Source organism: Flavobacterium gyeonganense, from assembly GCF_029625295.1.
Taxonomy (GTDB): domain Bacteria; phylum Bacteroidota; class Bacteroidia; order Flavobacteriales; family Flavobacteriaceae; genus Flavobacterium; species Flavobacterium gyeonganense.
This window is the reverse complement of the sequence record NZ_CP121112.1, coordinates 1,441,785-1,499,455: the sequence shown is the minus strand read 5'-3', so window position 1 is coordinate 1,499,455 and position 57,671 is coordinate 1,441,785. Positions and strand designations below refer to the sequence as shown.

Below are 57,671 nucleotides of genomic sequence, written 5' to 3'. Positions count from 1 at the left end.
TTATGTCTCCTTTTCCTCGTACCGATCGTAACCTTGGTAGTGCGAATGCTAATAATAATATTGCAGGATGGAATTACTTTGCGACTTTAGCGAACGGATCAAAATCTATAAACAAGGACTTTTCATACAATGTAAACTTGTCTTTAAATTATAAAGTACCTTTTGTAAAAGGTTTATCTGTTAAAGGATCTTACGCCAGAGTTCAGTACTCTAATAATTCAGAGCAAGTCCAATTACCTTATACTTTAGCAAGAATTAAAAATTATAATTCAGTGGATAACCACCTTGCAAGTGGAGCTACTAATTCAGATTATACTATTGAGACGAATATTAGAAATGCCAGAGTTCTTTATGATAATACTATGAGCAGTAGTGTACAGTCAAACTTCTTTGTCAATTATGACAGAACTTTTGATAATCATGAAATAGGGGCAATGTTTTCTATGGAACGTTCTGAGAGTGAGAATAAAGCAACTCGTTTGTATTTTGAAAATACTCCTTCTTATTATGCAGGGACGCATCAGACTGCAGGAACTTTGATTCCCGCGCATTCTTTTTCTAATAGAGGAGAAAGTGGTACAATGTCTTATTTAGGACGCGTCAATTATGCGTTTAAATCAAAATATTTGGTGACATTACTTTTTAGAAGCGATGCATCTACAAAATTTGCGCCAGAAAATTATTGGGGATTTTTCCCTTCTGCCCAATTAGGATGGGTGGCATCAAAAGAAGATTGGTTTGCAGAGGCAATTCCGGGTATTGATTTCTTTAAAATTCGTTATTCTATTGGTAAAACAGGAAAAGATAACGTACAATATTGGAGATGGCTAAAATTATATGATATTCCTACAGATAAAGGCTGGCAGTTTGGTTCTAATGGGGGTAATTTGGGTAATGCTATTACACCTTTGGTTGAACCGAATCGTAATGTAGGCTGGGACACTACTATTAAACACAATTTAGGGTTTGATGTAAATGTCTTAAATAATAGATTACAAATGACATATGATTTCTATTTTGACAGAACTACAGATATGCTAACGCAAACAGCAGGAGCAGTTGGAATTCCTATTACTATAGGCGGTGGTTTTGCTGAACAGAATTATGCGGCTGTTGATGCATGGGGTGCAGAAGTTGGTTTGAACTGGAATGATAAAATCAAAAAGAATTTAGAATATAGTGTGGGTGTGAATTTTGGTTATTCTGATAATGAAGTTAAGAGATATCCTGAACAGGCTTTATTGCATCCTTCTGCTAACCAGACTATGGAAGGAAGATCACTATTTTTCCCTTCATGGGGTTTCAAAACATGGAAACAAACTTCAACAGGAGATGGTATTTTGAGAACAGACCAAGATATACAGAACTATTGGAATTATTTAACAGAACGTGCTACTGCAGCAGGAACGACACCAAATTTTATGGGAGTTTCAACAATAGCAGGTTTACAAAAGGGGCAGTTAGCATACCAAGATATCGGAGGTCAGTTTAATTCAACTGATGGTACTCAGGCTGGACCAGACGGAAGAATTGAGGAGAGTAATGATTATGCTAAATTAGTTAACTCAAGCAGAACTTATGGGTTTACAACGAATTTAGGAGTTAAATATAAAGGTTTTTATGCTCGTACTCAGATAGCAACTTCCTGGGGAGGTATTCGTATGATGGATCGTGTTAAACAATTAACTGCTTCAACTCACAATATGTGGGCTCATGAAACTTTCTGGAATGATATGTATTCAGATGATAATGTTGATGGTAAATATCCAAACATGGCTTTTTTTGATAAACCGGAAAATGGTATAGCAGGAGGAGTTGGTTCTCCGTCAGATTTTTGGATGTTGGATACTTTCCGTTGTACTGTCAGAAATCTAACGATAGGTTATGGCTTGCCTCAAGACGTGTTGAAAAGTTTGAATATCTCAAGTCTTACTATTGGAGTGACAGGACAGAATTTATGGGATTTGTATAATCCTTATCCTAATCATTATCGTAATATGTATGATGATTCACTTACTTCTTATCCAACTTTAAGAACCTGGGCAGTTAACTTTAATATTGCATTCTAATTTTAATTAGTGTTAATTATGAAAAATAAAATAAACTTACTTATTGCATTAGCAACGCTTGTTGTAGTGAGTGTTTCATGTAGTGATAATTTCTTAGAAGAAAAAAACAATACGGAAAAGACGAGGATTCTTTTTACGAAAGTGCAGATAAAGTTGAATGGTATGTAAATAACATGTATTATGATTATTTCCAGGGATATAATTCTCCATTAAAATCTGTTGTAGGATTATATAATGATACCCGTACAAGATTAACTGAAGAAGTTGGCGGGATGCAAAATTTGATTAACCCCACATTGTCTTACGTAAATGCATCTGATGGAGATGCATATTACGGTACAAGAATTGAGGATAAAATGAACAATAATCCTTATTCCAGAATACGCGAGTGTAATGCTTTCTTAGAAAAAATTGATGTTATTGGAGCAAATTTAGATGAGACTTTTAGAAAAAAATTTAAAGGGCAGGTTTATTATTTGCGTGCAATTCAGTATTTTGATTTGATGAGGGTATATGGTGGTGTGCCTATAGTAACAAATACACAAGACTTAGATATTGATGACCCGACTATTAAATTGCCACGCGCTAAGGTATCTGAAGTTGTTACTCAAATAGTTGCTGACTTAGATATGGCATCTACTTTGTTACCAGATAAATGGGATGCAGGAAATTATGGTAGATTTACAAGGGGGCTGCTTTAGCTCAAAAATCAAGAGTTTTATTAACATATGCCAGCCCTCTGTTTAATAAAAACTGGGATAGCTCTACGGAGCGTTGGGACGCAGCTTTAGCAGCAGGATTGGCTGCTGAAGCTCAATTAACTGCTGATGGTTTTGGTTTATATGGTAATACGGCAAAACAATGGCAGGAAATGTTTTTAATTGATAATGCATTTTGCAAAGAAGCTATTGTGGTGCAGTTATTATCTAGTGCAAATACTGGAGCTGCTGTAAATAGTGGATGGGAAGCAAGTCTGCGTTTCATTAGCCAGGGTGGTAAAGGAGGTATGGAAGCACCAAAAGAAATGATTGATTTGTTTCCAATGGCAAATGGCTCAAGACCTACGGCTGCTAATAATTATAATGAGTTTTTATTCTTTAAAAATCGTGATCCTCGTTTTTACAGAACTTTTGCTTTTTCCGGAAGTTACTGGCCTTATACAACATCTAGTTCAACAACTACTGTTCAACCAACAGTCTGGGCTTACCGCTGGGTAGATAATAGTAATAAAGCTTATTTTAGCGATGCTAATAATAATGAAAAAAGCCCTGCTTTTGTTCGAAAAATGTCAAATCCTACTGCTAATAGTGCTTCTTCGTTTCAATATTCGGGAACTGATATTTTTGAATACCGTTATGCGGAGTTATTGTTAAATATCGCAGAGTGTTATGCCGCAAAAGGGGATATACCAAATACCTTGGCTTATTTAGGGAAAATTAGAAACAGAGTGGGTATTCCGTCAGCAAATAATTATGGAATTGGAACTTTAACAGATAAATATGCCGCGATTGAGGCTTGTCTATACGAACGACGTGTAGAGTTGGCTTATGAAGGAAAACGTTATTGGGATGTGCAGCGTTGGATGTTATACAGCGATGATAGTTCAATAAATCAGGATAATACAAACGTAAAACTTGGTATTCCGACTATAAACGGAACACAACGTACTGGAAATTTTTTACAATATAAAATAAAAACCGCTTCTAGTGCTGATCCTTTAGCAAGTGCACGTGCTGGAATCTCTGTAAATCCTGATGCATCAGATTTTCAGACTCAAATAGCAGCTTTAGAAGCATTCTATACAAATAATTTTGTTATTGAAAAGTTGCCAGATGCGGAGGCATTGGATGTTGTTAGTGCAAAACCAGCTAAAATCGATTTTAAACCAAATTATTATATAATGGGGCTTAAGCAAGATGTTTTAGCTTTAAATCCATGGATTATACAAACCCTTGGATGGAATGGTGCTTCAGCTTCGGGAGGAACCTTCATCTACCAAGAATAATTTATAAACTAAAAATGCCTGAAGACATCAGGCATTTTTCATAATATCTTAATAAAACGTTAACATTAAATTTAAACTTTTCACCTGTATTCCTTCAAAAAGATACAGGTGATTTGTTTAAATCGAATTACCAAATTAAATTAACATGAAAAATTCAGCACTATTTGTATTGCCTTTTTTGCTTTTGGGAAGCATTAAATGTTTTGCCCAATACCCAAAAATCAGCCCTGAAATTAAGGCACAGCAGGATGCAATTATCACGGAGGCTAACAGACTTTCAGACGAAGCATGGGAAAAAGCATTAGTTGTAATTGAAGAAGAAGCGAAACACGGCAAGCCTTTTATTCCATGGGCATCAAGGCCAACAGATTTACCACAGGCGTCTATACCTGCTTTTCCAGGAGCTGAAGGAGGAGGTATGTACACTTTTGGAGGTCGTGGCGGAAATGTATATGTAGTAACGAGCTTAGAAGACCGAGGACCGGGAACTTTGCGTGAGGCGTGCGAACAGGGCGGTGCCAGAATCGTAGTATTCAACGTATCAGGAATCATTAGAATTAAAAGTCCATTAATTATTCGTGCACCTTACATTACCATTGCGGGACAAACTGCTCCTGGAGATGGGATCTGTGTAGCCGGTGAATCGGTTTGGATCGATACGCATGATGTAATTATCAGACATATGCGTTTCCGCAGGGGAGAAACTTTTGTAGGCCGTCGTGATGATGCTATCGGAGGAAATCCTGTCGGTAATATTATGATCGACCACGTTTCTGCAACCTGGGGATTAGATGAAAATATGTCTATGTATCGTCACATGTATAATCCTGGTGCTGGTTATCCGGAAGTTAAAGTAGGAACGGTAAACATTACTATTCAAAATAGTTTATTCGGAGAAGCATTGGATACGTACAACCACGCTTTCGGAAGTACTTTGGGGGAGAAAACTGCTCTTTTATGAGAAATATGTGGGCTAACAATGCAGGCAGAAATCCTTCTATCGGCTGGAACGGAATTTTCAATTTTGTTAACAACGTTGTTTTCAACTGGTACAACAGGTCAACAGATGGAGGTGATTATACTGCGAACTATAATATCATCAACAACTTTTACAAACCAGGTCCGGTAACGAATTTAAATGAACCAATCAGTTACAGAATCTTAAAACCGGAATCAGGAAGAAGCAAATTACCTTATATGGTTTTTGGGAGGGCATATGTAACAGGAAACATAGTAAATGGCAACGAAAAAGTAACCAAAGACAACTGGGATGGTGGTATTCAGATCGAAAACAAAAAAGGGGAATTAATGGGGTATGATGATGCTAAAACTTATTTCGATAAAATGAAAAGCGATAAGCCTTTCCCAATGCCATGGTTCCGTCCTTTCATGAAAGCAGATGAAGCTTATGAATTTGTTCTTAAAAATGTTGGAGCAACTTTGCCAATCAGAGATAAAGTGGATGAAAGAATTGTAAGGACAGTAAAAACAGGAGTTCCGGAATATGCAAAAGGGTTGGAGAAAAAAGACTTCTACCAATTTGAACACCGTCGTTTGCCGAAGGATTCGTATAAACAAGGAATCATCACAGATATTTCACAGGTAGGCGGATATCCTGAATACAAAGGAAAACCTTATGTCGACACAGACAAAGACGGTATGCCGGATGCATGGGAGAAAAAATACGGGTTAGATCCAAAAGATCCGTCTGATGCAAAAGGAGATTTAAATGGAGATGGATATACTAATATCGAAGATTATATCAACGGTGTAAACCCGGCTATCAAAGTAGACTGGACAGATTTAGCGAATAATAAAGAAACTTTGGTAAGACCTTTGTTAGACTTAAAATAAAAAGTGAAGTTAGATAATAAACCTTGAGATAAACTTTCGACTTTATGACCTTTGACTTTTAGACTAAAAAAATAAATAAAATGACATCAATTAAGAAATTAGGGATATTGTTCTTGTTTTTTGCCTTTTGTAAATTAAGTGCACAACAATATGCAGACCCGGAATATGTAAAGGTTACCAATGAAAGAGCGGCTAAGATTGTTGAGAAATTAGCCTTAAATGACAAACAAAAAGAAACAGCTGTAACCAATATCATTGCACAGCAATTTCGTGATTTAAGCAAAATCCAGGATGAAAGAGATGCTGCAGTTAAAAAAGTAAAAGAAGATAGTGGTTTAACTAAAGAAAAACAAAACGAGAAGATTGATAAACTAAAAGCCGATGCAGATAAATCAATTGATAAACTGCACAAAGCTTATCTTAAAAAATTAAAAACACAGTTAAACGAAGCAAAAATTACTGAGGTAAAAGACGGAATGACTTATGGCGTGCTTCCCATTACGGTAACAGCATATAACGATATGATTCCTACTTTGACAGAAGCTCAAAAAAAATACATTTACGATGCTTTGGTTGAAGCAAGGGAACACGCCATGGATGGTGGTTCATCTAAAGAAAAGCATGCCTGGTTTGGTAAATATAAAGGAAGAATCAACAATTATTTGTCTAAAGAAGGATATGATTTAACCAAAGAGAGAGAAGGCTGGAATAAACGTATTGCAGAAAAAGAAAAGAATAAAAAGAAGGAATAGCTGCTGTTTTTTGACATGTTTAATTTTTGAAGCTACAAGTAAACTTTATATGAATTACAATGTCAAACTATTCTAACTACAAACTTCATACTAATGATCATGCAAAACAATTTCCAAAAGACCGTCCTTAGAACAATCATGGTAGCTTCCTTTTGTTCCGTTTTTTCATCAGCGTACGCTCAGTATCCTGATATTCCAAAACCGCTTCAGGAAAAAACTGATGCCATGATGAAGGAAGAAAGTGAGCGTTTGGATCAGATTTGGAAAGCCAATGAACACATCATCAAAGCCGAAGCCTTACAAGGGCGTCCTTATGTGCCTTGGGCATCCTTGCCAACCGATTTGGTTCATGCCGATATTCCTGCTTTTCCAGGTGCAATGGGTGGCGGAGCTCAGACACCAGGCGGACGTGGGGGTAAAATATTTGTTGTCACAAGTTTAGAAGATAGCGGAAAAGGAACTTTTCGTGAAGCGCTCGAAGCTGTTGGAGCCCGTACGGTAGTGTTTAATGTTTCCGGAATCATTCGCCTTAAAAAACCAATTACCGTTCGTGCGCCTTACATCACGATTGCGGGGCAAACTGCTCCGGGTGACGGAATTTGTGTTGCGGGAGAATCAGTTTTATTGGATACACACGATATTATCATCCGTTATATGCGTTTTCGCCGTGGAGAAACCGAAGTAACTCGTCGTGACGATGCTTTGGGAGGAAACGTAATCGGAAATGTAATTATTGACCACTGCTCAATGAGCTGGGGATTAGACGAAAATATTTCGCTATACCGTCATCAGTTTCAGGCCAATGAAAAATCAAAATTAGAAAAACTGCCAGCTGTTAATGTCACCATTCAGAATACCATTTCATCAGAAGGTCTGGATACTTACAATCATGCTTTCGGTAGCACTATAGGTGGTTTAAATAGTATGTTTATCCGCAATTTATGGGCTGATAATATTTCGAGAAATGCATCGGTTGGAATGTATGGAAGTTTTAACTTTGTGAATAATGTGGTTTTCAACTGGTGGAACCGTACCCTTGATGGTGGTGATTACCGTTCGCAATACAACATTGTCAATAATTATTTCAAACCAGGACCTATCACGCCTACTGATCAGCCGATTCGCTACCGGATTATCAAACCCGAATCAGGTTATATCAGTCCAAAACAGTTCGGAAAAGCTTTTGTTGATGGGAACTTTATTGTAGGTTCACCTGAAGTAACAGCTGATAACTGGAACGGAGGAGTGCAATTGGAAGATCAATCAGCAGAAGCAATCAAAGACTTTTTGGCACAAATTAAACAGAATAAACCTTTTCCAATGCCACCAATTTCTATTATGAAAGCGGAGCAGGCTTATGATTTTGTTTTGGAAAATGTAGGTGCAACTCTGCCTAAACGTGATGCAGTTGACGAAAGAGTTATCAAACAAGTTCGTACCGGAAAAATTGAAGTAAAAGATGGTCTGGAAAATACAATAGGCAAAGAGTACATAAAAAGAAGATTACCTGCCGATTCATACAAAAAAGGAATCATCACCCATCCAAATCAGGTAGGAGGATACCCGGAATACAAAGGAAAAGCCTATAAGGATTCTGATAATGACGGAATTCCAGATGCCTGGGAAAAGAAATTTGGACTGGATCCAAAAGATGCTTCCGATGCGAACAAAGATTCAAACGGTGACGGTTATACCAATATTGAAAAATATTTTAACGGTATAGATCCAAAAGGAAAAACAGATTGGACAAAAACAGAAAATAATAAGGATACTTTATCGAAAGTTTTACTGCAGTAAAGTTTTAAATTTCGATAATAAAATAAGCTCAAAGTTTGTCATTTCGACCTTTTGGGAGAAATAACACTCGTATATCGACAAAGATTGATGATATACTTTGTAGAATTTCTAGTGTGATTTCTCCTTCGTCGAAATGACAAGTTTGTGAAAAATGTAATTTTGAAAGTTTAAGTAAAAATGAATTTTATCCAATTCAAAAATATAATACTAACAAAACAGGATTTACTCGTTTTATCCTGTTTTGTTATTTTCTTTAGTGCCAATATCAGCATGGCACAAAACACATTTCCTGATATTACAAAATCCAAAGAAGGAAAACTTGTACGTACCGCTGATGCAAAAGGCAATCAGATTCCTGACTTTTCGTATGCCGGATATAAAGCCTCATCTGTAGCAATTCCTGCTGTAGCCATTAAAATTTTTGTACCGCACATCGATGGAGACGCCACAAAAACAATTCAGACAGCGATAGAATATGTTGCCAAATTGAAAGCCGATGCAACTGGTTTCAAAGGAGCGATACTTTTAGACAAAGGAATCTTCAAAGTATCGGGCGAAATCAATATTAAAGACAGTGGAATTGTACTAAGAGGAAGCGGTTCAGGAAATAACGGAACGGTACTTTTAGGAACCACAATCAATAGAAAAGCCATTGTCAATATCAGTGGAATTAACAACCGTGTTTTTAAGGAAACTACAGAAATAGCTGTTAATTATACGCCACTTGGAGCAACTCTTTTAACATTAAAAAATGCCGGTGCCTTTAAAAAAGGAGATAACATCGTAATCAATACACCCATCACAAAAAATTGGATTGAACTTTTAGGAACTGCCGATTTTGGTGGAGAAAGCGGATGGATTGGCTGGAAAGCCGATGATTTCGTTATTCGTGCAGATAGGGAAATTACAAATGTTCAGGGAAATAAAATTACGATTGATGCGCCTTTAACGAATGCTTTAGACGAAGAACTATCCAAATCAACAATAGTCAATTACACTTGGTCAGGCCGAATTAACAATATAGGTGTAGAAAACCTGACTTTGAAATCAGAATATGACACAACAAATCCCAAAGATGAACAGCACCGATGGACAGGAATTTCTGTTGAAAATGCTGAAGATGTTTGGGTACGTCAAGTCAATTTTGAACAATTTGCAGGCGGAGCCGTTTCGGTTTTAAAAACAGCCAAAAGAATTACAGTTGAAGATTGTCTGTCATTGAATCCAATTTCGGAAATCGCATCTTTTAGAAGGAATACTTTTTATACAGAAGGACAACAAACGCTATTTCAGCGTTGTTATTCAGAATTTGGATATAATGATTTTGTAGTGGGAGGTTACGCTACAGCAGGACCGAATGTTTTTTTACAATGCGAATCCCATCTGTCATACAGTTTCAGCGGATCTGTTGGAAGCTGGGCAACCGGAATTCTTTTTGATGTTTCACTGATTGACGGAAACGCCATCAGTTTCAAAAACAAAGAACAAGACGGAAGAGGTTTAGGCTGGAATGTAGCTAATAGCGTCATCTGGGAAACATCGGCATCCAAAATAGAAAATTACAGTCCGCCAACAGCCAACAACTGGGCATTTGGAGTCTGGGCTCAGTGGGCAGGAAACGGACACTGGAAAGATGTGAACAATCACATCAGCCCAAGAAGTTTATTTTATGCTTTGCTGGAACAGCGTCTGGGGAAATTACCAATGGAGGCTCAAATTATGGACTTAGGTACAGAACCTTCTTCAAGTCCAACAATTGAACAAGCTACAGCCTTAACAGCCGAAGCTTATAAATTAAATGAAACCTTAAAAGAATTTATTACTAAAGCATCAGCAAGAAATCCAATTGCGATTGATTATGCCAAAGCAAAACATATTGATGAAGTAAAAGCCAATACAGTTACGAATACAAACACTGATAAAATTACTTTAACAAATGGATTATTAACCACTTCAAAAGGAGTAATCACCGGAGAAGTTGTTGACGTACCGTGGTGGAGAGGTAGTTTGCGCGAATCGGAGATTGCCAAATCAAGACCGCATATTACCCGATTTGTTCCGGGACATTACGGAGTTGGATATACCGATAATTTAGAGGAAACCGTAAATTATTTAGTCGAAAACAATAAATCGGCAATTGATCATAATTATGGATTGTGGTACGAACAAAGAATGGCCGACCACGAACGCATCCGAAGAATAGACGCCGATGTTTGGGCGCCATTTTACGAACAGCCTTTCGACAGAAGCGGACAGGGAATTGCCTGGGACCATTTGAGCAAATACGATTTGACCCGATACAATGCCTGGTATTGGAACCGATTGAAAACTTTTGCAGAATTAGCAGGCCAAAAAAATAAGATTTTAATTAACGAAGCCTATTTTCAGCATAATATTTTAGAAGCCGGAGCGCATTGGGCAAGTTCCCCTTGGCGTCCAGCCAATAATATCAATACAACCGGATTGCCTGAACCACCTCCTTATGCAGGCGACAAAAGGATTTTTCTTGCCGAGCAGTTTTATGATGTAAAAAATGCCGACATCCGTAAATTACACGTAGCCTTTATCGAAAAAAATCTGGAAAATTTTAAAGATAACGCTAACGTTCTGCAACTCACAAGTGCCGAATATACAGGTCCTTTAAGCTTTATGCAATTTTGGATTGATGTGATTGCAAACTACGAAAAGACTCATACCAACGAATCAAAAATTGTATTGAGTGCCACAAAAGATGTTCAGGACGCAATCTTAAATGACAGCGAAAGAGCCAAAACCGTTGATGTTATTGATATCAGATATTGGTATTACAGAGAAGACGGAACACTATATGCTCCCGAAGGTGGAAAAAACCTCGCACCACGCCAGCACGCACGTAAAATCAAAACCGGAAAAGAAACAGACGATCAGGTATATCGAGCCGTTCGCGAATACCGTGAAAAATATCCTGAAAAAGCAGTCTTGTACTCCACAATGGGAGCACCACGATTTGGATGGCCGGCATTAATGGCCGGAGCTTCATTAGCAAATGTTCCAAAAATTGAACTTTCTGCCTTTCATTCTGCCCTTGCTGGTATGAAGTTTGCAGAAGGAACTACTTTCTCAGATAAGCTCTGGAAGCTGGAAAATAAAGGGAATGCCTATCTTTTTTATCTGAAAAACGATCAGGATGTTTCAATCGATTTATCCAATTACAAAGGAACTTTCGAAGTATATACAATCAATGCTTCCAATGGAAGTATCGCTAAAAAAGCAAATATTAACGGAGGAAAACAAGTCGTAATTCCGCAATCAGAAATTAAAGAAAAAGTTTTATTCGTAGTGAAGAAAAGTTAGCCACAGATTATATATAAGAATTAAGAATTAAGAATTAAGAATTAAGAATTAAGAATTAAGAATTAAATCTGCCTTATCTGCTAAATCTGCGTGAAAATAAATAAAAAACACAATTCAAAATAAAATAAAATAAAATGAACCTGAAAAATAAATACCTATACACCCTTTGTATAACCTTTATGTTGACAGCACAAAGCGGATTTTCGCAATCTGCAAAATCAAAAGCATTACCAAAACTTAAAGTTTCCGAAAACAAACATTATTTTGTAAATGAAGACGGAAAACCTTTCTTTTGGTTAGGCGATACAGGCTGGCTGACATTCGGAAAACTGGACAGAAAAGGTGTAGAAAAATATCTTCAGGATCGAAAAGCAAAAGGGTTCAATGTTGTTCAGGTAATGGTCTTGCATAATGTGAATGCTGTAAATGCATATGGCGATCAGGCATTGATGAATGATAATTTGTCCCAGCAAATTACGTCACCTGGCAACGATCCCAACGATGCTCCCGAATACGATTACTGGGACCATGTAGATTACACTTTGGATGTAGCACAAAAAAACGGAATCTACCTTGCAATGGTTCCTGTTTGGGGAACAAATATTAGTAGTGCTAAAAGTAAAGTAACAAAAGCTGATGTTGAAAAATATGCAAAATTTTTAGCCGATCGATATAAAAAAAGAACCAATATAATCTGGCTGAACGGTGGCGATACTTACGGAGATAAATTTCAGGACATCTGGAATGCACTAGGAAGTACTTTAAAAACAAGTAACCCGGATCAACTGGTAACTTTCCATCCCTTCGGAAGAACCGATTCATCAGAGAATTTTCATAACGCAAGCTGGTTAGATTTCAATATGTTTCAATCAGGTCACAGAAGATACGATCAGGATACTTTGAAAAATTCATTCAAAGAAGACAATTACAAATTCGTTCATAGAGACTGGGATTTAAAACCAACAAAACCAACAATTGACGGAGAACCATCTTACGAAGGAATTCCACACGGTCTTCACGATACCTTACAGCCAAAATGGACTGCAGCTGATGTACGTCGTTACGGATACTGGTCGGTTTTTGCAGGTGGAGCAGGTTATACTTACGGGCACAATGCGGTTATGCAAATGTTTAGAAAAGGCGACAATCCAGCCTACGGAAACAAAGAATTATGGAATGACGCTATCAATGCACCGGGATCGGGACAAATGGTACACATTAAAAATCTGATGTTGGAATTTCCGTATTTAGAAAGAGTTCCAGATCAGTCACTGGTTGCCAATCAGGGAGAAAAATACGATTATCAGGTGGCAACAAGAGGAAATAATTATGCTTTGATTTACACGTATACCGGAAGAAAAATTACCGTGAATATGGGTAAAATCGCAGGGGATAAAGTAACCGCAACCTGGTACAACCCAAGAAACGGTAAAAAAACAAAGATTGGAATTTTTGACAACAAAGGAACTAAAGAATTTCAGCCTTCGGGCAAAAAAGAAGACGGAAACGACTGGGTACTAATTTTAAGTTCAAAGTAACCACAATATTGTCATCCCGAGGAACGAGGGATCTTCGCAAGAAGCTAACACAAAGTTTATCTACTATGCGGAGCTACTAACGGAGATCCTTCCTCCGTCAGGATGACAAAAATGAGAACAAAATAACAACACTATGAAAATCAAAAATATCATACTAATACTCTTCTTCATCACAGGACTGAACTCAGTTTTCGCAAATGACGGCTGGCTAAACATCCTCAACGAAGGCGGAAACAACAAAGGGGTAAAATGTACCGAAGCCATTCAGGGTGCTATCGAAAAAGCATCTAAAAATGGAGGCGGAACCATCTTTTTTCCAGCCGGAGAATATTTAACAGGCGCTTTAAAACTAAAAAGCAACATCACCATCCATTTGGATTCAGGTGCACTTTTAAAATTTTCAGAGAATTTCGATGACTACCTTCCGTACGTAGAAATGCGTTATGAAGGAATCGTGATGCAGTCTTTCTCCCCATTATTTTACGCCAAAGACGTCGAAAACATCACCATCAAAGGAAGAGGTGTAATCGACGGACAAGGAAAAGCGTGGTGGAATGAAGTGTACCGAATTGAAACTGCCAAAGGCCCGATCCCGGAAACCAAATACCAAAAAATGTGGACCGAGCAAAACAAAGGAATCGTATACGAGCCTTACTATAAAAGAACGATTGACAAACACTTTTTCAGACCTTCTTTTTTTCAGGCCTACAATTGCAAAAACATTTTAATCGAAGGCGTAACTTTCAAAAATTCGCCTTTTTGGACGATAAATCCAGAATTTTGCGACAACGTAACCGTAACCGGAATTACAATTAACAATCCGCATTCCCCAAACACAGACGGAATCAACCCTTCTTCCTGCACCAACGTTCACATTTCAAATTGCCACATCAGCGTGGGCGATGACTGTATCACCATCAAATCGGGTCGCGATGCAGACGGTCGTAAATACGGAAAAGCAACCGAAAACGTAACCATCACAAACTGCACAATGTTAAGCGGTCACGGCGGTGTCGTTATCGGAAGTGAAATGTCAGGCGGAATCAAAAAAATCACGATATCCAACTGTGTTTTCGACGGAACCGATCGTGGAATCCGTATCAAATCAGCTCGCGGTCGTGGCGGAGTGGTCGAGGACATTCGCGTGGATAATATCGTAATGAAAAACATCAAAGAAGAAGCGATTATTCTGGATCTTTTCTATGACAAAGACAATCCCGTAGAGCCAGTTACAGAGCGTACGCCGATTTTCAGAAACATCCACATCAGCAATGTTACGGGCGGAAACGTCAACAAAGCCGGCTTCGTTCGCGGAATTGTTGAAATGCCAATCCAGAACATCACGTTCTCCAACATCAATATGGACGGCAAGGAAGGTTTCACCATAAACACGGCGACCGATGTCGAATTTCATGACGTAAAAGTCAATGCAACCGTGGGTTCCTCTTTCAAAATCACCGATGCTAAAAACCTGATTCTGGACAACGTAGGTTCATCGACACCCATAAAAGGAGTTCCGGTTATCAAAATCGACAACGCCTCAAATATTATGATCAACAACAATTTTCCATTCAACGCCACCGATATTTTCATCGAGGCCAATGGAAAAGACACCAAAAATATTTTCCTTAAAAACAATGTGTTCAACAATGTGACTACAGTTGTGAAAAAAGGAAAAGACCTGGATAAAAAAGCAATTACAGAATAACGTAATTATTTTCAGGAGCAGAAAAATTGGGCATTTTAGGAAACATCGTCCCGCTTTCCGTTACAATCTTTTGTGCCGAACACCGGCACAAAAGGATTTCCACTGCAATCGGGGCAAAAGAGAAACATTTGGATTTTTTAGGATTCATCTAAAAAGGGAAATATAATAAAGATTCGTGTTTAAACATCTTTGTCAAAGTTCAAAACTTAGACAAAGATTAAACCAATAACAATGAAAAAAATATTCATCATATTAACGCTTTCACTATTTGCAGTAAGCTATTCCCAGAAAAAAAGGAAATTTTCCTTTTCACCTCTTTCAGGGAACCCGCTACCGAAGGTTTGTACCTGGCATACAGCGAAGACGGCTACAATTGGAAAGGTTTGGAAGGATCATTCCTAAAACCCGAAATCGGAGCCAGCAAAATAATGCGTGATCCCTCAATTACCAAAGGAGCAGACGGAACTTATCATATGGTCTGGACAACCGACTGGAAAGGCGGAAACGGATTCGGATACGCCAGTTCAAAAGACCTAATTCATTGGTCAAAACAGGAATACATTCCCGTAATGAAACACGAACCTGAAGTCGTAAACGTGTGGGCGCCCGAGATTTTTTATGACGATGTTAAAAAAGAATACATTATTATCTGGGCATCCACAATCCCATTCCGATTCGAAAAAGGAATGGAAGACGAGAAAAACAACCACCGAATGTATTACGTAACCACCAAAGATTTCAAAACGTTTTCGGATACGAAATTATATTACGATCCAGGTTTTAGTGTCATCGATTGTGTGATTGTAAAAAAAGGCAAAAAGGATTACGTTTTGGTTTTAAAAGACAACACCAGACCGATGCGAAACATAGAAGTAGCTTTCGGAAAATCGCCTTTAGGGCCATTTGAAAAAAGATCAAAACCCCTGACCGAATATTTATCAGAAGGACCAACGGTGGTGAAAGTCGGCAAAAACTGGTTGCTGTATTATGACAACTATGGATCCAAAAATTACAAAGCCTTAAGAACTTCCGATTTTGTAAAATTCGAAGATGTTTCCTCAAAAATAAAATTACCAGAAGGACACAAACACGGAACAATAACAACAATTTCCGAAGCCGTTCTAAAAGGATTGATTGAAAAGAAATAAAAAATAATCTGCTAAATCTGTTAAATCTGCGAGAGTAAATTTTTTCACGCAGATTTGGCAGATTGAGCAGATAAAAAGTTGAAAATAATGATTGCATTTCAAAACATAAAAACCAATATCGTATCAGCAACAACCATTTTGTTAAGCTGTGTCGCAGTCAATTCGGCGCAAGCCCAACAAGACACGATACGATATACAGGCAAAACACTTTCCAACGTCGATTACCATCACGGACAATTAAGTCCCGCAGTTGGAGTTCACGCAACGCAGATTATGCGCGCAAGCAGAGAACATCCTGAAAAAGCAGATGGATTTGGCTGGACGTACAATCACCAGTCGATGATGGCATATTGGAACAATACCTTTTACCTGCATTATTTGAGCGACCCTTCAGGAGAACACATTCCGCCGAGCCAGACTTTTATGATGACCTCAAAAGATGGAGTGAACTGGACAAAACCAGCCGTTCTTTTTCCAATCTACCACGTTCCGGACGGATTTAAAAAAGAAGGTGTCGAAGGCGTAGCGAAAAACATCGATGCGATCATGCATCAGCGAATGGGCTTTTATGTTTCATCAGATAACAGATTATTGGCAACCGGTTATTACGGAGTTGCCTTAGACAAAAAAGACGATCCGAATGACGGAAAAGGAATTGGTCGTGTGGTTCGTGAAATCTACAAAGACGGAACTTATGGTCCAATTTATTTTATCCGATACAATAAAACTGGAAATCCTTTGCCAACAACGTTTCCGTTTTACACCAAAAGCAAAGACAAAAAATTCATCAAAGCCTGCGATGAGTTGATGTCAAAGCCTTTATTGATGCAACAATGGGTCGAAGAAGCTGATCGTGATGATGAGTTAATTCCATTAAAAAAACAATACAAAGCCTTCAATTATTACCATTTGCCAAATGGAAACGTAGTCGGTTTATGGAAATTTGCTTTAACATCTTTAAGTAAAGACAACGGGAAAACCTGGGAATACATACCGGTAAGAGCACCGGGATTTGTGAACAGCAATGCGAAAATCTGGGGGCAAAAAACTTCGGATAATCGTTACGCAACAGTTTATAATCCTTCAGAATACCGTTGGCCATTGGCGATTTCAACCAGTGACGACGGACTGAATTACAAAGATTTATTGTTGGTTCACGGCGAAATTACCCCAATGCGTTACGGCGGAAATTACAAATCAGCAGGTCCGCAATACGTTCGCGGAATAAACGAAGGAGACGGAACTCCGCCGGACGGGAAACTTTGGGTAAGTTACAGCGTAAACAAAGAAGATATCTGGGTGGCTTCGGTACCAGTTCCGGTGACCAGCGAAGTAAAAGAAAATGCCAATGATGTTTTCAATGATTTGCCAAACGGAGAAGAATTAAAACTTTGGAATACCTATGATTTAGCTTGGGCTTCGACTAAAATTGAAAAGAAAAAAGACGGTCAAAAATGGCTGACGCTAAGAGATCAGGACTTTTTTGACTATTCCCGTGCCGAACGTGTGATTCCGTTTGCACAAAAAATGGAAGCGACTTTTACCGTAAAACCGGAACAAAATAGTCACGGATTGTTGCAGGTGGAATTCCAAAACAAACAAGGATTGCCTGCAATTCGCATCGTTTTCGATTCGGATGGAGAAATAAAAGTAAAACACGGAGCCCGTCACGGCGGAATTGGAAAATACGAAGCAGGAAAAGACTATACAATTACAGTTAAACTGGATGTGACTTCTCGTTCGTATACTGTAAAAGTGAATGACGGCAAAGAAACCAACAAAATTTTCTATGCACCGGTTGATGGTATTTCAAGAATAATGTTCCGCACAGGCGATCAGCGTTACACACCAAATGCCGACACCGAACCAGACACACCGGATTTTACTGATTTACCGGATACAGGAAAATTAATTCCGGAAGCGGTATTTAATATTCAGTCGTTGGTAACGAAGAAACTATAAAAAATACAACAGCAAATTCCACAAATTTCCGCAAATCTTTTAACTGAAAGAAAAAGAATAATTTGTGCAATTTGTGGTAAAAAAAATAAAGCGTGAAGAATTTAAAAAACATAGTATTCCTCTTTTGTCTTTTGATATCGTTCGTTTCGAAAGGACAAATTTCTGCTGAGCATTTGCGATGCGAAATGATAGAAAATCCATTGGCAGTAAATACTAACCAGCCAAGATTAAGCTGGCAATTGGTTTCAAAAGAATTTTATGCCTCACAAATAGGTTATCAGATTTTGGTTTCCTCTTCGGAAGAAAATCTAAAAAAGGACAACGGCGATATCTGGAACAGCGGAAGAGTAAATTCAGAGAAAAATCTTCAAATTACTTACAGCGGAACTCCGCTAAAAAGCGAAACCAAATATTTCTGGAAAGTCAAAGTATGGAATCAAAAGGGCAAGGCATCCAATTGGAGTAAAACAGCTTTGTTCAGAATGTCACCTTTATCATCAGATTTGAATCCAATCTGGATTGGTGCGATTACAAAAGCCGACAGCCATTTACCGGAAGGTAGAAATTACCATACAGCCACTTTCAACAGACAGAAAAAAGACGCTCTGATTAATGCTTCGGATTCATTGTCGCGCAGAAGTATTATGTTGCGTAAGCCTTTCGAAGTAAAAAAAGAAATAAAGGAAGCCGTGGTTTACATTTCAGGTTTAGGGCATTATGAACTGACGATTAACGGAAAAAAAATTGGCAACAGTGAATTTGCCCCTTTATGGACAGATTACGACAAAACGGTCAACTTCAACACTTATGAATTATCCGCTGAAGAACTAAAAAAAGGCGAAAATGTAATTGGTGTTTTATTAGGTAATGGAATGTACAATACACTTGCCGAACGCTATTCGAAATTTTATGTAAGTTTTGGTCCGCCAACCTTATTTTTCAAAATGAAAGTGATTTATAAAGACGGTTCCGAAGACATTATAAAATCAGATGAAAGCTGGAAGTACAGTAAAAGCCCGATTACCTACAACAGTATTTTTGGAGGAGAAGATTACAATGCTAATTTAGAACAAAAAGGCTGGAACCAAAAGGGTTTCAATGATTCAAATTGGAAAAAAGTAATCGTTCAGGAAGCACCAAAAGGAGTTTTAAGACCACAGACTACCACACCAATTACAATCCAAAAACAATACGAAGTTGCTACAGCCAAAGAACTGAAACCTAATTTCTATGTTTTCAATATGGGACAAAATCTTTCGGGATTCACGACCATAAAAGTCAAAGGAAAAAAAGGACAAACTGTTCGTGTTTGGGTAGGCGAAAGCCTGAATGAAGACGGAACGGTCGGACAGGGAAAAACCGGAAAACCGTATTATTACGATTATACGCTGAAGGGCGAAGGCGTTGAAGAATGGCAACCGAAATTCAGTTATTACGGTTTTCAATATGTGCAGATAGAGAACATCAATTATAAAGAAACCAAGAACGAAAATCTGCCGACATTAGTAGATTTAAAATCAAATTTCATTTACAATTCGGCAGGAGAAGCAGGAACTTTTGAATCTTCCAATGATATTTTCAACAAGACACATTTGCTGATTAACAACGCTATCAAAAGTAATTTTCAAAGTGTTTTCACCGATTGCCCGCAACGCGAAAAATTAGGCTGGTTGGAAGAAATTCACTTAAACGGACCGGGATTATTATTCAATTATAATCTGGAAAGTTTTATTCCGGCAACGATGCAGAACATTGAAGATTCGCAACGTGACAATGGATTAATTCCGACCATCGTTCCCGAATATGTAGTTTTTGGAGGCGATTTTACTGATTCACCGGAATGGGGAGTTACAGGCGTGATTCTGCCGTGGATGTATTACGAATATTACGGCGACGCTTCGTTAATCGAAAAATATTATCCCGTAATGAAAAGATATGTGGATTATTTGGGAACCAAAGCAACCAATCATATCGTCTCCCACGGATTGGGCGATTGGTACGATTACGGAACTCATCCGGCGGGTTATTCCAAAAACAGTCCGATTGCACTTTCGGCAACTTCTCATTATTTTTATGGAGCGAGTTTAGTTGCAAAAGCGGCAAAACTATTAAATAAAACAGAAGATATTACGAAGTATGAAAAGCTGACTTCGGATATCAAAAATGCTTTCAACAAGGAATTTTTCAATCCGGAAACCAAACAATACGGAACCAGCAGTCAGTTCAGCAATGCCGTTCCCGTTTTTATGGACATCGTAGAACCGCAATACAAACAGGCAGTAATGCAGAATTTATTAGCCGATATCAAAGCCAAAGGCGACCGATTAACGACAGGCGATGTTGGAAACCGCTATTTATTTCAGGCTTTGGCACGAAACGGCGAAAACGAAACGATGTACAAAATGAACAACCATTACGATGCACCGGGTTATGGATTTCAGATAAAATTTGGACTAACAACTCTCACCGAGCAATGGGATCCGCGCAAAGGAAATTCGTGGAATCATTTTATGATGGGACAAATCGAAGAATGGTTTTACCAAAGTCTGGCCGGAATTGTTCCCGACGATCAAAATCCGGGATTCAAACATTTCTTTATTCAGCCGGAAATCGTGGGCGATATGACTTTTGTAAAAGCCACATACCAATCCATTTACGGAAATATTGCTTCGGCCTGGGAAAAGAAAGACGGAAAGTTAATCCTGAAAGTGGCCATTCCTGCGAATACATCAGCGACCATAAAATTGCCAATCGCAAAGAATTCCGAAATAAATGTCAACGGAAAACCGACTAAAGATTTGAAATTAGGTTCAGGAAAATATACAATTGAATGCAAATTATAAGATTTAAAAATGACTACAATTAAAAACATACTGTTTGCCTTACTGGTTTCAATTTTCGGATTGACGCATGCAAAGGCGCAATGCACATCCGATACAAATTTCAGAAAACCGGTTTCAGAAACTATAAAAAATATAGAAACCATTTTCAAAATCACCATAATTGACGACAGAGGTTTACTGAAAGGAAAAGAACTTGATTACGCCGATTGGCGAATTGAACAAGGCAATTTAGAAGTTTCTCTGGCGAATGTTTTGGTGCCTTTTGAGCTTACTTATTTCAAACAGCCGGACGGAAAATACCAAATCCGAAAATATGAAAACCATAAAGTTTCAGTCGATAAAGGCAAAGAGCGTTTGGATTATTTAACCACTTTATATTCGAATGTTGCCGACTGGGAAAAACGAAAAAACGAGTTAAAAGCTTGTATGACCACGTCATTTGGTTTAGACAAGGCGCCCCCAACACCAAAGTCTAAACCACTTTTAACCCCAAAAAGGATTTATAAAGATTACAGCGTAGAGAACATCGCTTTAGAAATTCTGCCAGGAGTTTACACGACCGGATCTATTTACAAACCCTATCCGCTAAACAAAAAATCGGCAATTATCTTAACGCCCGACGGACATTTCGGTGACGGAAGATATAGAAAAGATGAGCAGTACCGTTGTGCCATCATGGCTAAAATGGGCGCCATAGTAGTGAGTTATGATTTATTTGCCTGGGGCGAATCCTTATTGCAATTTCCCGAAGAAACGCACCGAAACAGCATAGCCTCAACCGTTCAGGTCTTGAGCGGAATCCGATTATTGGATTATTTGGCCACCATAAAAAATGCCGATGTTTCTAGAGTGGGCGTTACCGGCGGTTCCGGCGGAGGTTCGCACACGATGTTTCTGGCCGCTTTAGACGATCGAATCACAGTTTCGGCTCCCGTGGTGATGGTTTCCTCACATTTTTCGGGCGGTTGTCCGTGCGAGAGCGGTCGCGGAATCCACCTTTGCGGAAACGGAACCAATAATGCCGAAATCTCCGCAATGATGGCGCCAAAACCACAATTGATTGTTTCCGACGGAAAAGACTGGACACTGGCCGTTCCCGAATTGGAATTCCCTTTTATCCAAAGAACTTATGAATTGTACGGCAAGAAAGATTTGGTAGAAAATGCCCATTTTGCCAATGAAGGACACGATTTTGGTGTTTCAAAACGTATGGCTTTGTATCCGTTTATGGCGAAATATTTAGGCTTGGATCTGAACAAAGTGAAGAATGAAAAAGGCGAAATCGACGAGTCCACTTGCGTGATTGAGCCTTACGATAAATTATATGTTTTTGGCAACAAAGCCGAAAATCTGCCGAAAAACGCATTAAAAGACATCGACAAATTATATGAAATGTTCGGAGAAAAAAATCTGAAAATTTACGAAGTGAAGAAATAGTATTTGGGCGTGACCCGATTTGAAAAAGGGGGCAACTCTCGAAACCGTTTAGTCGCCCCCTTTCCCAAATCGGGTCGGGCTATCCGCGCTACTTCGGTAGCCAGCTTCTATCCCTCACGCGCTCACGTAACTTGAAAAAATTTGCGCTAATTTGTGCAATTTGTGGTTAAAAAATAATTAGGGTCTTCCCTAAAAAATATAAAATATGAATTTGAGAAATAAAATTACAGCTATCTGTTTTGGAATTGTTTCCTTCGTCTCAACAGCGCAGACCAAAACCGAACTAAAATTGTGGTACGACAAACCGGCAACCATCTGGAACGAAGCTTTGCCTTTGGGTAACGGCCGTTTGGGCGCAATGGTTTTTGGTGATCCCGCAGTGGAGCGTTTGCAATTGAACGAAGAAACCATTTGGGCAGGTTCGCCAAACAGCAACGCACATATGAAATCAATCGAGGCGTTGCCAAAAGTAAGACAGCTGGTTTTTGAAGGAAAATTTGACGAAGCACAGGATTTGGCAACCCGTGATATTATGTCGCAGACCAACGACGGAATGCCGTACCAGACTTTTGGAAGCGCTTATATTTCGTTTCCGGGACATCAAAAATACACGAATTATTACCGTGATTTAGATATCGAAAACGCTACGGCAAAAGTAAAATATACCGTAAACGGAGTAGAATTTACCAGAGAAATTTTGACATCTTTTTCAGATCAGGTGATTGTAGTAAAATTGTCGGCAAGTCAGCCGGGACAGATTACGGCCAATGTTTTTATGAACAGCCCGATTGACAAAACCGTTCCTTCGACAGAAGGGAGTCAAATTATCCTTTCGGGAGTTGGAACTAATTTTGAAAACGTAAAAGGAAAAGTAAAATTTCAGGGACGAATCGAAGCCAAAAATAAAGGCGGAGAAGTTTCGGCAAGCAACGGAATCCTAATCATCAACAAAGCTGATGAGGTAACGCTTTACATTTCGATAGCGACCAATTTCAAAAATTATCAGGACATTACCGAAGATGAAGTATCGAAAAGCAAAGCATATTTGGAGAAAGCTTTACCGAAAAGTTTCGATGAAATTAAAAAAGCACACGTTGCCTATTATCAAAAATTCTTCAACAGAGTGGCTTTGGATTTAGGTTCAAACGATGCTATTAAAAAACCGACGAACGAAAGAATCCGTGATTTCAAAAATCAATTCGATCCGCAATTGGCGAGTTTATATTTTCAGTTTGGACGTTATTTATTGATCTCGAGTTCACAACCGGGAGGTCAGCCTGCCAATTTACAGGGAATCTGGAACGATATGGTAACTCCGCCCTGGGATTCTAAATACACAACAAACATCAATGCCGAGATGAATTATTGGCCTGCTGAAGTCACCAATCTTACCGAAATGCACGAGCCTTTTATCCAAATGGCAAAAGAATTGAGCGTTACGGGAGCAGTAACAGCAAAAACAATGTACAACGCCAACGGCTGGGTTTTGCATCATAACACTGATATCTGGCGCGTAACCGCTCCGGTAGATTCGGCTGCATCGGGAATGTGGATGACTGGTGGTGCGTGGGTTTCGCAAGATTTGTGGGAACGTTATTTGTACACCGGAGATATCAATTATTTAAAAGAAATTTATCCTGTAATCAAAGGAGCATCCGATTTCTTTTTGGATTTTATGATTACCGATCCAAATACAGGCTATTTGGTGGTAGTACCGTCAAGTTCTCCTGAAAATACACACGCTGGCGGTACCGGAAAAGCAACTATTGCTTCGGGAACTACGATGGATAATCAGTTGGTTTTTGATTTGTTTTCGAATGTGATCAAAGCTTCAAAATTGGTTGCTCCGGATGAAAATTATACGAAAAAATTAAGTGATGCTTTGGCAAAAATGCCTCCGATGAAAATCGGGAAACACAGTCAGTTGCAGGAATGGCAGGACGATTGGGATAATCCAAAAGACAATCACAGACACGTTTCGCATTTGTACGGCTTGTTTCCGAGTAATCAGATTTCACCAGTTAAAACACCGGAATTGTTTGAAGGAGCGAAACAATCGTTGATTTACAGAACAGACGAATCGACAGGCTGGTCAATGGGCTGGAAAGTGAATTTATGGGCAAGATTATTAGACGGAAATCATGCTTACAAACTGATTCAGGATCAATTACATTTGGTAACCGCCGACCAAAGAAAAGGCGGTGGAACGTATCCTAATATGTTGGATGCTCACCAGCCGTTTCAGATTGACGGAAACTTTGGCTGTACTGCCGGAATCGCCGAAATGCTGATGCAGAGTCAGGAAGATGCGATTCATTTATTGCCTGCTTTGCCAACGGTTTGGAAAGACGGAAGCATCAAAGGTTTGGTAACCCGAGGCGGATTTGTAATCGATATGACCTGGAAAAACAATAAAATTTCGACTTTGAAAGTGTACTCAAAATTAGGAGGAAACTGTCGATTGAAATTGGAAAACACGTTGAAAGCAGACAAAGGAATTGTGCTTAAAAAAGCAAAAGGAAAAAACCCAAATCTGTTGTTTTATGATGTTGAAGTAAAGAAACCGATTATTTCTAAAGAAGCAAAATTGCCGAAAGTACAATTGCCAAAGTACAATGAATATGATGTGGAAATGAAAGCGGGGCAGACGTATAGTTTTTCTGCGAATTAAAAGTATCAAAACATTAGAATATTATGGGGAAAATAACAGATGAAATGGTTGAAAAATCATTTGAAATTGGGAAAGATTTTTATGCCAATAAATTATCACTTAAAGAAGGAATAAGTGTGTTGACCAATATTGGAATGAATGAAAATTCGGCTGTAGATTATATCTATAATTATTCTAATTTGATTCAAGGTAAATTATTTACTAGGACAACTAATATTTATGGAACTGAATATTTTCTAAGAAAAATATATGAGGAAAACGGAGTAAATGGACTTCAAAATGCTTTACTTTCATTATCACAACATATAGATTATTATGAGGAGAAATCAGGTTCTTCAGTTAAAAAAGGAAAAGATATTTATAATAAGTATGTAAAATTAATCGATCATATTCCTTCTAATATTGTATACGCAGACGAAGTAAACCCTAAGATTGAATACGCGGAGGGAAAAACTAAACAAGTTTTAGTAAATAGTTACGAGCGAAATCAAATTGCAAGGAAAAAATGTATTGAACATTTTGGCTTTAATTGTCAAGTTTGTGACTTCAATTTTAAAGATAAGTTTGGTGAATTAGGGGTTGAATTTATACATGTTCATCATAAAATTGACATATCAACTATAGGAAAAGAATATTCTGTAAATCCTTTAACAGATTTGATTCCTGTATGTCCGAATTGCCACGCTATGTTACATAAAAGAACACCAGCTTATTCGATTGAAGAATTAAAAGAAATGATGGATAAATAAACGTGATCGTGAGACCGCGTGAGTGATGGCAGTGGAGCTCTTTTTTTGAGAGACTTTTTCAGCCGACCAAAAAAAAGCGGGAACGTACAGCACGACCCGTAGTTTTTCACGAAGGGTCACGCCCAAAAAATTAAAATAATTTGAATATGTTACACCAATTAAAATACAAAATAATTGCTTTTGTTATCCTGATTTCGGCTTTGAACAGCGGTTGTAAATCGGGTGCGGGGCATTCTAAAAAAGGAACTTCGGTTGTTTTGAAAGCGGATAATTTTAAGCATTATGTGGATTATTTCAACAAGATGGAGGACGAGAATCTGAAATTTGCGATTCCGAATGACAGTGCGTGGGCGTGGATGGAAAAGAATGTTCCGTTGTTTGAATGTCCACAGCAGAATTTTGAGGAGATTTATTATTATCGTTGGTGGACGGCTCGAAAACACATCAAGAAAACGCCACTTGGTTTCGGAATCACCGAGTTTTTAGTAGATCGTTCTTATGCCGATAAATACAATTTGATTGCTTGTGCAGTGGGGCATCACATCAATGAATTTCGCTGGGTGCACGATCCGCAGTACATTGAGCAGGATGTCAAAATTTGGTACCGTGGCAATGAAGGAAAACCGATGAACAAATTGTATAAATTCAGCAGTTGGACAGCTGATGCATTGTACAATCGGTATTTGGTGAATAAGGATGAAAAATTCTTATTGGATATGTACCCGGATATGGTTGCGGATTATGCTGTTTGGGAAAAAGACCGTCAGCGCAAGGATGGTTTGTTTTGGCAACACGATGTAAAGGACGGAATGGAAGAGTCGTTGAGTGGCGGGCGAAAAGTACAAAATGCAAGACCGACGATTAACAGTTATATGTTTGGAAATGCCGTGGCAATTTCGAAAATGGCATCGATGAAAGGTGACAAAGAAACGGAGGCAAAATTTAAAGCCAAAGCCGATGTTTTGCAACAATTGGTGGAAACGAAATTATGGAATCCGAAAAGTGAATTCTTTGAAACGTTTACCGAAAAAGATACGCTGGCTCAGGTGAGAGAAGCAATTGGATTTATTCCGTGGTATTTTAATTTGCCAAAAAAAGACAAAGGTTTTGAAAAAGCCTGGGAGCAGATTAAGGATGAAAAAGGGTTTTCGGCGCCTTTTGGTTTGACAACAGCGGAGCGCAGAAGTCCGCGTTTCAGGACTCATGGCACAGGAACCTGTGAATGGGACGGAGCAATTTGGCCTTTTGCGAGTTCACAGACTTTGACGGCTTTGGCGAATGTTCTGAATAATTATGATCAGAATTTCGTAGCCAAAACCGATTATTTCAAGCAAATGGATTTGTATGTGCAGTCGCAATATTACCGAGGAAAGCCATACATTGGAGAATATCTGGACGAAACAACCGGTTATTGGCTGATGGGCGACAAAGAAAGAAGCCGTTATTACAACCATTCGACTTTTAACGATTTGATGATTACGGGATTGGTGGGTTTACGTCCGAGAGCAGATGAAAAGATTGAAGTAAATCCGTTGATTCCACAGGAAAAATGGGATTGGTTTTGTCTGGATAATGTGTTGTATCACGGGAATATCATAACGATTCTTTGGGATAAAACAGGGGAGAAATATCATAAAGGAAAAGGTTTTAGGATTTTTAAGAATGGTAAGGAAATTGCTGTTTCAGAAAAATTGGAGAAATTAGTTTCTGAGTAACTTTGTATTAAAATTTTTCTCGCAGATTGGGCAGATATAGCAGATTTATTTGAGTAAAAATTTGATCTGCCGAATCTGCAAAATCTGCGAGAATAAAAAAATAAAAATAAAATGAAAAAGTTTTTTTTACATCTTACATTCATCATTATAACCTTGATTTCACTTTCGGCGCAAGCCCAAAATAAAATCAGCGTAACAAATCTGCAATGCGAAATGCTTAACAATCCGGAAGGAATTGATGTCGTTCAGCCCCGTTTGAGCTGGCAGATAAAGTCGGATGTGAATGATATAAAACAAACCGCTTATCAAATTATGGTTGCTTCGACATTAGAAAATCTAAACGCAAACAAAGCTGATTTGTGGGATAGCGGAAAAGTATCAAGCAACGAATCTGTCAATATAATTTACAACGGAAAAAAGCTGGGAGACCGACAAAACGCGTTTTGGAAAGTAACTGTTTTTACCAATAAAGGCGAAATAAAATCAACTACAACTGCTCATTTCAGCATCGGGATTTTAACCTATGCTGACTGGAAATCGACTCGCTGGATTGGGTATGAAAAATTATCGAAAGATGATAGCATTTCCCAATATTCGAGATTGTCTGCGCGTTATTTGCGAAAAGAAATCAACCTAAAAAAACAAGTCAAAAATGGCAAAGTTTATATTATGGGAATGGGTTTGTATGAACTCTATATCAACGGAAATAAAATTGGCGATCAGGTTTTGGCACCCGTTCCGACGGATTACACCAAAAACGTAAAATACAATGTTTTTGATGTGACTTCACAACTGAAAGAAGGCAAAAACATGCTGGGAACGATTTTAGGAAACGGACGTTTTTTTGCGATGCGTCAGGATTACAAACCGTATAAAATCAAATCATTTGGTTTTCCGAAAATGGCTTTGCAGTTGTTTGTTGAATATACCGATGGAACCAAAGATGTTATCCGAACAGATGACACCTGGAAATTAACCACTGACGGACCGATTCTATCCAACAACGAGTACGACGGCGAAGAATACGATGCCCGCAAGGAAATGAAAGGCTGGGCTACGACCAATTTTGATGATGCAACCTGGGTAAATGTCAGATACGTTCAGGAACCGGGCGGTTTTTATGAAGCACAGATGACGCCAAATATGAAAATAATGGGCGAGGTAAAACCAATTTCAATCAAAGCGACTGCGAAAGGAACATATATTTTGGATATGGGGCAGAATATGGTCGGCTGGTTACAACTGAAAGTAAAAGGGAAAAGCGGTGACCAAATCACGATGAAATTTGCCGAATCTTTGCAGGCTGATGGTTCGTTGTACATTGCCAATTTGCGTGATGCCAAAACTACCGATGTTTACACTTTAAAAGGTGAAGGTGAAGAAATTTGGGAACCACGATTCATTTTTCACGGTTTCCGATTTGTAGAGATTTCGGGTTTTCCAACCAAACCAACAGTGGATAATTTCATTGGAAAAGTGGTGTATGATGATATCAAAACCACCGGAACTTTTGAATCTTCGGATGCGACGATGAACCAGATTTTCAAAAATGCGTGGTGGGGAATCAGCGGAAATTACAAAGGAATGCCAATCGATTGTCCTCAACGCAACGAGCGTCAGCCTTGGCTGGGCGATAGAACGACAGGTGCTTATGGTGAAAGTTTTCTATTCGATAATCAGACTTTGTATGCCAAATGGCTCGATGATATTAAATATTCGCAGACTCAGGACGGAGGATTGCCAGATGTGGCACCGGCTTTTTGGCGTTATTATGGCGATAATGTGACCTGGCCGGGAACGTATATCACGGTGGGCGATATGCTGTACCATCAATTTGATGATGCAGAAGTGATCAAAAAACAATATCCGTCTATGAAAAAATGGATGGTGTATATGGAAGAAAATTATCTTCAAAATGATTTAATGGACAAGGACAAATACGGTGATTGGTGCGTTCCGCCGGAATCATTAGAGTTGATTCGTTCCAAAGATCCTGCCCGTTTGACGGATGGACAATTGTTGTCGAGTGCATTTTATTATCAGCTTTTGACTATTATGAAAAAGTTTGCCGTAATCGCAAAAGCGGATGCTGATGTTGTCTATTATGATGATTTGGCTGTGAGAATTAAAAAAGCATTCAATGCTAAATTTTTAAATACAGAGAAAAATTATTACGCAAATAACACCGTGACAGCAAACGTTTTGCCATTGGCTTTTGGTTTGGTCCCGGAAAATTTAAAAGATAAAGTTTTCCAGAATATGGTTCACGAAGTTGAGGTGACCAAAAACGGTCATATCAGCACAGGAGTTATCGGAACACAATTTTTGATGCGTACGCTGACGAACTTCGGAAGAGGGGATTTGGCTTTCAAATTGGCCTCAAATAAAACTTATCCAAGCTGGGGATTTATGGTCGAAAACGGTGCAACAACCATTTGGGAATTATGGAACGGAAATACCGCAGACCCGTCGATGAATTCGCAAAACCACGTGATGCTTTTGGGTGATTTATTGATCTGGTACTACGAAAATATGGCGGGAATCAAGAGTAATCCTGAAACTCCGGGTTTCAAACAAATCATTATGAAACCGGATTTCAACGCCGGACTGACTTTTGTAAATGCATCTTATGAATCCATTTACGGTTTAATCAAAAGTGACTGGAAGAAAAGTAAAAACACATTGCAGTGGAAAATTACCATTCCGGCGAATTCATCGGCAATAGTGTATCTGCCAACAGCTGATGTTTCATCGATAACGGTAAACAATAAGAAGCTGGATAAATTTTCATCTTCTTATAAAACAGAAAATAATAATATTATCCTGACTTTGGAATCTGGTTCTTATGTTTTGAATGTGAAGTAAGAAAATTAAGAGGTTTTTCGTATTGTTGCAAGAGAGTTTAAACATAATACTATATGGATGCCGTTAAAATTTTTGAAGATAGAAAAGTAAGAAGCCATTATGATTCTGATAATGAAATATGGTATTTTTCAATAGTGGATATTGTTGAAGCTTTAACAGATTCTAAAAATCCTACAGATTATTTAAAAAAGATAAGGAAAAGAGATGTTGAACTTGGAAGCTACATAGGGACAAATTGTCCCCAGATAACAATGCTAGCTAATGGAAAAAAACGAAAAACACTGGCAGGGAATGTTGAGCATATTCTTCGATTGGTACAATCTATCCCATCACCAAAAGCAGAACCTTTTAAACAATGGCTGGCAAAAGTAGGGTATGAACGTATTCAGGAAATTCAGGATCCTTCTCAAAGTGTAGATCGTGCAAGAGAAAACTGGAAAGAACACGGGAGAAGCGAAAAGTGGATTCAGCAGCGGATGATGGGGCAGGAGACGCGGAATAAACTAACCGATTATTGGAAAGAAGCAGGTATTGAAGAGAAAAAAGAATTTGCTATTCTAACCAATATCATCCATCAGGAATGGACAGGACTTTCGGTGAAAAAGCATAAAGAAGTAAAAGGATTAAAATCGCAAAACTTACGCGATCACATGAGTGAAGCTGAATTGATTTTTACTGCACTTGCTGAGCTTTCTACCAGACAAATAGCCGAAAATGATGAAGCAAAAGGATTGCTGTAAAATGCTAAAGCCAGCAAGAAAGGTGGCACAGTTGCTAAAAATGCAAGAATAGAATTAGAAAATAATACGGGTAAAAATGTAGTAACTGGAGAGAATTTTTTGCCTCCTTTGAAACAAAATTTACCAGAATAAATTAAAAGTTAAAAGTTGTTTTGAAACAATTATTTCTTTGTCGGGAAGTTTAAAATGATAATAATGCAAAAGGGATGATTTTAGACAAATCATCCCTTTTTTTATTTTTTGGATTTACTTTTTTTATTTCTTCCCCACCAAATTAAAAAACCGCTGACAGGCAAAAGTGCACAAAACAACGAAACTAGTGTAGCTAAAATTTTAGTTGGCAAACCATATATACTGCCGGTGTGAATAGCGTAATTGCTGTTTCTCCACTTTGCACCCAGGGTTTTGTCATGATGGGTTACTTTAAAATAATTTTCGGCTGTCTGGCTGTTAAAAGTGTAACTGTCTGATTCATCCCAGCCGGAATTGCCTTCATGTCTCACAAATGCATTAACCGGAACCGGATTTTTAACCGTTGTTTCAGGCAGGGTTAATCCGATAGTAGTGTAGTTTGGAATTTTTTCTTTCGTAAACAAAATAATAGATTCCAATGGATTAATCGTTTTTACCGGATTAACGTTTTTTATTTCAGGAGGTTTACTCCAGACTTTTTCTGGATCGTTTCCTAAAATTCTGTAAATCCCGTTTGTCCACCAGTCAAAAGTCCATACGAGTCCGGTAACAGCAAAAATCAAAATAAACAAAAAGGTATAAATACCTCCAATATTATGAAAATCATAATTTTTACGTTTCCATTTTGTGGTGCTTTTCCATCGAAACCAGACCCTCTGTTTTAATGCTGCTTTGTTTTTGGGCCACCACAAATAGATGCCGCTCAGGATCAGTATAAAAATAATGAGGGTTGAGATGCCTACAAAATAATGTCCGACATCATAAGTTAAAAGCAAATTTTGATGTAGCAATCTTAAATTGAATATCCAGTCATACCGTAAATCTACTTCTCCAAGTTCTTGGCCTGTGTATTGGTCAATATAAATGTGATTGTAAATTTCGTAATCAGATGCTGCGGTCCAGTGTGGTTTTGTATTTTCTTTATAGCTGGTGAAAACATAACTTCTATCCGGGTTTTTACTAATTTCAATATAATCAGCAAGCGGATATTTATTTTTTACAATACTGACTAGTGTATCTAATGGTAAAACGGAATTTTTAACTTCGTGAACCAGATATTTTTCCTGATGATACCATAATGATAATTCTTCATCCCAAACAAAAATACTGGCAGCCAGCATGCTTATAAATACAACAAGCCCGGACGCAAGCCCGAGCCATAGATGTATTTTATTAAAAAATTTTCTCATTGAGCTAAAATAATTACTTAAAAAGTATATCCAACGTTTACAAGGAAATTGCTTGGTGCTCCTGTAAAGTTTCGTTGATAGTTATAACCGCCAACCAAATATTTTTTGTCGAAAATGTTATTGAAATTAAGGCCAATCGTAAAACGATCTACTTTATAATATGCGGCAGTATTAAAGACAACATACGACGGAAGCTGTAGAGTTCTCACAAATGTTTCTCTTTTAGAAACCTGACTATGTCCAATTGCCAGTCCTAAACCTTTAATAACACCTTCATTAAAACTGTATTTTATCCAGCTGCCGCTGATGTGTTTTGGAGCATTTTCTTTAGTAAGTCCAACCTGATTATTGATATCACCTTTTACAGACTCAGTAATTATAGCATTGTTGTAAGCATAACTCAGATTAATGCTCAGGTTGTTATTTATTTTTCCAACGGCTTCAACTTCAAAACCTCTCGCACGTTCCTGACCTCTTTGTTCTAATAAATCAGGGTTTGTGGCGTCATTTGCACTAACCAGGATGTTATTTCTTGTAATTTGGTAAACAGCAGTTCCGATAAAAAGTTTTTTATTGAAGAACTCGCCTTTAGAACCTATTTCAAATAAGTTGCTGGTCATTGGGTCAAACGGTCCTCCAGCATTTATATTTCCGACGGTTGCAGCATTCTGATTTTCAAAACCAGTTGCGTATGTCCCATATGCATTTATGTTATCAGTAATGCTGTAGGTAAGTCCAACTTTTGGTAATAATGCTTTTTCAGTTTTTTTGCCGTCTGTAATTCCGGCAGAAGCATTTTCAGGAAACGTGTAAAACTCCTGTCTCAGACTTAATAATAACTGTAATCTTTTATATTTAATTAGATCCTGAACATAAAAACCGTTGGTATAATATTTACTGATATCATTTGTTGTAGATGTAAAATCATAAGTCTCAATAGGTCTGATAAAATAAGTTGGATCAGATAAATCAAAATTACTCACATTTCCGGATTCATTCTCAGCATCTCTTTGGTACTGGTTGATTTCTCCATTAATATAATCGTATCCTGCAACTGCCTGATGTTCCAGTTCTCCGGTATTAAATTTAGAAGAAAAATAAGTAGACAAATTGTTTCCGTGCTGAATCGTTTTTCGGTCATTAAAATACATAGCAATCAAAGTTGGTGTAATGTATCCGTTAAAGCCGTGCTCATTCAGTTCTTCGTCATATCGTACTTTTAAATAAGAAGCGTTGAATGTCAGGTATTTATTGATAACCTGACTGAATGATAAAGTTAACGCCAGTGTTTTGCTTCTTAAATAATCATTTGGCTGCGCGATGTTGAAGCCAATTGGTGTTGCAAAAAGATCTGTTGTACCCTGAACAATAGTTCTTCCTCTGTCCAGTTTTGTATCCAGGTTCGTATAAACCAAGTCTGCATTAAATCGTGTTCCTTCTTTAGGAATAAAGGAAACAGATGGCGCTATAACAATCGATTTATTACCAATCTGATCTCTGTAAGTATCGGCATTTTCATAACCCAGATTCAATCGGTACAATAAAGATTTATCTTCATTTACAGCTCCTGTAAAATCTGCTGTAGTTCTAAACGTATTGAAACTTCCAGTTGTAAACTGAATAGCCTGTCTGGTTTCATCCAATGGCTTTTTGGTAATCATGTTAATAGTTCCACCCGGACTCGAATTGGCAAAAACAGCCGATGCCGGTCCTTTTATGTATTCAACTCTTTCTATATTAACCAGTAAAGGACTTGTCCAGAAACTATTGACACCGCGCAATCCATTGATTAATCGGCCGTTGCTGTCATTGTTTCTAAACCCTCTGATCACGATATCATCATAAGTACTGAATTCATTGACACCCGCGACATTTTTTCCCACATCCTTCAGACGTAACGCTTGTTGATCCTGTATAAGTTCTTTGGTTACAAACGAAATGCTTTGAGGAACGTCAATAACCCTCATTTCTAATTTTGTGGCCGAAAAAGTGTTGTCATTTTTATAGGAAGATTTTTTTCTTCCGGTTACTTCAACCGATTGTAATTGATTTGTAGCTTCAATCAGGAAAACTTCATGAGCAATGGTAGTTTCATTTTCTTTTAGTTCAACAGAGATTTCCTGTGTTTCAAATCCCATTGCTGATACAACCAGTGTTGCATTACCGTTTTGAAGATTTTTTATAGTATATTCTCCATTTCTGTCTGTACTTGCAGACATAGAAGTACCTTTGATTTTTACATTTATAAAATCGGATGAATTTCCGTTTGAAATTTTCACTTTACCCGCGACACTCGCCGTTTGTGAAAATACAATTGTACTTAATAAGCCAAAAAAGATGCTTACGAATAGTTTGTTTTTCATTATTTGGAATTGTTAATTTTGTGCAAATGTAAATATTGTTTTTATTTATTCTAAATAATAATAAATTTTTAAATCTATTTATCCCGTCAGAATTTTAGAATCAGTGCTTAGGTATAGTTTTTGTTAATACAGGATGGTACAGGTCACTTTGATGATTTTTTAGTGTTATTTTTACACTTAATAAATTTTTGCTAACTTATTTTTGTATAATTCTTTGAAAATAAGCTAAATGCTATTTTAAATAATAAATTAATGAAACTAAAACACATAACTATTGCCTTTTTTGGACTCTTACTTTTGGGAAGCTGTAAATCTGCTTTGGAAAAAAAGACATGGAAAGAAGGAATTTTAGTAGATGAATTCATTTACGATAAAGCGCCTTATCCGTCCTGCCATTCCGTAACTATTGTGGAAGCGACGAATGGAGATTTAGTGTCAGCTTGGTTTGGTGGAAGTCACGAAAGACATCCGGATGTATGTATTTATTCAGCAATAAAACCAAAAGGAAGTGACAAATGGGGTGAACCTATTAAAGTAGCTGATGGCGTGATGCCAGATGGAACAAGATTTCCAACATGGAATCCTGTTTTGTACCAAATTCCGGGTGGCGATTTGATGTTGTTTTATAAAATCGGACCAAAACCATCTGAGTGGTGGGGTGTTTACAGAACTTCTTCTGATGGCGGAAAAACCTGGTCTGATAAGATAGATATGCCAAATAAAGATTTTCTGGGACCAATCAAAAACAAGCCGGTTTTATTGAGCAACGGAACAGTATTGCTTCCTTCAAGCACCGAAGGAAATGGCTGGCATTTGCGTATGGAATCAACTCCGGACTTCGGAAAAACCTGGGTTCTGGGTGATACCATTTCAAGAGGCAAGCAAAAAGTTAATGCGATTCAGCCAAGTATTTTGTTTCATAAAGACGGAAGCATTCAGGCTATTGGAAGAACTAAAAACAGAGCAATTTTCAGTACTTTTTCTAAAAACAACGGAAAAACCTGGTCGGAGTTAGAACTAATTGGTTTGCCAAACAACAACTCAGGAACCGATGCGGTAACATTGAAAAACGGAAAACATTTATTGGTTTACAACCACGTTTTGCCTCCGGGAAATGAAGCCAAAGGGCCAAGAACGCCTTTAAATCTTTCTATTTCAGACGACGGAATCAATTGGAATGCGACTTTGGTTTTAGAAGATTCAAAAATCAGTCAATATTCTTATCCATCGATAATTCAGAGTTCAGACGGAATGGTGCATATTGTGTATACCTGGAGAAGACAAAAACTGAAATACGTAAAAATTGATCCAAGCAAATTGGTAGCACTTCCAATCAAAAACGGAATCTGGCCAGGACAAGAAGGGGTTGAAGTAAAAGCGGTTAAAGCTGAAGAAGAATAAAATATTCGCAACGGATTATTAAAGAATTTTAATCTCCATAATCTGCTAAATCTGCGGGAAAAGTTACTCTCGCAGATTTAGCAGATTTAGCAATTTTTTTTAATCTGTATTAATAAAAAATAATAATTATGAAGTTAACTAATTTTAAAAGGAGCATATTTATTGCATTAGTTGTTATCTTATCAGGAACATTCGGTACAGTTTCTGCTCAATCATCAAAAAAGCAAAAATACAAAGTAGCGGTTTGCGACTGGATGATTTTAAAAAGACAAAAACTTGGTGCCTTCGGTTTGGCAAGCGAAATAAAAGCAGACGGAATAGAACTCGATATGGGCGGCTTGGGAAAAAGACCAACCTTTGACAGCAAATTAGGTGATCCAATCGAAAGACAAAAGTTTCTGGATAAATCCAAAGAAACAGGTGTTGGAATCAGCTCGATTGCCATGTCTGGATTCTATGCACAGTCATTCGCTAAAAGAGATTCAATCACACTGATGATTAACGATTGTGTGGCAACCATGAAAAACATGAAAGTGAAAGTTGCTTATCTGCCTTTGGGTACCGAAAGTGATTTGACAAAAAATCCGGAATTACGCCCGATTATTATCGAAAGATTGAAATGGGCAGGCAAACAAGTTGGTAAAATTGGAGGCGTAATTGCTATTGAAACTTCATTAAACGCTACTGATGAGAAAAAATTATTGGAAGAAATTGGCTGTAAACACATTAAAAGCTCTTTCAATTTTGCCAATGCCGTAGATAACGGAAGAGATATTGCAACAGAATTGAAGATTTTAGGCAAAAAACACCTAGCTCAGATTCATGCTTCGACAACAGATAACGTCTGGCTTGAAAATGACAAAAATGTAGATATGCCAAAAATCAAAAAAACGCTGGACGAAATGAAATGGAGTGGCTGGCTGATTGTAGAACGTTCGAGAGACGTAACACAAGTGCATAACGTAAAAGCCAATTACGGAGCTAACGTTGCTTACTTGAAGAAAATTTTTCAGAATTAAAATAAAAAAATCTGCTAAATCTGCAGAATCTGCGTGACAAAAATTAGCACGCAGATTTAAAAAGATTCAAGCAGATTCTTAACAGATTTTTTAATCTGTGACAAAAACAAATACGATTATAATTTGCGAAAATTTGCGCAATTTGTGGTCAAAAAAATAACAATACAATGAAATATCTAAGCTTACTTTTTTTAGGACTATATGTAACTTTTGCATCAGCCCAAAACATCACCATCGTTCGTGATGCCAAAGCACCAAGATCGCAATATGGAGCCGAAAAACTATCAGAAACCGCAACCGCAAAAGGATTTAAAATAACTTTTGCAGACAAAACGCCTAAAAAATCAAAAGACAAAGTAATCATCATTGGCGAAAAAGGAACTGATTTTTGGAATCAAAATACCAAAACCGCTAAAATCGACGACAGCCAATTAACCAAGAAAGAAGGCTTTCAAATCCGCACGCAAAAAAACATCATTTTCATTGAAGGAACCGACGCAACCGGAGCTTTATATGGCGCTTTGGAATTGGCAGACCGAATCAAAACTTCAGGTGAAATTCCGTCAGAAATCAATATTGAAGACAGTCCCGAAATGGTCTTGAGAGGATCTTGTATCGGAGTGCAAAAACCGGTTTATCTTCCGGGAAGAGACGTTTACGAATATCCATACACGCCCGAATCTTTCCCTTGGTTTTATGATAAAAAACTGTGGACAAAATACCTGGATATGATGGTCGACAACCGACTAAATTCCCTGTATTTATGGAATGGACATCCGTTTGCTTCATTGGTAAAACTAAAAGACTATCCGTTTGCTGTGGAAGTAAGTGAAGAAGATTTTAAAAAGAACGAAGAAATTTATAATTACCTGACTGTAGAAGCGAATAAAAGGGGAATCTGGGTCATTCAGATGTTTTATAATATTCTTGTTTCTAAGCCATTTGCTGAGCATTACAACATTAAAACACAGGATCGTTCACGTCCAATCACACCAGAAATTGCGGATTATACCAAAAAATCAATCACAGCTTTCATAGAAAAATATCCAAATGTTGGACTATTGGTATGTCTGGGAGAAGCTATCAATACCATCGATGACGACGTGGAATGGTTTACCAAAACGATTATTCCGGGCGTTCAGGACGGATTAAAAGCTTTAGGAAAAACACAGGAACCGCCAATTATCCTTCGTGCGCACGATACCGATGCGCCTTTGGTAATGGAAAAATCACTTCCGTTGTACAAAAACCTGTACACGATGCACAAATATAATGGCGAGTCATTGACGACTTATACGCCTGGGGGACCTTGGGGAGAAATCCACAAAAAGTTAAGCTCACTGAATTCCGTTCACATTTCAAACGTACATATTTTGGCAAACTTAGAACCATTTAGATACGGTTCACCTGACTTTATTCAGAAAACAGTTAAAGCGATGCACATGGCTCATGGTGCCAACGCCCTTCACTTATATCCGCAGGCATCCTATTGGGATTGGCCTTACACGGCTGATAAAACAAAAACTGGCGAGAGATTGCTCGAAATGGATCGCGATTGGATTTGGTACAAAGCCTGGGCAAGATATGCGTGGAATAGTAAAAGAGACAGAAACGAAGAAATTAAATATTGGAGTGAAGATTTAGCTGCTAAATACGGAACTGATTTAGAAGCAGCAAATAACATCCAAAAAGCCTACGATGAATCAGGAGAAATTGCTCCAAAAACATTAAGACGTTTCGGAATTACCGAAGGAAATCGTCAGACCTTATTATTAGGAATGTTCGAAAGTCAATTAGTCAATCCAGCCAAATGGAGAGTGTATCCGGGATTCCACGAATCGTGCGGACCGGTTGGCGAGTTGCTTTTGGAGTACGCCAAAAAAGAATGGAACAAAGAACCACACGTTGGGGAATTGCCAACGCAAATCATTGCCGAAATCACGCAACACGGAAAACTAGCCGTTGAAGCCATCGACAAAGCCGAGTCAAAAGTAACCAAAGACAAGGATGAATTCCTGCGTCTTAAAAACGATATGCACGCTTATAAAGCTTTCGCCGATTTCTTTTCGGAGAAAGTGAAAGCCGCGATTTTGGTCTTGCGTTACAGCTATTCCAATGAAATTTCCGATTTGGATAAAGCCCTTCCGCATCTTGAAGAGAGCATCAAACATTACGAATTATTGGTGAATCTAACCAAGGACCATTATTTGTACGCCAACAGTATGCAAACCGCGCAACGCCGAATCCCGATTGGCGGAGACGATGGAAACAACAAAACCTGGGCCGAATTATTGCCACATTACGAACGTGAATTGGCTAATTTCAAACGAAATCTGGGTCTTCTAAAATCATCAAAAGATGGTAAAGTGGTAACCAAAGAAAGCAAGCCATGGAAAACCGCTGAGGTAACTTTATTAAGTGAAACCAAAGGAACTTACCCAATCAAAAACGGAACAAAAGTGTACGGAACGCCAATTTCAGAACTGACAAAAATAGCACCGGAACTGCAAAACCTAAAAGGAATTGCTTTCGATGAAACATCGCAAAACGAAAACGGAACGCACCTGAAATTCAAAAATACCAAAGCGGTAAAACTTGTGGTAGGTTATTTCAATTCCGATCAGAAAAGATTTTTATTCCCGCCAAGTTTAGAAACTGATGCAGCCGGAAACGCCCACGGTCAGGCCGAAGTAATCCTGGCAAGCGCAATGAATTTGAAGGAATTGCCAAGAATCAACATTCACACCTACACCTTTCAACCGGGCGAAAACAAACTCGATTTGGGTAAAGGAAGAGTCTTGATTTTAGGCTTCATCGATGCCAATCAAACCATTACGACCCGTGATGTCGGCTACATCGACGAAGGCGAAAAAGGTGCGGTAGACTGGTTGTTTTATTAAGATAATGTGGGCGTGACCCTCCGTAAAAACTGCGGGTCGGGCTATCCGCTATATCTTTTGGGGCGAACCCCGCCCCAAAAGGATGTCGCTACTATCCCTCACGCAAACCCAGATTAAGTTAGACGATCCGGTTTCAAAAATAATAAGACTTAAATAACCTTAATATGACTTATATGGTTTAAAAATAATATGAAGAAAATAGTTTTTTTTATTTTTTGTTTTTTTGTAGGCGCTTGCTTTGTATGGAGTCAAAGCGGCAAGGGGCAGGCGAAGTTTCGTAAAGAAATTTCGCTGAATTCCTCATGGGAAACCATTGTTTTGAATCAGCTTACGGAAAAGGAAGAAACTTTTGTGCAAAATCCAAAAGTCAATGCACAATGGCAAAAAGTAAACGTACCCCACAACTGGGATCAGTATTACGGTTTTCTAAGGACCAAGCACGGCAATTTACACGGAACCGCCTGGTATCATAAAACACTGCAATTAGACAAAAAAGACAGTTCTAAAAGACTATTCCTTTTTTTGAAGGCGTAAGTTCATACGCAACCGTTTGGGTAAACGGCAAAAAAGTAGGAGAACACAAAGGCGGAAGAACGACTTTTACAGTCGATATTACAAATGCTGTTTCTTTCGAAAAAGCAAACAATATAATCGTCAAAGCATCACATCCATCCTTCATTGCCGATTTGCCTTGGGTTTGTGGAGGTTGTTCCGGAGAATGGGGATTCTCAGAAGGCTCACAGCCAATGGGGATCTTCAGACCTGTAACTTTAGTCGTTACGGATGAAGTTCGCATAGAACCTTTTGGCGTTCATATTTGGAATGACAAAGTAACTTCCAAAGAAAAAGCAATCCTGAACATTACTACAGAAATCAAAAACTACGGAACTTCAAACCGAAACCTAACTATCGAAAACACTCTTTTTGATAAAAACGGAAAGAAAGTGGTTAGTGTAAAAACCGATATCAAAAACACTTCAGGAGAAACAAAACAAATACCACAAACACTTCCAGAGATTGTAAATCCAAAATTATGGTCACCAGCCAATCCGTATTTATATGAACTGGTCACTACAGTTTTTGAAAACGGAAAAAAAATAGACGAATTAAAAACGCCATACGGAATCCGTTGGGTAAGCTGGCCGGTTAGTCGTGACGGAAAAGATAATCGTTTTTTTATCAACGACGAACCATTGTTTATCAACGGAACCTGCGAATACGAACACCTAATAGGAAACAGTCATTCGTTTTCGAAGGAGCAAATCCATTCCAGAATCGAACAGATTAAAGCGGGCGGTTTTAATGCTTTCCGCGAAGCGCACCAGCCTCATAATTTAGAATACCAAAAAGAGCTGGACGAAAACGGAATTCTGTTCTGGAGTCAGTTTTCGGCACATATTTGGTACGACACACCCGAATTCAAAGAGAATTTCAAAACCTTATTGCGCGAATGGATCAAAGAACGCCGAAACAATCCGTCGGTCGTAATGTGGGGATTGCAAAACGAAAGCACCATTCCGGCAGCATTTGCCGAAGAATGTACCAAAATCATCCGAGAAATGGATCCAATGTCGGCTTCACAACGCATCGTTACCACCTGTAACGGAGGCGAAGGAACCGATTGGAATGTAGTACAAAACTGGTCGGGAACCTATGGAGGCGATCCGTTTAATTACGATGTCGAAATGAGCAAGCAATTGCTAAACGGGGAGTATGGTGCCTGGCGGTCACACGACTTGCACACCGAAGGTGAATTCGATCAAAAAGGAATTTTGAGCGAAAATCGTTTCTCGCAATTAATGGAAATCAAAGTCCGCGAAGCCGAATCGGTAAAGGATAAAATTGCAGGACAATTCAACTGGCTTTTTGCTTCACATGAAAATCCGGGACGTTCGCAAAACGGGGAAGGTTTTAGGGACATAGATAAAGTTGGACCGGTAAATTACAAAGGACTTTTCAGTATTTGGGGAGAACCTTTGGATGCTTATTATATGTATCGCGCCAATTATGTTTCGAACAAAACAAACCCGATGGTATATATTGTTTCGCACACCTGGCCAAATCGTTGGGATACTCCCGGAATCAAAAACGGAATCGATGTTTATTCGAATTGTGATGAGGTAGAATTGTTCAATGATATCAATAAAGGATCACTCGGAAAACTAAAAAATCCGGGAATCGGACAGCATTTTCAGTTTAATAATGTCAATGTTCAATACAATGTTTTGTATGCTGTGGGTTATGTAAACGGAAAAGCCGTCGCCAAAGATTATATGGTTTTGAACACTTTGCCAAAAGCACCTAATTTCCAAGCATTAGAAACTCAAAAAGAAACACTTTTACAGCCTCAAAAAAACTACAATTACATTTACAGAGTCAATAGTGGAGGAAGCGAAATCACCGATTCTCTCGGAAATTTATGGCAGGCAGATGTTCATAAAAACGGAGAAAACACCTGGGGATCTTTGTCGTGGACAGATAATTTCAACCAATTGCCAGACTTTTATGCAAGCCAAAGAATCACTTTCGATCCAATTTCAGGAACAAAAGACTGGAAATTATTTCAAAGTTTTAGATACGGAATCGACAAATTGCGTTACGAATTTCCAGCTCCGGACGGAGAATACTTAGTAGAATTGTATTTCACAGAACCCTGGTACGGTACCGGAGGCGGACTGGATTGCAAAGGCTGGCGTTTGTTTGACGTAGCCATTAATGATAATGTAGTTTTGAAAGATTTGGATATCTGGAGTGAAGTCGGACACGATGCGGCGCTAAAGAAAACCTTCGTAGTAAAAAGCAAAAATGGTAAAATCACGATTTCTTTCCCAAATGTAAAAGCGAGTCAGGCTATCATTTCAGCTATTGCTATTGCCACCAAAGATAAGTCGGTAAAAGGAGCTTCGGCTTCACCACGAAATATTCAGAACGTTGCAAGTAATTCGGAGTCTAAAATCGGTTCTTGGCTGGATATCAATTCCAAACAATATTCAGATTCTGAAGTTGTTTTTGCGCAATTGCCCGCTGAAGTTTTCGGAGCCGATTATTTGCAGATTTCGTCAAAATTTTCAGGTTCTTTTATAACCAAAGAAGATTCTGAAATTTATCTGTTTAGCAAATCGAAAGATTCGATTTCAGGTTACAAAAAGTTGTCGGAAACGGCTAAAAATTCAGATAAAGTTGAATTTTCAGTTTTCCATAAAAAAGTAAAAAAAGGCGAAAAAGTATTTTTTGAAAATAGCACAATAGCGGTCGTTCCAACTTACGATATGGGCGAAAAAGACGATTCAAGACGGGTTGTACTTTTAGAAGCCGAGACCGCAAAAACAACCGGAACCGGAATCGAAAAAGGCAATTTCAAAAAAGCCGATTATATCGAATTTAAGGAGAAAACAAAAAACAGCATTCAGTTTGAAGTGAAACCAGGAGTGGCGGGAATTTACCTGATGCGTTTTCGATTTATGAATAGAAACGAAACACCTTTGAAAGTCAAATTCAAAATGGAAGACGCCTATGGAATCCTGATGCGAAATGACACTATTGAGTTTCCGTCTGCAACAGAAAAATGGAAAATTTTGAATACAACATCAGGCGGTTATATCAATGCAGGAACTTATAAAATCACGATAGAATCTGATGATATGAAGGGATTACTCCTTGATAATTTCGAATTTCAATAATCATCATTTTTGTCATTCCGACGAAGGAGGAATCTTCGTTAGAAGCTCGACAAAGATTGTTTTTTTTCTGTGCGGAGTTACTTGTGGAGATTCCTCCTTCGTCGGAATGACAAACGAGACGAAATTGGATTATAAAAAAATAAAGTTTATGAACATGTATAAAAACATTTTTCAAAAAATCGCAATAGCCTTAATAATACTGCTTTCAACAGCAAGTTTCGCACAAGGAAAAAAAGCCAGAATTGTCGAAGATTTCAACAAAAACTGGAACTTCAAATTGGGAGATTATCCAGAAGCGGTAAATGCTAATTTCAATGCTTCGGATTGGAGAACTCTGCAATTGCCTCACGACTGGAGTATTGAAGGAGCTTTCGATAAAGACAGTAAAACAAAACAGGCACAGGGATTTTTGCCGGCAGGAAAAGGCTGGTATCGTAAAACATTTACTGTTCCTGCGAATTGGAAAAACAAAACCGTTTCAGTTGAATTTGACGGTGTTTTCAAAAACAGCGAAGTATTTATAAATGGCCATTCTTTAGGGATGAGACCGAACGGTTATATTTCTTTTGCTTATGAATTATCACAATTTTTGAATTTCGGAAAGCAGAATGTCATTGCTGTAAAAGTTGATAACGATGCACAGCCCAATTCAAGATGGTACACCGGATCCGGAATTTACAGAAATGTGCGATTGGTGGCCAGCGAAAAACTGCACGTGGCAAAATGGGGAACGTATGTAACGACGCCCGAAGTTTCCAAAGACAAAGCAACCATTCATCTGGAAGTGGATATTGATAACGAAAATGCTTCCGAAAAAGAATTCAAACTCGTGACTTCTATCGTCAATGCTGACAATGTTGAAGTTGCGAATACTACTTCCATAGAAAAAATCGGAGCCAAAACATCGGCAAAAAAGATTCACAATCTGGCTTTGAATCAGCCAAAATTATGGAATACCGAAAATCCGTATCTGTACAAAGTCATAACCAAAATCTATGAGAAATCGAAACTAATCGACAATTACGAAACTCCACTTGGTTTCCGCTATTTTAATTTCGATTCTGAAAAAGGATTTTCGTTAAACGGTGTTCCTACTAAAATATTAGGTGTTTGCCTGCATCACGACAACGGTGCTTTGGGAGCAGTAGAAAATATTCATGCTCTTCGAAGAAAACTGACCTTGCTGAAAGAAATGGGGACTAACGCTATCCGAATGGCGCACAATCCGCACTCATTGGAAATGATGAAACTGTGTGACGAAATGGGGTTTATTGTTCAGGATGAGTTTACCGATGTGTGGAAAAAGAAAAAAGTAACCAACGATTATCACAAAGACTGGGATGCGTGGCATAAACAGGATCTGGAAGATTTCATCAAAAGAGACCGCAACTATCCGTCAGTGATGATGTGGAGTATCGGAAACGAAATCCGTGAACAATTTGACAGCACCGGAATTGCAATTACCAGGGAACTGGCTCAAATCGTAAAATCGCTGGATACGACCCGTCCCGTAACTTCGGCTTTGACCGAAAATGTAATCGAGAAAAATTTTATTTATCAGTCGGGTGCTTTGGATTTATTGGGATTCAATTACAAACATGAAGATTATAAAGATTTCCCAACCAAATTTAAAGGGCAGAAAATATTGGCTTCAGAAAGTGTTTCGGCTTTAGAAACCCGTGGACATTATGATTTTCCTGACGGAATTAAAGCGTGGCCAACCAAACACGGTGCTGCATTTGACGGAAATGCAGACTGGACGGTTTCGGCTTACGATCAGGTAAAATCTTATTGGGGTGCTACGCATGAAGAAAACTGGAAAACCATCAAAAAACAGGATTTCATGGCGGGAACTTTTATCTGGACAGGAGTCGATTATATTGGCGAACCCGATCCGTATCCTTATCCGGCGAGAAGTTCGTATTTCGGAATCATCGATTTGGCGGGACTTCCAAAAGATGTCTATTATATGTACCAAAGCGAATGGACGAAGAAACCTGTACTACACATTTTTCCGCATTGGAATTGGCAAAAAGATCAAGAAGTCGATGTTTGGGCGTATTACAACAATGCTGATGAAGTGGAATTGTTCCTCAACGGAAAATCATTGGGCAAAAAAGCCAAACAAAATGACGATCTGCACATATCCTGGCGCGTAAAATTCGAACCTGGAACGATAAAAGCCATTTCCAGAAAAGATGGAAAAGTAGTTTTGGAAAAAGAAATTCACACCGCCGGAGAAGCTTCAAAAATAGATTTGAAAACCGATAAAACCGCCATCAAAAATGATACTTACGATTTGGTTTATGTAACAGTTTCAATCGTTGATAAAGACGGAAATCTTTTGCCAAATGCTAATGACCTAATCAATTTTGAAGTTACAGGCGGAGGAAAATTAGTGGGTGTTGATAACGGCTATCAGGCGAACCTGGATTCTTTTAAAGCGAATTCTTGTAAATTGTTTAATGGTAAATGCATTGCCATCATTCAGTCGAACGGAAAGAAAGAAAAGATTCAGTTAAAAGCTTCTACAGGAAATGGAATTACTGGCTCAGCGATAGAAATAAAAGTAGATTAAGTGTTTCAGGAAAATAATTTTGTATTTTTGAATAAAATATGATGCCATGGATTTGCAAACTAGAAAAATTGAATTTGTACAGGAGTTCCTAAAACTTCAAAGCGAAGAATTAGTTTCTCAGTTCGAAAATTTGCTAAAAAGTAAGATGCAAAAAAATACAAAACCTATGTCTGTTGCTGAATTAAATTCACGAATCGACCAGTCAGAAAATGACTTTAAGAATGGTAAATTCAAGACCAGTGAAGAGCTTTTATCAAAGTATAAATAATGGCTTTTAAAATAATCTGGTCGGATTTTGCAGAAACTGAATTAGACAAAATTTTTGAGTATTATATTGAAAATGCAAGTTTACAAGTCGCAAAAAATGTAATTGAGAAAATCATTCTGGAACCAAATAAAATCCTTTCGCATCCTGAGATTACCCAAGTAGAAGAATTATTGCTTGACAGAGAAAATGAATATCGATACTTAATCTGCGAGAATTATAAAATCATTTACACCATCGATTCCAAACAAAAACAAATAATGATTGCCGATGTTTTTGATACCAGGCAGAATCCGGCAAAAATTAAAAGAACAAAATAAATATCCAAAATAATTCTAAGGTTGTCTTAAAGGGCAGCCTTTTTTATTGAAAATATTTTGGGTGTAATTTTTATTTTTGGGCATAACCACAAGGGTCGGGCTGTCCATTATATCTTTTCTTTTCCTAAAGAAGGAAAAGAAAAGGATGCCATTTCCATCGCTTATGCGGGAGTTGGTTTAAGAAGAGATTTTTTGGGTGTTTTCAGGTTTGTAATTTGTAATAAAATTTGGATTATATTCGTAAATAAAACTAATAAATGTTTGAAGAAAATTAGGACTTTAGAACCTTAATAATAAGATATTAGTTTGTCTATAAATTGAGTAAATTTTATAAATATTGAAAAAATGTATACACTTGAAGATATTGAATTAGCATATAATAAACTTAAAACTTACATATATTATGACAATGCGGAATTATTATTAAGGCAAAAATTAGTTGAATTTGAAACTGATACAAAGAAAGATTCTGACTTTCATATCAATTGGGGAATTTCAGAGCCTTATTCAAATAAAAAGGATTTATTAAAAAATATTTTTAATGTTAAAGAAAAAACGATTGAATCAAATTTAAAAATTAAATTCGACAGAATACTTGACGAGTTGAATAATTTTAATGAAGAAAATCAATTTATAAAATATCTTTATAAATCAATTGATGCATCTTTCTTTCCTAAAAAATTTAAATCAAATAAAAACAATATTGATGAAAATTTTATTACAAATAAAAAAACAGAAGAAAAATATTTATTAGAAAAAATAACTGCCTTTATTGATGTTCCAATAGAAATTCATTTATTTTCAGTTATGTGGATAATTAAAAGTGGATATAAATTTGATTCGGAGTTATTAGATGTTTGCAAAGGAAATAGATTACTTTTAAATAAAGAAAAAACTGGAGTAATAAAAAGTTCAACTCTTTTTAAACCTTATTTTAGTCAATACCAACAATGGAGAGATGAATCTGTTTCAACTGCCCAAGACTTATTAAAGAACAATAAAAATGCACTTTTTATTAATCTTGATATAAAAGATTATTACCACTCGACTAGAATTGATTTGAATTTATATTTTTCAAATAAGGATAATGACAGTGTAAATATTATTTTGAAGACAGTACATCAAATATATTCAAATAAATTAGCGAAATATCAATTACCAAAAGACTTTTCGTCTGAATTAGATGAAAAATCAATTTTGCCAATCGGACTACTTTCATCGTATGTTATTGCTAATCACTATCTAAATGATTTTGATAAAGTAATGTGTAAGAAATATAAACCTGCTTATTACGGGAGGTATGTTGATGATATATTAATTGTCTTTTCAGAACCAAATGACAAAGAGGATACTAATTCAATATATCAAGATTATAAGTTTGATTATGATAACTATAATAAAAAAATTAAAGAGGAATTTAATTTTGATATACAATATAGTGATAATAGTTTAACAACAGTTGAAAAGTATTTATTGCAAAATTTATATCCTATTTTAAAAATTATTCCTGAAAATGATTCACGAATAATAAAAATTGACAAATATGATTCCCTGTACTGTCAACCCGACAAAACGCTCATGTATTATTTTTATTCGGAAGAGTCAGATTTAGTAATAGATAAACTCAAACAAGAATTAAATTATAGGTCAAGTGAATTTCGTGATTTACCTGATGATAATGAGAATTTAGGAGAATTTGATAAAAATGCATTTTATTTAAATTACACTGATTCTGAAGGTAAAATTAGAACATTAAAAGATTATAAGGAAAATAGATATGGTCTTACAGTTTATCTAACAAATAAAATATTAGGCGCAATTAAGCATAAGAAGAATGTTTCAGATGATGAAATAATTAAACTTTTAAAAGTTTTTAAAGGTCAGAATTGCATAGAGTTTTATAAAATTTGGGAAAAAATTTTTACTTATTTGATGGTAAATGATAAGCCAAAAGAATATGTGGATTTCTATTTCGATTGTATTGAGGAAATTTTAAAAATAGGAAAAGATGAATCAACTTTTTTGAAAACAAAAGTTAAATACATTTCTATCATAGATTCGCTTATTAATTATTTAGATAATGCACATGAATTAGTACTTTCATTAAATCCTAAATTTATCAGTAAGGATAAAAAAATATTCAAAAACTTCGAATATAGAACCAATGCTATCGAGGCAGAATATTTGTACTCTTTTTTTAGTGAAATTACTAGAAGTAATTCTCCTTGGGCATTGAGATATAGAAAAACAAATATGATGAGACATCATTATGTTTCAATTCCGTTGCTTAATTACACAAAAGAAAGTTATGAGGGGGAAATAAATTTAATAAATTATAATTTCAAGATAGAAAACTATACCATTGATGAATATTTAATTGAAAATTCACCTAGACCGCTGAAATTTTGGGAATGTACAATTTCTCAACTTTTTACTGATTTAAAAGAAAAAAGTTTACAAATATCAGCGGGTAATTTGAAAACAAATATTGCTGACTTAAGTATTGACCAAGAAAATGAAGATGAAATACATTTTCTAGATACCGCTTTTGAAAGATTTAAATTGGGGAATATTAAACATAAGTTAAAAGATATATTTGAGGATTCGATTGATTCATATAAAAATAAATTTTTTGAATTTTCTTCTGGAGACCAAGATGAGTTGATTTCAATTAAAACGAATTCAAATCTTAAAAATAAACTATCAAAACCTAAAGTGTCTGTTGCAAATACATTTGTAAATGACAAAAATATATTAGATGCATTAAGAAATAGACCAAATATATCAAATGAAAGATATCAAGATTTAGTTGATTTTCTAAAATCAACAAGAAAAAACAATTCAGATATTGTTGTTTTTCCTGAATTCTTTATCCCAATTGAAATATTATCTAGCTTAGTTCGGTACTCTGAAAAAAATGAAAGTTTATTAATTACGGGATTAGAGCATATAACTGTTAATAATATTGCCTTCAATTTTGTTGTAACAATTATGCCGATTAATATTGATGGTTATAAAGATGCAACGGTTGTATTTAGATTAAAAAATCATTATGCTCCACATGAAGAAGATGTAATAATTGGAAATCATTGCTTAATTCCTCAAACACAATATTCTAGATATCATATTTTTAATTGGAAAAATATTTATTTTTCAGTTTTCTATTGTTTTGAACTTGCGAATATTGCTCATAGAAGTTTAATTAAGAATAAAATAGATTTATTAGTCGCTGTTGAATATAATAAAGATTTAAACTATTTTTCTAATTTAGTAGAATCTGTTTCTAGAGATTTACATTGCTATGTTATCCAAGTAAATTCAAGTCATTATGGAGATACTAGGATTTCACAACCAACTGAAACATATAAAAAAGATATTGTGAAGTTGAAAGGGGGAGAGAATAATGTAACAGTCATAGGTACCATTGAAATAGATAAATTAAGAGAATTTCAAAGAAAAAAATATAATCTAACAAAAGACGATAAAAGTTTTAAAGTTTTACCTCCTGATTTTAATCCATTGAATGTTATTGATCGGATAAAAAATAAACAAAGTTAATTTGAAACCACTTGAAGTAAACCTTCAATCTGTTTCTTTGCAACGAGTGTCTATTTACTTTTTAAGAGTAAAATAAGTGTTTGTAATGCATAATTCTACTCATGGTTTAATTTTTTAACTTTGTTGCATTACTAATAATTACTCTGGTTTAAAGTTCACTCCCCTCAGTCATATCTATAGTTTTTGGATGCAGGCTAACCAGTTGTAAAATGATGGCACTCAAAACTACAAATAACAGCAGTACAAAAACGTGTCTCATTCCGCCATTATCAGCGGCTTTTCCTAAAAACTCGGTGATAACAGCTCCGGCTGAAATACCTACGAAATTCATAATTCCATATCCGGTAGCACGGTAGCGAGGCGCAACAAACTGACAAAGAATAGGCATATTGTTGGTGTCGTATATTCCAAATCCAAGTCCAAAAAGGATAGCGCCAAAAATAATAGCTGCTGTGTCACAGCAGTAGCCAAATAAAAACAATGCCGGAATGGTAAGAAACAATCCAATAGCGCTGGTGTAAATTCTTCCTTTAAGATGTTTCATCACCCATCTGTCTGAAATAGCACCGCCAATTAAAACACCAAAAAAAGAAGACATCGAAATGGTAACCGTTGCAATGGGGCCCGCCAGAGCCATGTCTAAATGTAACGTTTCAGTAAATAAGGTCGGTAACCAGTTTTTGGCCGCCCAGCCCGGTAAACTTGGTGAAGCGAAATAAAAGAGTAAAACCCAAAAGGAAATATTACCAAATAATATTCCCAATCCCTTGAACATCTGCCTGAATTCAGAGATTGTAGATGACTTTTTTGTGGAATCAAAAAAGTACGTTTTCTTTTCCTGTAGAAAAAAGATCAGTACTAAACTGTAAAGTACACCGAGTAAACCTACGGAGTGAAAGCTGAAATGCCAGGAAAAATGCTTAGAAATAGTGGCTCCAAAACCACCCAGCGCCTGCCCTAAATAAATTCCGGTAGTATGAATTGCAATCGCAAAAGAGCGCGTTTTTTCCTGATGGTAATCTGCAATTAAGGATAATGCGGCCGGAATATAAAAAGCTTCACTAAACCCCATAATGCCACGCAAAATGTAAATCTGATTGAAAGTTGTGGCATAACCCATCGCCATAGTAACCCCGGACCAGATAAAAAGACTTCCAATAATGATTCTTTTTCGGTTAAACCGATCCGCTATAATTCCGGAAACAGGGCTCATAAGCGCATATATCCAAAGGAAAATAGCCATTAAAAGACCAAAATTTTCAGCTTTGGCCAATTCAGGAATGTCATCCATCATGGCTGACTTCATAGTCGAAAGCATTTGTCGGTCTAAATAATTCAATAACGCTACAAACCACAACAAGCCAACCACAATCCATGGATAGGATTTTTTTTCATTCAATTTTGCAATCATTCTTCTTTTTCAAAATAATGTGGCGAATATACAAATTCAAACGCAGAGGAAAGAATTGTTTTGCTATCTAACTTAGATGTAATGTGTGCCTTGATAAACTATAGAAATGAGTAGATGTTGTTACAATATTTACAAGGAAACTGTTATATTCGTATTGATAATCAGATTAATGTAATTCAAAAAAGCTTATGACACCTAATGACAAACAAAATGAACGTGTAGCCCAAATGACATTTGCTTCGGTTTATCCGCATTATGTAACTAAAGTGGAGAAAAAAGGCAGAACCATAGCCGAATTGCATCAGGTCATCGAATGGTTGACGGGATATGACGAAAAGAAATTACAAGAACTGATTGATCAAAAAATAACCTTTAAAGACTTTTTTGAAAAAGCCAGTCTCAATCCTAATGCTTCGCTCATTACGGGTGTAATCTGCGGGTACCGCATTGAGGAAATCGAGAATTCGTTGATGCGTCAGGTACGTTACTTAGATAAATTGGTAGATGAACTGGCTATAGGCAAAAAAATGGAAAAGATTTTGCGGATTTAGCAGGTTTTGTCATAAAAGTAAATAAATATAATTTTTATATTATTCAAAATAATCTTTCCTGGAACAGCACACAGCAGGACACTTACTCCCTATAAATTCATTTATTTAGAATTTCTTAATAAATGAAGTACAATGGAAAGAGTTTTTGCGGAGTATCTTATCGAAACCCCTTATGAGGTAGAACGGGCAGCGGCAGTTTTGGCGGGTGAACAGTCATCAGGAACCTTTGTGTCTGTTCCGGGAGAAACCGAAGAATTGAAAAAACGTTTTGCCGCAAGGGTAGAGGATATTCAATTATTGGATTTGGCAGATGAGCCATCCATTCCGGGAGGAAGTATTCCGGGAAAAAAATACCAGAAAGCAAGGGTAAAAGTAAGCTGGTCGATAGAAAACTTTGGTTATAATCTGCCGGTTCTGATTAGTACTTTACAGGGGAATCTATACGAAATCACACAATTTACAGGTTTAAAACTAATGGATTTTGAAGTGCCGGATTCTTTCGCAACTCATTTCAAAGGACCAAAATTCGGAATCAAAGGTTCTAAATTATCCTGTGGCGTAACCGACAGACCAATGATTGGAACCATTATAAAACCAAGCATCGGGATGAGTGTTGATGAAACGGTCTCTTTAGTAAAATCGCTTATTGATGCCGGAATCGATTTCATTAAAGACGATGAACTGATGGGATCGGCAGCCAATTCTTTTTTTGATGACCGTGTAAAAGGCATCATGAAAGTTATTCGCGATAACGAACAAAAAACAGGTAAAAAAGTAATGTATGCGTTCAATATCAGTGATGAAATTGACGAAATGCAGCGTAAATACGATTTGATTCATCAGGAAAGAGGAAGCTGTGCGATGGTCAGTATCAACAGTGTAGGCTTGGCGGGAACAAAGAAAATCTGTGATCAGGGCGAACTCGTCATTCACGGTCACAGAAACGGCTGGGGAATGCTGAACCGTCATCCTTTGTTGGGAATTGAATTTCCGGCCTATCAAAAAATTCAGCGTCTGGCAGGAGTCGATCAGCTCCACGTCAACGGAATCCAGAATAAATTTTGGGAATCGGATGATTCGGTGGTGACGTCGATAAAATCCTGTTTGAAACCCTTTTTAGGAGGATACGAAATATTGCCTGTAGTGTCTTCGGGACAATGGGGCGGACAAGCCGTAGAAACTTACCGAAGAACCCAAACTACCGATTTGCTATACATGGCAGGAGGCGGAATTTTGGCACACCCAATGGGACCAAAAGCCGGAGTAAATGCCTTACAGCAAGCCTGGAAAGGAGCTGTTGATGGGTTGTCTGTAGAAGAAACGGCAATAAAATATCCTGAATTTGCCGAATCGGTAAAGAAATTTTCTAAATAATGAGCCAAAAAGAAAAATTGCTATTGGCTTATTATGGTGACGATTTTACAGGCTCGACTGATGCCCTGGAATTTCTGACGCTGGCCGGAGTAAAAACAGTACTCTTTCTGCAACAACCGAATCAAAAAGACATAGATCGTTTTCCGGGAATTCAGGCGATTGGTCTGGCCGGAAAGAGCAGGTCGATGTTACCGTCGGAAATGGAAACAGAACTTTATACTGCCTTTGAAAATCTGAAAATTTTTGCCCCCAATCATTTTCATTATAAAGTCTGTTCCACTTTCGATTCTGCACCACACGTCGGCAACATCGGAAAAGCAATCGAAATCGGGAGTGAAGTTTTCAATCAAAAAACCGTTTTGGTTTCGCCATCGGCACCACATCTGGGGCGTTTTTGTGTGTTCGGAAATCTTTTTGCCCGAATGGGAACTATCGGAAACGGTGAAATTTACCGTATCGACCGACATCCATCCATGAGCAAACATCCCGTTACACCTGCTTTAGAAGGCGATTTGACTTTGCATCTGGCAAAACAAACGGATAAATCCATCAATCTTGTCAATTTAACCACAATCGAAAAAGGAACTTCTGAAGTTCTGGAAGCGGTTGAAAATAACCAGGCCGAAATTCTGTTTTTTGACGGTTTCAATCAGGAGCATCTCAAAACAATAGGAATTGTTTTCAATCAACTGGCAAACAAAAAAACATTGTTTTCAGTAGGTTCATCCGGAATCGAAATGGCTTTGGGATTGGCTTGGAAGGATAAAAAAATCATAGGAAAAGAAATAGTATTTGAATCCCCGGGAGAAGTTTCGCCCATACTCGTTTTATCGGGGAGTTGTTCGCCAGTTACTTCTAAACAAATTGAATATGCATTAGAAAATGGATTTTTAGAAATTCCATTAGAAAGCAAAGCAGTTGATAGTCAGTATCAGCAACAAATTATAGAAGAAACGGTTTCGCAAATTATAGCCAATTTCAAGAATGGTAAAAGTACAATTCTGCATACCAGTACTGGTTCAGAAGACCCGCGTATTGCTGAAACAGAGTCTTATTTTAAGTCAAAAGGCATTAAAGAAAATGAGATTCAGAAACAATGCAGTGCCCTTTACGGAAGTGTTTTGGGTAGAATCACCAAAGAAGTTTTAAAGGCAGATCCGCTAAAAAGAATTCTTTTTTCCGGAGGTGATACGTCAAGTTACGCAGCATCCGAACTGGATATTCTGGCATTGGAAATGATAGCGCCAATTGCTCCGGGAGCTCCGCTTTGCAAGGCAGTTTCAGACAATGAATTGGTTAATGGAATAGAAATGAATTTTAAAGGCGGACAGGTAGGTACCGCCGATTATTTTATAAAAGTATTAAAAGGAGAAAAATTATGAGCGCAAAAACGTTAGGTTTTGTACATACATCGGCAACTTTAGTTCCGTTGTTTCAGCAGTTAAGCAATGAATTTTTAAATGGGGCGGAAACCTTCAATATAGTTGATGACAGCCTGATAAAAGATGTAATTAAAAAAGGAAAATTAATGCCCAATACGGCTGCAAGGGTGGTAAGTCACGTTAAGCTTGCAGAATCTGCTGGTGCTGATGTAATTTTAGTAACCTGCTCATCGATTGGTGTAGCGATTGAAACTGCTGCGACTTTGAGTACCGTTCCGGTGATTCGCGTAGATCAGGCAATGGCCGATGAAGCGGTACAGATCAGCAATAAAATTGGCGTGATTGCCACTTTACCAACAACACTTGAACCAACCAGCGATCTGGTGAGAAGAAGAGCCGAATTGGCAGGAAAAGATGTAACGATTTCATCCAAATTATGCGAAGGTGCTTTTGAAGCTTTAATGAGCGGAGACGCCCCAAAACATGACGAAATGGTTGCCAAAGCCCTGAAAGAATTAATGAAAGAAGTAGATGTAATTGTTTTGGCACAAGCTTCAATGGCAAGAGTTGTCGACGGTTTAAGTGCCGAAGAAAAACTAGTGCCGATTTTGGCAAGCCCAGCTATTGCCATGAAAAAATTGGCAGAGCTTTATTTCTAACCAAAAAAATCACCATATAAGTTATATAAGTTCATTTAAGCTAAACGTAAAAAGGTAACAACTTATATTGACTTATATAACTTATATAGTTTAAAATAAAAGATTTAAAAAAATAACATGTTTTAATACTCATTTGTATGCGTAAATATTTTCTTTGGGCTGCCCCGATATTTTTTACTGTAGCTGGTTTAGGCTGGTTACAGCAAACGGAAATCATCTGGAAATTAGGATTAATCTTTGGATTTTCGAGTATTGCCATTGGAGCAGGACATGTGAGAATATTAAGTGGTTATCAATATACCTTCTGGATTATTACCGCAGTCTGCGCCGGATTGATTTATCCAGATTTTTTCCTGCACGTAGGCAGTTTCGACATGCGCAACAAATGGCTCATTCTGATTATCATTCAGCTGGTTATGTTCGGAATGGGAACGCAAATGAGCATTGAGGATTTTACCGGTATCCGAAAATCAGGCAAAGGAGTTTTAATTGGCTTGCTGGGACATTTTACCATCATGCCGGTTATGGGTTTTATAATTGCCAAAACATTTGGATTTGAACCTGAAATCGCCGCAGGAATCATACTGATTGGTTCATGCAGCAGCGGATTAGCTTCGAACGTGATGACGTACATCGCCAAGGGAAATCTTGTTTTGTCTGTAACCGTAACCGCAATGTCCACTTTGGCAGCACCAATCATGACACCGTTTTTGATGAAGATATTCGCAGGAACTCTCGTTGAGGTACATTTTTTCAATATGATGATGGAAATTATCAAAATTGTCCTTGTGCCTTTGGCTGCAGCCATGATTCACGATATTCTGAAAAACTATGGAGTCGTCGCAAAAAGGAGGATATATGTTTTAACTATAATTTCGGCGATTTGGCTGGTTGCTATTATCTTCCTTCAGGGGTTATTTGCTATAGTTGAAGACACACCACTAGCTCATATTTTAGAAATTGTAAACTTCAGCTGCGGTGCATTTATCGTGGGAGTATTGTATCATTTATTGTACAAGATATATCCAAAAATTGATGCAATTATGCCGTATTTTTCAATGTTTGGAATCATCTATTTTACGTTGGTAACGACTGCTGCAGGAAGGGATAATCTTATTCAGATTGGATTTTTGCTTTTCCTTGCTTCAGTTCTGCACAACGGAGCGGGTTACTTTTTCGGGTATTGGCTCAGCAGATTAAGCGGTCTCGACAAAAAAAGCAGCCAGACAATCGCTTTCGAAGTCGGTCTTCAAAACGGCGGAATGGCTTCCGGACTTGCCGGCTCCATGGGCAAATTAGCAACAGTTGGCCTGGCGTCAGCAGTATTCAGTCCCTGGATGAATGTTTCCGGCTCGCTATTGGCTAACTACTGGCGAAAAATAGGCAATCCCGAAGATGAAGCTACTCCGGATACACATTAGAAAATCAAAAACTCCATTTTACCGATGGAGTTTTTTTATGAAATTCAGTTTTATAATTTGGGCATATAGCTTGTCCCGATGGCTATCAGGAGGCTGTCCATTATATCTTTTGTTTCCTAAAGAAGGAAACAAAAGGATGCCATTCCCATCCCTTATGCAGATTTATTTTCAGGAGAAAATTTGGGTTGAAATAAAATTTAGAATTTTAATAAAATAAAAAC

Annotated in this window: 36 protein-coding genes and 1 pseudogene (1 of these 37 only partly in view); 34 read left to right on the top strand and 3 right to left on the bottom strand. The window is 37.4% G+C overall.

What is annotated here, in order from left to right; all coding sequences use genetic code 11:
• From P5P89_RS06545 to P5P89_RS06455, 19 genes are all read left to right on the top strand, one after another.
• Positions 1–2,069 carry the 3' portion of a SusC/RagA family TonB-linked outer membrane protein gene (locus P5P89_RS06545; RefSeq protein ID WP_278011237.1) on the top strand. It extends 1,303 nt beyond the left edge of the window, so 2,069 of the gene's 3,372 nt are visible here — the last part of the coding sequence; the start codon falls outside the window, past its left edge; it ends in the stop codon at positions 2,067–2,069.
• 173 nt (positions 2,070–2,242) lie between these two features.
• Entirely contained in the window at positions 2,243–2,770 is a 528-nt protein-coding gene (locus P5P89_RS06540) for a RagB/SusD family nutrient uptake outer membrane protein (RefSeq protein WP_278011236.1), read from the top strand.
• A 98-nt stretch (positions 2,771–2,868) separates the two neighbouring features.
• Complete coding sequence (locus P5P89_RS06535) at positions 2,869–4,074, top strand: RagB/SusD family nutrient uptake outer membrane protein (protein ID WP_278011235.1); 1,206 nt, start codon at positions 2,869–2,871, stop codon at positions 4,072–4,074.
• 145 nt (positions 4,075–4,219) lie between these two features.
• Positions 4,220–5,035, top strand: a complete 816-nt coding sequence (locus P5P89_RS06530; RefSeq protein ID WP_278011234.1) for a pectate lyase family protein — start codon at positions 4,220–4,222, stop codon at positions 5,033–5,035.
• The gene (locus P5P89_RS06525; RefSeq protein WP_278011233.1) at positions 5,032–5,928 is read left to right on the top strand and encodes a hypothetical protein; all 897 of its coding nucleotides are present in this window, start codon (positions 5,032–5,034) and stop codon (positions 5,926–5,928) included. Before P5P89_RS06530 ends, P5P89_RS06525 begins: the two co-directional genes overlap by 4 nt.
• An 80-nt stretch (positions 5,929–6,008) precedes the next feature.
• Positions 6,009–6,680, top strand: coding sequence for a DUF3826 domain-containing protein (locus tag P5P89_RS06520; protein WP_278011232.1), 672 nt, complete (start codon positions 6,009–6,011; stop codon positions 6,678–6,680).
• Positions 6,681–6,779: 99 nt separating this feature from the next.
• Positions 6,780–8,477: a polysaccharide lyase gene (locus P5P89_RS06515; protein ID WP_278011231.1), complete on the top strand. Its 1,698-nt coding sequence runs from the start codon at positions 6,780–6,782 to the stop codon at positions 8,475–8,477.
• 177 nt (positions 8,478–8,654) lie between these two features.
• Entirely contained in the window at positions 8,655–11,810 is a 3,156-nt protein-coding gene (locus P5P89_RS06510) for a DUF6298 domain-containing protein (protein WP_278011230.1), read from the top strand.
• Positions 11,811–11,944: 134 nt separating this feature from the next.
• The gene (locus P5P89_RS06505) at positions 11,945–13,348 is read left to right on the top strand and encodes a glycoside hydrolase family 140 protein (protein ID WP_278011229.1); all 1,404 of its coding nucleotides are present in this window, start codon (positions 11,945–11,947) and stop codon (positions 13,346–13,348) included.
• Positions 13,349–13,481: 133 nt separating this feature from the next.
• Positions 13,482–15,056, top strand: a complete 1,575-nt coding sequence (locus P5P89_RS06500; RefSeq protein ID WP_278011228.1) for a glycoside hydrolase family 28 protein — start codon at positions 13,482–13,484, stop codon at positions 15,054–15,056.
• Between the two features lie 341 nt (positions 15,057–15,397).
• Positions 15,398–16,204, top strand: a complete 807-nt coding sequence (locus P5P89_RS06495; protein ID WP_278011227.1) for a glycoside hydrolase family 43 protein — start codon at positions 15,398–15,400, stop codon at positions 16,202–16,204.
• Positions 16,205–16,291: 87 nt separating this feature from the next.
• Entirely contained in the window at positions 16,292–18,166 is a 1,875-nt protein-coding gene (locus P5P89_RS06490) for a six-hairpin glycosidase (protein WP_278011226.1), read from the top strand.
• A 185-nt stretch (positions 18,167–18,351) separates the two neighbouring features.
• Positions 18,352–21,009, top strand: a complete 2,658-nt coding sequence (locus tag P5P89_RS06485; RefSeq protein ID WP_278011225.1) for a glycoside hydrolase family 78 protein — start codon at positions 18,352–18,354, stop codon at positions 21,007–21,009.
• 9 nt (positions 21,010–21,018) lie between these two features.
• Complete coding sequence (locus P5P89_RS06480; RefSeq protein ID WP_278011224.1) at positions 21,019–22,446, top strand: acetylxylan esterase; 1,428 nt, start codon at positions 21,019–21,021, stop codon at positions 22,444–22,446.
• Positions 22,447–22,651: 205 nt separating this feature from the next.
• Positions 22,652–25,117: a glycoside hydrolase family 95 protein gene (locus P5P89_RS06475; RefSeq protein WP_278011223.1), complete on the top strand. Its 2,466-nt coding sequence runs from the start codon at positions 22,652–22,654 to the stop codon at positions 25,115–25,117.
• A gap of 23 nt (positions 25,118–25,140) precedes the next feature.
• Entirely contained in the window at positions 25,141–25,866 is a 726-nt protein-coding gene (locus P5P89_RS06470) for an HNH endonuclease (RefSeq protein WP_278011222.1), read from the top strand.
• A 146-nt stretch (positions 25,867–26,012) separates the two neighbouring features.
• Positions 26,013–27,581, top strand: a complete 1,569-nt coding sequence (locus P5P89_RS06465) for an MGH1-like glycoside hydrolase domain-containing protein (protein ID WP_278011221.1) — start codon at positions 26,013–26,015, stop codon at positions 27,579–27,581.
• Positions 27,582–27,692: 111 nt separating this feature from the next.
• Entirely contained in the window at positions 27,693–30,446 is a 2,754-nt protein-coding gene (locus P5P89_RS06460; protein WP_278011220.1) for a glycoside hydrolase family 78 protein, read from the top strand.
• Between the two features lie 53 nt (positions 30,447–30,499).
• Positions 30,500–31,186, top strand: coding sequence for a BRO family protein (locus P5P89_RS06455; protein ID WP_278011219.1), 687 nt, complete (start codon positions 30,500–30,502; stop codon positions 31,184–31,186).
• Between the two features lie 233 nt (positions 31,187–31,419).
• Here the strand turns inward: P5P89_RS06455 and P5P89_RS06450 are convergent, their stop codons facing one another.
• Positions 31,420–32,568 carry a PepSY-associated TM helix domain-containing protein gene (locus P5P89_RS06450; RefSeq protein ID WP_278011218.1) on the bottom strand — a complete coding sequence of 383 codons (1,149 nt, stop codon included), beginning with the start codon at positions 32,566–32,568 and terminating at the stop codon, positions 31,420–31,422.
• Between the two features lie 17 nt (positions 32,569–32,585).
• A complete protein-coding gene (locus P5P89_RS06445; protein ID WP_278011217.1) occupies positions 32,586–34,931 on the bottom strand; it encodes a TonB-dependent receptor in 2,346 nt (781 codons plus the stop codon).
• 252 nt (positions 34,932–35,183) lie between these two features.
• Between P5P89_RS06445 and P5P89_RS06440 the strand changes: the two genes are divergently transcribed.
• The 10 genes and pseudogenes from P5P89_RS06440 (at position 35,184) to P5P89_RS06400 (ending at position 50,652) form a co-directional block, all read left to right on the top strand.
• Positions 35,184–36,332 carry a sialidase family protein gene (locus P5P89_RS06440; protein ID WP_278011216.1) on the top strand — a complete coding sequence of 383 codons (1,149 nt, stop codon included), beginning with the start codon at positions 35,184–35,186 and terminating at the stop codon, positions 36,330–36,332.
• A 128-nt stretch (positions 36,333–36,460) separates the two neighbouring features.
• On the top strand, positions 36,461–37,351 hold the full coding sequence (locus P5P89_RS06435) for a sugar phosphate isomerase/epimerase family protein (RefSeq protein WP_278011215.1): 891 nt from the start codon (positions 36,461–36,463) through the stop codon (positions 37,349–37,351).
• A gap of 167 nt (positions 37,352–37,518) precedes the next feature.
• Positions 37,519–40,251: an alpha-d-galacturonidase gene (locus tag P5P89_RS06430; protein WP_278011214.1), complete on the top strand. Its 2,733-nt coding sequence runs from the start codon at positions 37,519–37,521 to the stop codon at positions 40,249–40,251.
• A gap of 189 nt (positions 40,252–40,440) precedes the next feature.
• Positions 40,441–40,785: a hypothetical protein gene (locus tag P5P89_RS06425; protein ID WP_278011213.1), complete on the top strand. Its 345-nt coding sequence runs from the start codon at positions 40,441–40,443 to the stop codon at positions 40,783–40,785.
• Positions 40,764–40,853 (top strand): annotated as a pseudogene (locus tag P5P89_RS21845) (hypothetical protein); the annotation flags it as partial. The gene P5P89_RS06425 and the pseudogene P5P89_RS21845, both read left to right, overlap by 22 nt.
• An 84-nt stretch (positions 40,854–40,937) precedes the next feature.
• A complete protein-coding gene (locus tag P5P89_RS06420; protein ID WP_479724214.1) occupies positions 40,938–43,931 on the top strand; it encodes a malectin domain-containing carbohydrate-binding protein in 2,994 nt (997 codons plus the stop codon).
• Positions 43,932–44,079: 148 nt separating this feature from the next.
• The gene (locus tag P5P89_RS06415; protein ID WP_379679751.1) at positions 44,080–46,509 is read left to right on the top strand and encodes a glycoside hydrolase family 2 TIM barrel-domain containing protein; all 2,430 of its coding nucleotides are present in this window, start codon (positions 44,080–44,082) and stop codon (positions 46,507–46,509) included.
• A 46-nt stretch (positions 46,510–46,555) separates the two neighbouring features.
• Positions 46,556–46,777 (top strand): hypothetical protein, encoded by a 222-nt coding sequence (locus P5P89_RS06410; protein WP_031455573.1) that lies wholly within the window; start codon positions 46,556–46,558, stop codon positions 46,775–46,777.
• A complete protein-coding gene (locus tag P5P89_RS06405; protein ID WP_031455574.1) occupies positions 46,777–47,094 on the top strand; it encodes a type II toxin-antitoxin system RelE/ParE family toxin in 318 nt (105 codons plus the stop codon). Before P5P89_RS06410 ends, P5P89_RS06405 begins: the two co-directional genes overlap by 1 nt.
• A 345-nt stretch (positions 47,095–47,439) precedes the next feature.
• Positions 47,440–50,652 (top strand): reverse transcriptase domain-containing protein, encoded by a 3,213-nt coding sequence (locus P5P89_RS06400; protein WP_278011211.1) that lies wholly within the window; start codon positions 47,440–47,442, stop codon positions 50,650–50,652.
• A gap of 148 nt (positions 50,653–50,800) precedes the next feature.
• Here P5P89_RS06400 and P5P89_RS06395 read toward each other — a convergent pair whose 3' ends face one another.
• Complete coding sequence (locus P5P89_RS06395) at positions 50,801–52,063, bottom strand: MFS transporter (protein ID WP_278011210.1); 1,263 nt, start codon at positions 52,061–52,063, stop codon at positions 50,801–50,803.
• Between the two features lie 188 nt (positions 52,064–52,251).
• Here P5P89_RS06395 and P5P89_RS06390 point away from each other — a divergent pair, with 188 nt between their 5' ends.
• From P5P89_RS06390 to P5P89_RS06370, 5 genes are all read left to right on the top strand, one after another.
• Positions 52,252–52,614: a DUF2200 domain-containing protein gene (locus P5P89_RS06390; RefSeq protein ID WP_278011209.1), complete on the top strand. Its 363-nt coding sequence runs from the start codon at positions 52,252–52,254 to the stop codon at positions 52,612–52,614.
• Positions 52,615–52,746: 132 nt separating this feature from the next.
• A complete protein-coding gene (locus tag P5P89_RS06385) occupies positions 52,747–53,988 on the top strand; it encodes a ribulose-bisphosphate carboxylase large subunit family protein (RefSeq protein WP_278011208.1) in 1,242 nt (413 codons plus the stop codon).
• Entirely contained in the window at positions 53,988–55,370 is a 1,383-nt protein-coding gene (locus tag P5P89_RS06380; RefSeq protein ID WP_278011207.1) for a four-carbon acid sugar kinase family protein, read from the top strand. Before P5P89_RS06385 ends, P5P89_RS06380 begins: the two co-directional genes overlap by 1 nt.
• The gene (locus tag P5P89_RS06375) at positions 55,367–56,029 is read left to right on the top strand and encodes an aspartate/glutamate racemase family protein (protein WP_223680261.1); all 663 of its coding nucleotides are present in this window, start codon (positions 55,367–55,369) and stop codon (positions 56,027–56,029) included. Before P5P89_RS06380 ends, P5P89_RS06375 begins: the two co-directional genes overlap by 4 nt.
• Positions 56,030–56,166: 137 nt before the next feature.
• Entirely contained in the window at positions 56,167–57,450 is a 1,284-nt protein-coding gene (locus P5P89_RS06370) for a bile acid:sodium symporter family protein (RefSeq protein WP_278011206.1), read from the top strand.
• Positions 57,451–57,671 lie beyond the last annotated feature (221 nt).

Coding starts and splice junctions, on each gene's coding strand:
- P5P89_RS06465 (WP_278011221.1), top strand. CDS start 26,013: ATGTTACACCAATTAAAATACAAAATAATTGCTTTTGTTATCCTGATT.
- P5P89_RS06450 (WP_278011218.1), bottom strand. CDS start 32,568: ATGAGAAAATTTTTTAATAAAATACATCTATGGCTCGGGCTTGCGTCC.
- P5P89_RS06405 (WP_031455574.1), top strand. CDS start 46,777: ATGGCTTTTAAAATAATCTGGTCGGATTTTGCAGAAACTGAATTAGAC.
- P5P89_RS06435 (WP_278011215.1), top strand. CDS start 36,461: ATGAAGTTAACTAATTTTAAAAGGAGCATATTTATTGCATTAGTTGTT.
- P5P89_RS06390 (WP_278011209.1), top strand. CDS start 52,252: ATGACACCTAATGACAAACAAAATGAACGTGTAGCCCAAATGACATTT.
- P5P89_RS06490 (WP_278011226.1), top strand. CDS start 16,292: ATGATTGCATTTCAAAACATAAAAACCAATATCGTATCAGCAACAACC.
- P5P89_RS06500 (WP_278011228.1), top strand. CDS start 13,482: ATGAAAATCAAAAATATCATACTAATACTCTTCTTCATCACAGGACTG.
- P5P89_RS06520 (WP_278011232.1), top strand. CDS start 6,009: ATGACATCAATTAAGAAATTAGGGATATTGTTCTTGTTTTTTGCCTTT.
- P5P89_RS06485 (WP_278011225.1), top strand. CDS start 18,352: ATGATAGAAAATCCATTGGCAGTAAATACTAACCAGCCAAGATTAAGC.
- P5P89_RS06455 (WP_278011219.1), top strand. CDS start 30,500: ATGGATGCCGTTAAAATTTTTGAAGATAGAAAAGTAAGAAGCCATTAT.
- P5P89_RS06480 (WP_278011224.1), top strand. CDS start 21,019: ATGACTACAATTAAAAACATACTGTTTGCCTTACTGGTTTCAATTTTC.
- P5P89_RS06395 (WP_278011210.1), bottom strand. CDS start 52,063: ATGATTGCAAAATTGAATGAAAAAAAATCCTATCCATGGATTGTGGTT.
- P5P89_RS06505 (WP_278011229.1), top strand. CDS start 11,945: ATGAACCTGAAAAATAAATACCTATACACCCTTTGTATAACCTTTATG.
- P5P89_RS06415 (WP_379679751.1), top strand. CDS start 44,080: ATGAACATGTATAAAAACATTTTTCAAAAAATCGCAATAGCCTTAATA.
- P5P89_RS06540 (WP_278011236.1), top strand. CDS start 2,243: ATGTATTATGATTATTTCCAGGGATATAATTCTCCATTAAAATCTGTT.
- P5P89_RS06460 (WP_278011220.1), top strand. CDS start 27,693: ATGAAAAAGTTTTTTTTACATCTTACATTCATCATTATAACCTTGATT.
- P5P89_RS06430 (WP_278011214.1), top strand. CDS start 37,519: ATGAAATATCTAAGCTTACTTTTTTTAGGACTATATGTAACTTTTGCA.
- P5P89_RS06400 (WP_278011211.1), top strand. CDS start 47,440: ATGTATACACTTGAAGATATTGAATTAGCATATAATAAACTTAAAACT.
- P5P89_RS06370 (WP_278011206.1), top strand. CDS start 56,167: ATGCGTAAATATTTTCTTTGGGCTGCCCCGATATTTTTTACTGTAGCT.
- P5P89_RS06470 (WP_278011222.1), top strand. CDS start 25,141: ATGGGGAAAATAACAGATGAAATGGTTGAAAAATCATTTGAAATTGGG.
- P5P89_RS06445 (WP_278011217.1), bottom strand. CDS start 34,931: ATGAAAAACAAACTATTCGTAAGCATCTTTTTTGGCTTATTAAGTACA.
- P5P89_RS06440 (WP_278011216.1), top strand. CDS start 35,184: ATGAAACTAAAACACATAACTATTGCCTTTTTTGGACTCTTACTTTTG.
- P5P89_RS06425 (WP_278011213.1), top strand. CDS start 40,441: ATGAAGAAAATAGTTTTTTTTATTTTTTGTTTTTTTGTAGGCGCTTGC.
- P5P89_RS06510 (WP_278011230.1), top strand. CDS start 8,655: ATGAATTTTATCCAATTCAAAAATATAATACTAACAAAACAGGATTTA.
- P5P89_RS06515 (WP_278011231.1), top strand. CDS start 6,780: ATGCAAAACAATTTCCAAAAGACCGTCCTTAGAACAATCATGGTAGCT.
- P5P89_RS06375 (WP_223680261.1), top strand. CDS start 55,367: ATGAGCGCAAAAACGTTAGGTTTTGTACATACATCGGCAACTTTAGTT.
- P5P89_RS06385 (WP_278011208.1), top strand. CDS start 52,747: ATGGAAAGAGTTTTTGCGGAGTATCTTATCGAAACCCCTTATGAGGTA.
- P5P89_RS06525 (WP_278011233.1), top strand. CDS start 5,032: ATGAGAAATATGTGGGCTAACAATGCAGGCAGAAATCCTTCTATCGGC.
- P5P89_RS06410 (WP_031455573.1), top strand. CDS start 46,556: ATGGATTTGCAAACTAGAAAAATTGAATTTGTACAGGAGTTCCTAAAA.
- P5P89_RS06380 (WP_278011207.1), top strand. CDS start 53,988: ATGAGCCAAAAAGAAAAATTGCTATTGGCTTATTATGGTGACGATTTT.
- P5P89_RS06475 (WP_278011223.1), top strand. CDS start 22,652: ATGAATTTGAGAAATAAAATTACAGCTATCTGTTTTGGAATTGTTTCC.
- P5P89_RS06530 (WP_278011234.1), top strand. CDS start 4,220: ATGAAAAATTCAGCACTATTTGTATTGCCTTTTTTGCTTTTGGGAAGC.